Below are 49,762 nucleotides of genomic sequence, written 5' to 3'. Positions count from 1 at the left end.
GTAAATCCCGGGCGCAGGATAGGTGTACATGACGGGATCGCCGTTGGTATCCGCTGTGCCGTCACCGTCGAAGTCCCACTGGACGAAGTAGGGCAGGACGCCGCCCGTGGCGTTCGACGTGAAGGTCTGTTGCTCGCCGCAGTCCGCCGGGTTGGGCGTGACCGTGGGCGATGGCATCGGTCCCACGTAGACGGGGCCGAACGTCTCCCAGCCATAGGCAGTGCAGCTAGGGGTGTTGCTGTCGGTCACGCGGAATTGCAGGTAGTGGACTCCGTCCGTGGGATAGGTGTACATCACGGGGTTGCCTACCATCTCGGCGAAGCCGTCGTTGTTGAAATCCCACTCCACCTGGTAGGGAGGAACACCGGCCGAGACGACCACGGAGAACGTCTGCACCTGACCGCAGTCCGCCGGGTTGGGCGTCACGTCTGGCGAGGAGTTGTGGCCCACATTCACGTTGGGGCTCAGGGCGACCCAGTCCGTCGTGCAGCCCGAGCCGTTCTGGTCCGTCACGCGAACGGCGGCGTCGTAAAAGCCGGGATACTGGTAGAGATAGTCGACCGGATCGCCGAACTTATCCGTGAAGCCGTCGCCGTCGAAGTCCCATTCAACCTGGTAGGGCGGTGTGCCGCCACCGGCATTCGACGTGAACGTCTGAATGTTGCCCAGGCAGGCGGGATTGGGCGAGGCCTCGGGCGAAACCGTCACGGGGCAGGGAACGTCCACCGTAAAATAGCAGCCGCAGACCCAGTTGCTGTCGCAGAAGGTGAAGCCGTCTCCCGTGGCCCGCACGCGCCAGGAATAGAAGCCGTTGGCGAGCGGGGTCGTAATGGCGGTGGTCGTGTCCGCCAGGGTTGAGCCGTTCGCCACAAGCGAGCCCGTGCAGGCTGCCGCATCGTAGACCTCCCACTCGTAGCCGTTTTCGTTCGTTACGTCGCTCCACGCGAGCGTGGGGATGTCCGTGGCGACGGTTATGGGCCCGCCGCAGGCCTGACCCTCGACGTCCACCTGGAGGGGGTCCGGAAGAGCCGGGCAGACCGTGAACTCGCAGCCGCAGACCCAGTTGCTGTCGCAAAAGGCGACGCCGTCCCCCGTGGCCCGCACGCGCCACGAATAGGTGCCGCTGGCAAGAGGCGACGTCACAGCCGTCGTGGTGTCCGCGAGCTCAGCGCCGCTTGCCACGAGACCTCCAGCGCAGCCCGGTGCATCGTAGACCTCCCACTCGTAACCGTTTTCATTTGCTACGTTGCTCCACGCGAGCGTGGGGGTGTTAGTGGCGGCGGTTATGGGCCCGCCGCAGGGCTGCCCCTCGACGTCCACCTGGACGGGGTCCGAAAGCACAGGGCAGACCGTGAACTCGCAGCCGCAGACCCAGTTGCTGTTGCAGAAGGTGGCGCCGTCTCCCGTAGCCCGCACGCGCCAGGAATAGGCGCCGCCTGCGAGCGGGGTCGTAATGGCGGTGGTCGTATCCGCCAGAGTCGAACCGCTCGCCACCAGCGAGCCCGTGCAGCCAGGCGCATCGTAGACCTCCCACTCGTAGCCGTTTTCGTCCGCTACGTTGCTCCACGCGAGCGTGGGGGTGTTAGTGGTAACGGTTATGGGTCCGCCGCAGGCCTGCCCCTCGACGTCCACCTGGAGGGGGTCCGAAAGCGGCGTGCAGGGCGGCGGGCACGTGAAAATGCGCACGTCGTCAATGAGCCAGCCGAGAGAGTTATTGTTGACGGGATCCACGGTATCGAAGCGAAAGCCGATTTGGATATCGTCGCCGGGCGTATAGTTGGGCGTGAGGTCAAGGCTTACGAACCACCACTGGTCGTTCGTCTGGAAGCACGGTTCCCAGACCTGCACGAAGGGGGCGCCGTTTACGGAGATTTCGACCGTGGTAATGTCCGTAGTGCTGCAGCCTCCGTCCGTATTGCGCCGCTGCCAGAACGTGAGCGTCGCCCCGTCGGGAACGCTCGTCAACATCGGCATCGTAAGGAATCCCGTGTTCGTTATTCCCGTGTCGTAGTCGCAGGAGAAATCCTGGCCGTAATACCAGCTCCACGAGCCTGATTTGGCCGAAGGCGTGCACGTAGGCTCGGAAACGAGGTGCCATAGGCCGTCCGCCGTCCAGCCGGGGGCGCCCGTTTCCATGTCGTCGAAGGCTTGCTCGGTGGGCGAGATGCAGCCGAAGACGAAGTCGATGTTCGGCGTATCAAATCCCACCGTCACGGATACGGGGTCGAACGTTCCGCAGCCGTCGTTGCCGTCGTAGCACTGGTTTCCGTAGAACGAGTTCGCCTCGACGCGGTAGTCCGCCGCCGTGGGGAGCGCGAGCGTGTAATCGCCGAATGCGTCCGTCCAGGTGCAGACGTCGCAGGTGCCGAGGGCGCTGCCGGAGGCGCAAACCTGGACGCCCGGGAGCGGCAGGCCGTCTCCGACGACGTTGCCGGAGATGCTGCCCGAGGGGTCGAGATCGATGTCCGCCGTCGTGGTTGCCCCCTCGTTCACCGTGATGGACGTGGCGCTATCGCCGCAGAATGTGTCCTGGTACCATTCCTCAAGGTAGGATGGATTGTTGGGCATTCCGGCGTTTGCGTGGATGAAGTGGTCTCCTACGGGCAGTTTGATGCTATAGAAACCGTCCGGACAGCTTTGTGTCCAGCCGCTGCCGGAGCCCGGTGTACCGCCGACGTTCTCGTGATTGTGAATGCCGATGTCCGCAATGGGATTCGTCGTCACGGCATCCCGCACGAAGCCCTCGACGAATCCCGCCGGCAAGAGAACGTCCGACGGATAGCGAATGAGGTCGTTCCCGCCAATGGTGATATCCCGGCCTTGAAAGTTCGCCAAATTGTCGGTGGGGCCTTCAATCCACAGTTGATACGGGGAGCTGAACGGAACGGGGCCGTGGTAGAGGCCGTTCTGGCGGGACATGGTGTCGAAATAGTTTTCATAGGGAGCCGTCCCTGCCCAGGAATCCACCCACGCCCCCGGCACGGCCGTGCCGTCCTGCTCCGCGGCACGCCCGCCAAGGAAAGCGCCGCGCTGCATCTGCGTGTCGCCGAAGTCGAAGGGGCCGGAGATGGTCTGGTAGGTTTCGTCGCCCATAACGGTCACCAGGCGGCTGCCGCATGGTCCCATTAATTCGAAGTCATAATCACCCGCTTCGAGATAGAGCGTGGCGTCACCGTTCGCGTCCGTGAGGCGTTGGTCGAAAACGTCGTTTTCGGCGTCGAATGCGGCATTGGGCACTGGGTTGGGCGGCACGTCATCGTCCACGGCCCGGATGTGGACGGTGAAGCCGGTGTTCAGCGTTTTATTGAGCGTCGTGTTAGTACCGACGCCCAAGAGTTCGTCGGCGCTCGATGCAAGGGTGGTTGCCGTAGGCGCCCAGAACACGAGATGAAGGTCTCCTCCGGGGTGGGTCACGGAGTAGTTGCCGGAGCCGTCGGTGACTGCGTAGTCTTGAAGAATTCCTTCATCTTCGCAGTCGGGGTCCGCCGGATCTATCCAAAAGAGGAGCACTACAACGTTCGCGACGGGATTCGTTCCGTCGTCCACCGTGCCGCTCACGGTTAGCGTTCCCTGGTTGAATAAGCCCGGCAGGAGCGTGAAAGGGAAAGGCTCGCTGTCCACGCCGTCCACCTGGACAACCATGTCGTTTGTGCCCGCCGCGACCCCGGGAGGAACCCTGGTCGCCACGAACCCACGTGCGGGATCGAACCGGGTGTCAACGCCCGCCACGGTGCCGCCGCCGCTTTTCGTAAACAGCGCGTCGACCACAGCACCGTTAATGTTTTCGGCGAAGATGGAAACGGGCTGCCCTTCCTGGGCATAGGGGCCTTCGTCTCCCATCTCCAGGATGCGCGGCTCAGGGCCCGTGTACTGAAGGGCGTTTTCGTCGAATACCGTGAAATCGAACTCCGAGAGCGTGTCGCCTGCGAGGTTAACGTGCCTGACCTGCGTCGGGCCGGTGACAGCGAGGAAGTCGGGGTAGATGTCGAGCCGGTGCGCCCCCGAGGGAAGCGCGATGTCGAACCGCCCCGTGCACGGGTCGGTGTCCGTCGTGCCGGAGAACATACTGAAGCTGCACTCGTCGGCTTCGTCAATGAGGCTGTCGAAATCGTTGTCAGTCCCGTCGGTGCACCAGGGGTTGGTGTTCTGGAACGCGTCCACGGAGGCGTACAGGCCCGCGCCGCTCTTGTCCCGGGCGCGGCCGCTGAAGTAAAAGCCGCTGTCCATGGTAATCTGCCCCAGGTCCGTATCGGAAGAAATGGGCACGCCGAGTTGGTCGGAGTTGTTGACGAATCGGCTGCCGGTCGGAGCGAAAAATTCGAAATCGAATGTTCCCGTCGGCACGTAAAGCGAGAAATAGCCGTCGTCGTCGGTCACGGTGGCGGTGAAATAGCCGGTCCCGTCGTCGTAAGCATCCACTTCGACGTTCGAGATGTCGTCGAAATTGTCCGAGACCACCTGCCCCGTGACCTGCCAGCCCGTGGCGAAGGTGTGGTTTTGGACACCTGTGCAGGCGACGGAGTCATAAAGCATCCACAGCCACGGCTGGCCCTCGGGCGGGATGTAAACCACGTCGTAGTTGCCGGGTGCTTCGAGGTCCGCGGACCACGTGCCGTTCGCAGCCGTAACGGCGGCGCGGAGGAAAATGTCGTCAAAGTCTTCAAAGATGATGACCAGCGCGTCCTGCAGCGGGCTGAGAGACGGGTCGGAAGCCGTCCCGCTCAGGGTGCATGCGGGCGTGAACGTTCCCGCGACAGTGTAGCAGAGCGCGTTGCTCGTTTTGTCGAGGTCGGGGTTGTAGACCGTGACGTCATATACCCCGTCCGCGAGGGCCGGCACCTCGACGATGATGCCACCGAGGTCGGGGCGGTAGGCGAGGACGGTCGCCGGGGTGGCGTCGAAGTATACGGTCGGCATGCTGCCGAAGGAAAAGCCGAAGCCGTCGAGCTTCACGTGCGCGCCCGCCGGGCCGCTCGGCTGCTCGATGAACGTGAGCGTCGGGCTCTCAAGCCAGCGGCCGATGATGAAATTCACGCCGCCCACGTCCGCACCGGAAACCGTCACGTTGCGCTGGGCGCGCGTCTCGTCCAGGTTTCGGTAATAACCGAGCGTTCCCTCGTCATCCCCTCCGAAACGAACGTCCCAGGTGCCGTCAATGACCGGGAGCGAGTAATCGCCGTTGCAGTCCGTGGTGGCCTGGGACTCATAACGGCTGGTTACATCCCAATAACTCCCTCTTACGCAGATATCCTCGATGCCGGCTCCCGACATGTCCGTGACCTGCCCCTTGATAAAGGAAGTCGGTGTCAAGTAGAAAATGTCCTGTCCCGCTTTCACGTCTCCGTCGCTCAGCGTAACTTGGTCGGGACTCTTTGTGACCAGCCCTGGCAGATGGACTACCTCGATGCTCGTTGAGTAATCGTACGTCGCCGGAGAGGTCGGACCTACCACGCCGAGCGTGAAGGTGCCGTCCGGGCGTGAGTGAATGGAGGTCTGGTAGCAGTCCGGATCGCAGGGCCAGAAACGGTACGCCGACAGTCCGAACTGCCCCGGCACAGGGGTGAGCGTCTCGTCGTAAACTGTGCCGTTGATGAATGCGTTCGCGGCCGGGGATTGGCTGAGCGGCGCCACGGCCGGCCCGCCGCTCACCGTGACGTTAACCCAGTTGTCCTCGCGGGAGACGGCGCCCTGGATGGCGAGGCCGTCGTCCCCGTCCTCGCCGATGGACCAGTCGCCGTCAGCCGCCATGAACGCATAGTCGCCGTTCTCGTCCGTGAAGGCCATCGCGAACACGGGTCCTGCGGCGGTGTCTGCATCGGCCCACATCGCAACGCCTGGAATGCCTGCCCCGACGTCCGGGCCGGTTTCGTAGACGAGCTGGCCCGTGATGGAATAAACGCCCGGCATCATCTCGAAGCCCTGTCCGGCGAAGTTGTCCGCTCCCGTAAAGACGAAATAGGGCTGGTTTATGAAGCTGCCCATGTACCCGGGCCTTGCTCCGAGCAGGATATGGTGGCTGCACGTCATCGCGGCCGGGACGTAGATCGTGAAATTGCCGGCCACGTCCGTCAGCACGGAACCTCTCACTCCCTGGCACGCCATGTCCACCGGGAGGAGGTAGACGCAGGCGCCGCCGATGGGGGACTTGCTTACGGAGTCGATGATCGTGCCGCTCACGCTCTGCGCGTCCACGGCCTGCGTCACCGCGAAGGTTTCAATCGCGGTCGAGTTGTCGAACACGTCTTCAGCCTCCCAGATATAGCTCCCCACGGTATACGTGTAGTTATCATAGGAAGTGAATCGCCGCACGTTCACCGTAATCTGTCCCGCCACGGGGTCGACATCCGAGAACATGTTCGGACTCCATTCAGAAAAATTGTCGTCGATGCTATCCGTCCAGATCACGTAATCCTCGACGTCGATCACGCCGTCGGCGTCGATGTCGACGTATAGGCGCAGCACGGCCTCTGGAGATCCGCCCTGAAGCGCCCCGATGTCCACCTGCACCGTGCCCGTATAGTCGCGGGCTATGGACGTGGGATTGACGGATATCGTTGGAACGGCGAGCGCAGCCCCTGTTGCAACAGTGAGTAAACAAACGCCTACCATCAAACGTTTTGCAAAACGCATACGATTCTCCTCTCTCAAAGAATGTGTTACCGTTGTTTGCGTTCTTCCCCGAGCGGGGGATTCCCCTGTCAGAAAAGACAAGTCAGTATAAGCGAAATTTTTTCAAAAATCAATACGCAAACTATCTGAAAATCCGGTTGGAGTCGGGTGTGGGCATGAGGCAGAGGCCAGTGCCGGAACGTACGGGAGAAACAAGATGAGGCGACTACACATAACTTGTTTTAAAATAAGGATATTTTTTGTTTCAGGATCGGCAAAGCCGGAAAGCCCAATCCCCATCGGATGTCACAGGCTGTGTGCTGTGATTGGAATTCTTTTGCTTTGGCCGGCGCCCTTGGGGTAACATTCCTTAGCTATGGCCATTCGGAGTGATGAACGGGCTGCAGCCATTTTGGTGGCGGGCGGGCGAAGCGAGCGCCTGGGAGACGACAAGGCGCTCATCCCTCTCGGAGGGAAGCCGCTCGTCCAATGGGTGTTTGACGCGTTAAAGAAGGTGTTCGACACGGTGATTATCGCCGCGAGCCGGAAAGAGCATTTTTCTTTTCTCGGCGTTCCCGTCGTGCCGGACCGGCTCGCGAACGCCGGCCCTATCGCGGGCCTTCACGCCGGCCTCCTTCATCTGGACGCGCCGTGCGCCTTCGCCTCCGGATGCGACACGCCGTTTCTCCAGGAGGAATTCCTTCGCTTCATGCGGGGCGAATACCGCGGCGAGGAGGCGCTTGTTCCCGTCGTCCAGGGCAGGGTGCAGCCCCTCCACGGCATCTACGCGAAGTGCGCCGCCCCCCGGATGGAGGCGTTCGCGCAAGTGGGGCGGCATGGCGGGGTGTGCAAGTTCCTGGAAAAAATTTCAACGCGCTACCTGCACGACGACGCGGCGGATTTTTCGCGCTTTGCGGACTCCTTTCTGAACGTGAATACGCCGCAAGCGCTCCGCGAAGCGGAGGCGAGGGCAGGGCGCAAATGAGCTACTTGGACATTGCCGATGCACGTTCCATTTCTTGACCTCAAGGCCCAGTACCGCCAAATTCGCCCCGACGTGGAGCGCGCCGTCCGCCGCGTTTTCGAGTCGCAGCGCTTTGTCCTGGGGAAAACCGTCGAGACCTTCGAGCGCCGGATGGCGCGCCTTGCGGGAACGCGCCACGCCGTGGGGGTGGCGTCCGGAAGCGACGCGCTATATATGGCGCTCGCTTCGGCGGGTGTCGGAGCGGGCGACCGCGTCCTCGTGCCCGCGTTCAGCTTTTTCGCCACCGCGGGAGCGGTGTCCCGCCTCGGTGCCGAGCCCGTGTTCGTGGACATAGGCCCGCGCACCTTTAATCTCGACGGTGTCCAGCTCTTGAGAGCGGTCGCCTCGATGGCGCCGGAAGAGCTGGTGCGCGTGAAGGCTGTCATTCCGGTGCACCTCTTCGGCCAGTGCGCGGATATGCGCCCCGTCCTCGAGGTGGCGCAACGCTTCCGCTGGGCGGTCGTCGAAGACGCGGCGCAGGCCGTCGGCGCTCGCCATCGGGGACGCCCGGCGGGCTCCTTGGGCGATGCGGGCTGCTTTTCGTTCTATCCCACGAAAAACCTGGGCGGCGCGGGCGACGGAGGCGCCGTGACGACCGACAGTGCGCGCCTGGCGAAACACCTGCGCGAGATGCGGGACCACGGCCAGGTCGCGCTCTACCGCCACCGCTTCGTCGGCCTGAACAGCCGCCTCGACGCCTTGCAGGCGGCGGTGCTTTTGGTCAAGGCGCGTCATCTTGAGAAATGGAACCGCGCCCGCCGGGCGCTCGCCCGCCGATACGACGCCCGTCTCGCGGATGTTTCCGAGATCGAAACGCCCGTGTGCGCGCAGTCCAACACCCATACCTACCACCAGTACACCGTCCGCGCCAAGCGCCGCAACGCGCTGCGCGAGCACCTCGCCCGAAAGGGCGTCGATACCCAGGTCTACTATCCCGTGCCGCTTCCCCACCAGCCCTGCTACCAAGAGGCCGGGCGCGGGCGGGAAAAATTTCCCGAAAGCGAGCGGGCCTCGCGCGAGGTGCTTGCGCTTCCCGTCTATCCCGGGCTTTCACGCCGCAAGCAGGACTACGTGATTCGCTGCCTGCGGACGTTCTATGGGAGGAAGTGAGATGCTTTTTTGCTTCTTTTCCTTCGCCGGAGGAGAAACGGGACGTGACTTTCGTCCGATATTTCGGATAAAATATTGTGAAACTGCTTGCCAGGCGCACCCTCGCGTCATACACTGTAATAGAAAGGGGCGAGAAGGGGAGGGGGCCCGAGCGGGGGGAAGCAGGTTACCATGAGCGCAAGAATACTGGTCGTCGAAGATACCAAGGCGGTGCGTGAGCAGATTCGCAATGTTCTGCTCAAAGACCAGTTGGCGCAGGAGGTTATCGAAGCGACGGATGGACTCAAGGGCTTCAAGCTGCTGGTCAGCCACCGCCCGGACCTGGTCATCTGCGACATCACCATGCCCCAGCTCGACGGCTTCAAGTTTCTCGAAATGCGCTCCAGCCGCCATGAGCTGAGCGCCATTCCCGTCCTCATGCTCACGGCGAGCGGGGACGTGGAAAACAAGGTCAAGGCGCTTGAGCGTGGCGCCGTGGACTACATCACGAAGCCCTTCGACGACAGCGAGCTCACCGCGCGCGTCAAGGTGCATCTGCAAATCAAGTCGCTCCAGGACGAGCTGCGCCAAGCCAACGCCCTTCTGGAAAAACTCGCGGTCACCGACGGCCTCACTTCCATCTACAACCGCCGCTACCTGATGGATGCCCTCGAGAAGGAATTCCAGCGCGCGGAGCGGTACGGAGAGTCCTTCGCCGTGATTCTGATTGACGTGGACCACTTTAAGGGCGTCAACGACAACTTCGGACACCAGATGGGCGATTTCGTCCTGCGCGAGTTGGTGCAAATCCTGTCTCAGCAGCTGCGCGGCACCGACATCGTGGGCCGCTACGGCGGCGAGGAGTTTGTTATCCTTCTCCCGGGAACGGACCTGCAGGGGGCGGCCTCGCTCGCCGACCGCGTCCGCGGCCTCGTGGAGCAGCACCCGTTCCGATGGGGGGACGCCTTCGCCCGGATCACCCTCAGCGCCGGCGTCGTCGCCTACCCCCATCCTTCGCTCCAATCGCCGGACGACGTCGTCCGGCAGGCCGACGCCGCGCTCTATCGGGCGAAGGAGCAGGGGCGCAATGCCGTGCAGGTCCTGAACAGCGCCTGAATGGCTTCTTTGCTGTTCTTGCGCCCGGCTTGCATCATAACCGATAATTTAAGATGACTGGCATAGAACACGCGGTCGCAGGCGGCGTGCCTGGCGGGCTGTTGGTCGCCCGGGTTCTGATGGCCCTCACGCTGGGCTACCACATTATCCTGGCCTGTCTGGGCGTCGGGCTTCCCGTTATGATGCTCTTCGCCGAGTGGCGTTTTCTGCGCACTGCCGATATGGGCTGGAAAACGCTCGCCCGCCGCTGGTCGAAAGCGTTCACCGTCCTCTTTGCCGTCGGGGCGGTGTCCGGAACCATCCTGTCGTTCGAGCTGGGCCTGCTCTGGCCGGAGTTCATGGGCACGTTCGGGGCCGTCATAGGCCTGCCTTTCACGCTGGAGGCTTTTGCGTTTTTCCTGGAGGCAATCTTCCTGGGCATCTATCTTTACACGTGGGACCACTTGCCGCCTCGCTTGCACTGGCTGTCGGGGTTCCCCGTCGCCGTGGCGGGGCTGGCCTCGGCGTGGCTTGTCGTGACGGCTAACGCATGGATGAACACCCCGAGGGGCTTCGAGATGGCGAACGGCGTGGTGACCGACGCCGATCCCGTGGCGGTCATGTTGAACCCGGCCACCGCGACGCAGACCGCGCACATGATGCTTGCCGCTTATTTTGTCACCGGGTTTCTGGTCGCATCCGTCTATGCCGTGGCAATGCTGCGGGGAAAGAACCGTCTCCACCATCGGCGGGCTCTGTCTCTTGCGCTCGCGCTGGGAGCTCTTTGCGCTCCCTTGCAGCTCGTGGTCGGAGACGCGTCTTCGAGAATGGTCGGCCGGACGCAGCCCGCGAAGCTGGCCGCGATGGAGGGCCAGTTCCGCACCCAGGCCGGCGCCCCCTTGCGCATCGGCGGATTCCCCGACGAGCAGGCGATGGAGACGCGTTGGGCGATCGAGATTCCGAAGATGCTTTCGTGGCTGGTCCACGGAGACGCCGACGCCGTCATACGGGGGCTGGACGATTTTCCTCCGGAGGACAGGCCACCCGTCGCAATCGTTCACCTGTCCTTCCAAGTGATGGTCGCCATCGGCGCGGGCCTCACGCTGCTGGGCGGATGGGCGGGATGGGCGCTGTGGCGCCGCCGCTTCCCGGGAGGCAGGACGTTTCTGTGGCTGACGGCGGTGTCCGGCCCCCTCGCCGTCGTCGCCCTGGAGTGCGGCTGGGTCGTCACGGAGGTCGGGCGCCAACCGTGGATCGTGCAGGGAGTCATGCGCACGGCGGAGGCGGTCACGGACGCGCCCGGGATTCCATGGGTTCTCGCCCCTTTGGGAGTCGTGTACGTAGTGCTGACCGTGGGCCTCGTGGCGTCGCTTAGGTTTCTGGCGCGGAAGCCGCTTCCGGAGGCAGACCATGCTGCCTGACGCAATTGCCTGCGCGATTGTGGCGGGCCTCACGCTGTACGCCGTTCTGGGCGGGGCGGACTTCGGCGTGGGAGTGTGGGAGCTCAACCCGACCTTGCGAGCTTCCGAAAGGGAGCGGGCGTTCATGCATCAGGCGATGGGCCCCGTGTGGGAAGCCAACCACGTATGGTTGATTTTCGTGCTGATAGGACTGTTTTCGGCGTTTCCACCCGCGTTCGCAGCGTTGTGCCGCGCGCTCTGGATTCCTCTGCTGTTAGCGGTGGTTGGAATAATGTTGCGGGGCGCGGGCTTCGTCTTTCACAACTCCGTGACGGGCATGGCGCGGCAGCGGGCGGTCTGGGCGAGAGTGTTCGCGCTCGCTTCCACGGCGGCTCCGTTTTTCCTCGGAGCCGCCGCCGGCGCCGTCGCCTCCGGAGAGCTGGCCGTGACGGCGCGCGGCGGCTACGCGGGCGATTATTTGAGCGGATGGCTCTCTCCCCTGTCGATTTTCAGCGCTTTCTTCTCGGTGGGAATCTGCGCGTACCTCGCGGCCGTCTACCTGACTCGCGAGGCTGCCATGGAGGGCGATCCCGTCCTTGTCAATGCCTGGCGGCGTCGCGCGCTTGCCGCCGGCGGGGGGATGGGCGCCCTGGCGATGGCGGGACTGGCCGTAGCGGCGGGCAGCGCGCCCCTGCTCTGGAAGGGATTGGCGGGCCGGGCCCTGCCGTTCGTGGGAATATCCGTCCTGGTCGCCTTATTCACCATCTGGGCGTTGTGGCGGCGGCGTTTTACGGCCGCGGTTTTCGGCGCTGCGGCAACCGTCGCCGCCGTGGTATGGGGATGGAGCGCCGCCCAGTATCCCGCGCTCATACCCCCGGTTATTACCGTCGAAACGGCGCGCGGGCCCGACGCCGTGCTCGAAGCGGTGCTCTGGGGCATCGTAGCCGGCTCCCTCATCATGGTCCCGTCGCTTGTGTACCTCTTCTACCTTTTCAAGTGGAAGCGTGCGGCGGGGGCCGCTACGTATGGCAACGGGAAAGACGATTGATTTCCTCGACCAGCCGGTTCTCGGGCTTGCCTGTCAGCAGATCCAGAGTGGGCGGCAGCCAAGGCTTGTCCTGGTGGACACGCCAGGGGTCGGGATTAGGGGCTAACTGTCAACGGCCGGCTTTACGGACACGGCCCCGTGGCGGGCCAGCCGGGCTGGGCGTTTCGTTCCGCGCCCGCGTTGTCGGTGCCGCAGCTTGATTCGCTGAAAGCGTTCGCCGCCGAAACCACCACCCATCGGTCGCCCGCCCCTACTATAGAATAGCCAAGCTCCACCGTCGAGCCAACGTCGTTCCATGTATCCAGGCATGTCTGCGAAGGCGTCCCGTACCATGTGCCGATGGCGCCCTCGTAGACGACGTAGCCTGTTTCGTTCTCTACGTCCTCGACAATAATCTGGTCCGCCGCTGTCGTCGGAACAAGCAGGGGATCGGCGGAGCCTACGGGAGAAGGCTCCGGAGGCGGAGGAAACGGACAGACGCACGCGCTCGCGTCGCACTCCACAACGCCTGCCGTTACGCTCAGGGTGCCTGCCGCGACTTTCGCCTTACCGCCGCCGCCGCAGCCCCCCCCTTCCTCCATCAGGCGAAGCTGGTACGTGCCCGCCTTCGTGTAGAGCCCGGTCACGTCATAGGGGTTCTCGTCCGCCACCCCGAGCGGCTTCACGACCGTCGCGGTCGCAGACGGGTCCACAAGTGCCACCTCGACACAGTTCACCAAGTCGGTTGCCCCCGACAGCGTGTAGGAAAGCGTAGCGGACTTCGCAGGGCTTGGAATCGTGAATGCAGGTGCGAAATCAGAGAACTCCGTGCTGTCCAGAGCTCCCAACGGGTCCGCCACCTGGAAGCTGGTTTCCGTAGGGCCGGGATTGATCGTGCCCACCTGGAGCGAGAACGCGGGAATCTCGCCGGGATACGCTCCCTCATCCGAGACAATGCCCGTTACGTCGAAGGTGAGGTCGTTCACGCACACAGCACCCGCGTCCACGAGGAAGGAATACGTGAACGTTGCCGTCCCGCCCGCGGGGATGCTGCCGTAGTCACCGGGGTTGTTGCAGACCGTCGCGGCCACCGCGGATCCCGCATTAACCGTGAGGTCTGCCAGGACGTTCGTCGCGTTGCAGACGGAGGTGTTTTCGAGTTGTACTGTGGCCGACCATCCCTCTCCAGGCTCCACCACGGCGTCGCCGTCACCGCAATCCTCGGCGAGCGTAGTTACTGGGTCGAAGGACGTATCGTAGGCCACTACAGTGGTCGGCACCACGGCAGAAACCTCGACGGTGTTCGTGTCCTCGTTCGGCTCAATGGCCGAGTCCTCTGCGCGCACGATGTAGTAATAGGTTCCGGCTGCAACGCTGTCCGTATAAGAAGTGAGAGTGGTCGTGGCGATGCGGTTGGCCAGGCTGGGCGTAAAGCCGGAGACGGCGTCCCGGTAGACGTGGTATCGCACAGGGTTTTTATAGAGGTCCGTCGCGGGGTTCCACGAGACGGTGGCGCTGCCGCAGGAAGTGACGACGGTCTGCGCTCCCACGGTCGTGTCCCACGCAGGAGGCGTTCGGTCGGCCTCCTTGAGGGCCTGCAGGATGCGCAGTTTTCCGTAGCCCCAGTCGTCGTTCGGCGTGGCGCCCGTGTTGGCGTCTTCCAGGGCGCCGTCCTGGATGGCGGTGCGAACCTGCGGGGGGGGAAGCGCCGGGATGTACTGCTTGAGGATGGCGGCCGCGGCGGCCGCGTGCGGCGCGGAGGCCGACGTCCCGGTGAAGAATTTATGGCGGCCCCATATAGGACAAGGAATAGCCAGGCAAGGCGACTCGCAAGTAACAAGGCAAGGGGTAAAGCAAGGGGAGGTTTGGTCTTCTGAGCGCGCCGTGTAGATGTCGTTATCGCCCGGGGCGGCCACGTCCAGGATGGAGACGCCGTCGACGCGGGTGCCGCGTCCGCTGAAGCTGCTCAGCACCCCCAAGGCGCCGCGCGTGCTGTAGGAGGCCACCGTGACGGCGCTGTCGGCCGTGGCGGGCCAAGTGACGGTGCGCGCGGACGTGACGAAGTTCGTGAAAACCGTTCCGCCGCTCCACGAGCGCGTGTTGTCGTCAATGTAGCCGTCCACGAGCTCGTCACTCACGGCGTCGTTGAAGATTTCCAGCGCCCACGAGCCTGTGACGGGATTCCCCCCGTCGTGAATCCAGAAGTCCACCTTCACCGTGCCCCGGGGAGACGTTTCTTTGAACGTCGATACGTTATAGACGCCCACGATCGTTTCCGTCCACGCCGGATTCATGGGCAAATCACCGCTCTGGGGCGTAGCGGGGGGCGTGATGCGCATGCGGAGGTTGTTGGACGGCGTGCGCCAGAGATACGAGGCATAGATTTCTATTTGCCCCGCCGGAACCGTGAATGTGTTCGTCACCGACCCTCCTCCCGCCACGGTAAACTGGGAGTGCTTGTTGCCGTTTGCGAGATTGCCCGCCCCTGTGACCTGCGTAATCCCGCCTGCCGACTGCGCGTCCATTTGCTCCTCGTAGATGCTGCTTCCGTCCAGGAATTCATAAAGCCATTCGCCGAACTCGTGCAGGACGACGTCGGCGCCTTCAAGTTCCGCCCATTCCGCGGCCGCGAGCACGCCGCCGTCGACATCGCCGAGGAGATATTCCGCATCCGGCGCGATGCCCGCAAGGAGCCGCCCCGGCGCCTGGCCGACGGCGATTCCCGCGACCGCCGTGCCGTGCCCTGAGGTGTCGGCGTCCGTGTCCGTGAGGTCCACGCCGCGCACGCGCACGATGCCGGTGCCGTTGCGCGTCCTGAGAATCTTAGATTCGCCCAGTGCCTGAAGCGTCTCGCCCACGTCGAGCGCGTTGTTTTCATTCGCGTCGTTCACGATGAATAGCTGCTCGCCGAAGGTGGTCACGAGGTCGTTTGCCTGGTCGCGCACGGCGTCCGCATCGGCGTCGTTGAAGAGCCAGTCGATGTTTGCCTCGAAAACGCACATCGTTCCCGAGGGCCCTCCCGCGCCGTCCACGAAATCGAGGAGTTCGTCGGCGTCGCAGAGAAAGTTGGTATTAAGGTCCACGCAGTCGACGCCCCTGTCGAAAATGCTGTTTCCGTTGTCCAGCCAGTCGTAGGTCGGGCCGGTGTCCTTGAAGAGCGCCGGATGGTATACGTCGATGCCAAAGTCGATGGCGGCGATGACAGTGCCCGCGCCGCGAAGCGGAAGGCCGCCGTCGTCGTCGTAGAGCCACGCGCCGTCCGAGGCGTCCACCTCCGGGTTGCTTAAATCAAGCGTGGGGAGGGGGCGCCAGTACGCTTCGATGCGCTCCACGAGGGGATGGTTCACCAGGGTGCGCACCTTCTCCCACGGGACACGCGCGGCAAGGCTGCGGCGCGACGTGGCAGCCTCCACGCCGCGCCTTTCGCCATGCCTAAGAAGCGAAAATCGAATCCCCTCGCCTTCGAGCATGTAGAGCGCATGCTCGGAGGGAATTTCCCGGAAACGCACGGCGGCACGGAGGCCTCCTTCCTGCGCCCACTCGGGAGCGCAGTCCCAGAGGCTCCCCTGTTCGTAGCACAAGAGGAGGAATTCCGCCCTCGAGTTCATCGTAGCCCGAGGAGGCTGCGTGAAAACTCCTCCTCCCGCCACCCCTAGGAAGGCCAAAAGCGCTACCGTCAATGTTCCGCTCATTCGCTTCATTTATAGAATATGATACACCACAGGCGCGAATCGCGCTATGACAAGCGTCACATTTTGGCCGATTCTGAGCGATTCGGGATGGTTCTGCCGGGGATGCAGGACCTTGAGGCGCTTCTCCCTCGAGGCATCGGCGTTTTGCCTTCCTCCCCCTTCGCGCCTACCATGGGGGGATGGAAAAAAGCGTACCCTCCCGGAAGATCATGGCCCCTGCCTTCCCATGACGCTTCGTCTCCACCGCGCCGCCTGGATTCTTCCTATTGTCTCGCCGCCCGTTCGTGACGGGGCGCTCGTTCTCGACGAGGGGGGCCGCATGGCCGCGCTCGGCCCGTCCGACGAGGTGCGGGGAAAATATTCCCATCTCCCTCCCGTCGAGCACGGAGGCAGCGTCCTTTTCCCCGGGCTCGTCAACGCGCACACGCACCTCGAGTTTTCCCATCTGCTCGGCGTCGCCCCCCGCGCGGGGGAAGGGCAGGGGGGGCTGGCGGCATGGCTTGGCCGCTTTCAGGAAAAGCGCGTGCTGTCTTCCGAGGACGACGCCAAGGCGGCACTGCCCGGCGCGCTCGCGCAGCTCCGCGACTCCGGCGTCGCGTTCGTGGGCGACGTCTCCAACGCGCTTCTCTCCGTCGAGCCGCTCCGGGAAGCGGGGTTGGAGGGCGTCGTTTTTTACGAGATTCATGAAAGGCTCGACGCGCGGGACGCGGAGGCTGTTTTTAAAGGGGCCGCGGCGCGCGTAGAGAACCTCGACTCCCCGAATGGGCTCAGAGTCGTTCTTTCGCCGCATGCGCCCTACACGGTCTCGAAGCGCCTGTTCGAGCTTCTCCGGGGCTGGTCGGAGGAGCGCGGCGCGCCGCTCAGCGTCCACCTCGCTGAGGGCGAGGACGAGAATCTCCTCTACGAATCCGGCTCTGGCGAGCTTCGCGCGTGGTTCGAGCGGCTGGGCGTCTGGCCATGGCCGCCGGGTTTCTCGCCCACCGAGAAAACCACCACGGCGACGCTCGATGCTTGGGGCCTCGTCCACGACCGTACGCTCGCGGTGCACGGGGTCGCCTTGCGCCGTGCGGACGTGGAAATTCTCGCCAAGCGCGGCGCGGCGCTCTGCCTCTGCCCTCGAAGCAACCTCTACGTCGGCGGAAAACTTCCACCCGTGGAGGTTTTCCTGAAGGCCGGCCTCCCCATGGCGCTCGGCACCGACAGCCTCGCCTCGAACGACGACCTGTCGCTCTTCATGGAGATGCGCCTGCTCGGCGAGCGGTTTCCTTCCATTCCTCACCGCGAAATCTTGAAAATGGCCACCTTGAACGGCGCCCGCGCGCTGGGTATTTCCGAAGAGCGCGTCAGCTTCGCCGAGGGAAACCGGCCGGCGGTGATGAAGATAGACTGCCGGACGCCCGTCCAGGACGCGGAGGCGCACCTCGTGCTTCGCGGCCACGAGCATACGGCGGAGCGTGTCGCATAGGGGCGCGTTGTAGTGGCAATCGAAATTTCCTACCCCGCGAGGCCGCCGAAGCCGTAGCTTGCGGCTCGCTGCAGCTGACCCCCGGTCCGTGCAAGCGGCAAGAGTCGCACTTTGGTTCCCCCTTGCGTCTCGCGGCAGATGTGCTATAATAGAAGGCAACAAAGGGCAGGCTTTCTCCTGAAGAAGGCCTTATTTGACAGGCCAGAGAATCAATGATAGAATCCCATGTATAGTGTGAAAAAATAGAAGAAGCCTGAAGTGTTAGAGCCAAGCGAATCGGAACCAAAAGGCGCAACCGACGACCCTACCGGAGCCCCCAGCGATTCGCTTTTTTCCTTCCCATAGGTCAGTAGCGTATGCCCTCCAAAAACGCCCCTCTCGTAAACGACGTCAACATTGAGATAGCAACTGTTAATGGCACCGGCAGCCAGTCCTCGAACAACGTCCTTTACCGGGCCATACTCAACATGGGTATCCCCGCAAGCGGGAAGAATATTTTTCCTTCCAATATTCAGAAATTGCCTACCTGGTTCAACGTGCGCGCAAGCAAAGACGGCTACGTTGCCCGTCGCAATGACGCCGACATTTTGATTGCGATGAATCCCGAGACTGCGACGGAAGATATTGCCAGGGTCCCCAAGGGTAAGATAGTCATCTACAACGACTCCATGGCGGTGGACGAAAAGGCACGGCCTGACCTGCAATACTATCCCTGTTCCTTTGACAAACTCGGGGTGGAAGTCTGCGATACCCCTGCCCTCAGGAAGTACGTCGTAAACATAATTTATGTGGGTGTAGTAGCTCAGCTGATAGGCTTGGAATGGGACGCCCTTGAAGCTGCCATCCGCGGGCAGTTCAAGGGCAAGAGCAAAGCAATCGACTTGAACTTGGTGGCCGCCCGCAGGGGGATGGAATATGCCGGGGAGAGTTTTAAAGGCGACTTTCCGTACCGCCTCGAGCCGATGAGTGAAGCGAAAGGGAAGATACTTATCGATGGCAACACATCGGTGGCGCTGGGATGCCTGTTCGGTGGATGTGCCTTCTTCCCATGGTATCCGATTACGCCGGCCTCCGAAGTTGGAGAAGTTCTTACCCGCTACGCGGAGAAATACCGCAGGACGGAAGACGGCAAATTCAGATTCGCCGTGACCCAAACCGAGGACGAGCTTGCGGCGGTGGGTATGGCCATCGGTGGGGGCTGGGCGGGCGTGCGTTCCGGAACGGCCACCTCGGGCCCCGGCTTATCGCTCATGTGCGAGTTCCTGGGTCTTGCCTACTACACCGAAGTTCCCGTCGTGGTTATCGACGTCCAGCGGGTGGGACCCAGCACGGGGCTCCCGACACGCACCCAGCAGGGCGATATTCTTCTAGCGGCCTACATATCGCATGGCGACACGGAGCACATTATGTTGCTCCCCTCGTCCGCCAACGAGTGTTTCACGTTCACGCAGGAGGCCTTCAATCTCGCCGAGGAGTTCCAAGCACCTGTGTTTGTTATGACCGACCTCGACCTCGGGATGAACTACTGGATGGCTGATTCCTTTCCATATTCGACGGAACCATTCCGTCGTGGCAAGGTGCTGGATGCGAAGAAACTGGACGAGCTTAAGCAATTTTCACGCTACAAGGACGTTGACGGCGACGGCGTCCCCTACCGAACGCTTCCCGGCACCGATCACCCGCTTGCGTCATACTTTTTGCGAGGAACCGGCCACGACGAAAACGCCAAGTACTCGGAGAAGCCTGAGGTGTTTGTGCGCGTGATGGACCGTCTCAAAAAGAAGTATCGCACGGCGGCCGATCGGGTGCCGCAGCCAGATACGGTGGCCGAAGGGAAAAACGGCACGGCGTTCTTAGCTTACGGCACCACCCACTGCGCCGTCGTGGAATGCCTCGACCAGTTGCGGGCCCGGGGAGAGGAGCCGGGCTATCTACGGCTCAAGGCGCTTCCGCTCAACGAAAAGGTGCGGGAGTTCGTCGGGAAACACAAACGGGTCTATGTGGTGGAGCAGAACCGCGACGGCCAAATGGCGCAGATTCTGCAGATAAACTTCCCGGACCTCGCTCCACGCGTTCGCTCCATGCCGCACTATAACAGCTTTCCCATAGATGCTGCCTTCGTTACAGAAACCTACCTGAAGATGGAAAAGGAGGCCTAACCATGGCGACGCCAGCACGCGCTGTTAAGGTTAACCGCTCGGGATTTCCCAAAAATGCATATGCCGGCCTTCCCACGACGCTTTGCCAGGGGTGTGGTCACAATTCCATCACCGCCCACATCATTACGGCTTACTACGAGCTCGGGATCAGTCCCTACATGGTAGCCAAGATGAGCGGTATCGGCTGCTCGTCGAAGGCGATTACCTACCTTATCGACAGCGGACATGGGTTTAATGGACTGCATGGCCGCATGCCGAGTGTTGCGACAGGGGCGGCTGTCACAAACCGCGAGCTCTATGTGATCGGTGTAAGCGGCGACGGTGACACGGTGAACATCGGCACCGGCCAGTTCGTCCATACCGTCCGCCGCAATGTTCGTATGGTCTACATCATCGCTAATAACGGGGTTTACGGCCTCACAAAGGGACAGTTCTCAGCTACGGCCGATGTGGGAGTGACATTAAGAACGGGCGAGGTTAATAAACAAAAGCCTATTGACTGCTGTGGCCTTGCCCTTGAGTTGGGTTGTGACTTTGTGGCTCGCTCATATTCGGGCGACCCCAAGCATTTGGTGCCGCTCCTAAAGGCCGCCATCAATCACCGCGGATTTGCGCTGCTTGACGTCATCAGCCCCTGCGTCACATACAACAATCACGAAGGTTCCACCAAGAGTTACAAATACGTGAAGGAGCATGCATGGCCGCTTGACGCGGTCGAGTTCATCCCGTCTTACGAGCCGCGGGAGGTGGAGCACCCCGAGGGCGAGACGCTCGAAGTCAAGCTCCCCGACGGCTCCTATATCGTCCTGAAAAAACTCGAAAAGGAGTACGACCCGACCGACCGTATCGGCGCCCTCCGAGTCTTGCGCGAGGCCGCAGCAAAGAAGCAAATCCTGACGGGGCTTCTGTACGTCAACCCCGACACGACCGGATTCGATCAAACGCTGGCCCTCGTCGACAAACCCCTTGCCCAGCTCTCGCAGGAGGAATTGCGCCTTCCCAAGGAAACGCTGGAAGAGATTATGGAGGGCTTCCGCTAGGGGGAAAAGCGACAGGGCAGGGGAACAGGGTGGGGCACATTCGCCTGCTTCAGGCGTCAGGGGTCGGAGATTGCGCGTGAAGTGCTCCCCGTTCAGGCTTGACCAATTCATCCCCTATCGCCTGTTTGACAGCCATGGAAAAAAGCTGTAAAATATTATAATTTCGCTGTTACTTCGTAAACAGGGGGGAATCGAAGCACGATGATTATTGAAATCGCGGAGACGGCCGGCTACTGTTTCGGGGTTGAGCGCGCGGTTCGAATGGTGGAAAAGGCGACCGACGACTCGGGTGGCAAGACAGTCTATACGCTGGGGCCCATCATTCACAACGAGCTCGTGCTCGAGAAGCTCGAAAAGGAAAAAAACGTCAACGTGCTCAAGGACATGAAGGATGTGCACGAGGCCACGGTGGTCATCCGCGCGCATGGGATCCCGCCCGAACTCTACAGGCAGGCCGGCGATCAGGACAACAACGTAATGGACGCGACCTGCCCTTACGTGACGCGCGCCCAGGAGCTCGCCAAGAAGCTGGTCGAGGACGGCTACCAGCTGATCCTGCTCGGCGAGCCCAAGCATCCCGAAATCATCGGCATCCAGGGCCACGCAGGCGGCAGGGCACTCGTGGTAAGCCAGGCGAGCGAGCTTCCCGACAAGCCGTACTGGAGCCGCGTGGGAATCGTGGTGCAGACGACGCAACGCTACGAAAAGCTCGCCGAACTCATCAACAAGCTCATCCCGATCACGCACGAGCTCAAGGTGCACAACACGATTTGCGACGCCACGGCCCGTCTCCAGGAAGCGGCGCATGAGCTTTCGAAACGCGTGGAAACCATGGTGGTCATTGGCAGCAAACTAAGCGGCAACACGAAACGTCTTGCCCAAATTTGCGCCGAGCACCAGCCCCGCACCCACCTGGTCACTGAGGCTCGTGAGTTGAAGGAAGAATGGTTTCAGGGCATCAAACACGTGGGCATCACGGCCGGTGCTTCAACACCGAATTTCTCCATTCAAGAGGTCGTGGATTGGCTGAGGGCCTACGCCGAGCGTCGCGAGCCGAAGCTCCAAGCTGCGACCCGCACCTGACGAAACGGGACGCTCGATGTCTGAAGCGGGCCTCGCCCTGTATACGCACAAAATTAACGGCCTCTACGAGAACGACTTCATCATGGCTTCAAAGATAAATCGGCTGGCCTGGCCAAAATGCGCTATCTCCTTCTGAGCGACGTTCACTCGAACATTCCCGCGTTGGAGAAAGTGCTTGCCGCGGCGGGAGAGCACGGCTACGACCGGGCCATCGTCCTGGGGGACCTCGTAGGCTACGCCTCGGATCCGAACGAAACGATTGAGCGCCTTCGCAATTTGGGCTGCGAGACGACCTTCATTCGCGGAAACCACGACCGCGTGGCGAGCGGGGTCGAGGGCGACGGCCAGGAATTTCAAGGCGACGCCCGCGAGGCGGCGCTCTGGACGCGCGAACACCTGAGCGCGAAAAATCTTGCCTTTTTGCGTTCCTTGCCGAAGGGGCCGCTCATGCTGAGCGAGGAAATCGAGCTCGCCCATGGCTCGCCGGCCGACGAGGACGCCTACCTTCTCACGCAGGAAAGCATAAGCGAAGCCTTTGCCGCGCAGAGAGGGAAAATCTGCTTCTTCGGCCATACGCACATTTCGCTGGTCGTCCGCCTCAACGGCCGTACGGCCGAGGTTCGCATGCCCCGCGGCGATTCCTCGACCTTTCAATTCGAACGAGAAAACCGCTATCTTATCAATCCCGGCTCCGTGGGCCAGCCGCGCGACCAGAACCCCAAGGCGGCCTACGCTCTCTACGACCCGGAGAAGCGGGAGATCATGTTCTTTCGCATCGCCTACGACATCGCGGAGGCCCAGCGCCGCATCCTTGAGGCGGGCCTCCCTCCCGCGATGGCCGAACGCCTGAGTTACGGCCTTTGACGAATGACCACCGCCTGAGCGATTCGCTCAAAGAGTCAGCGAGCCATGAACGGCGTGGAAATCCGGACGCTCCGTAAGCATGAGGATGAGCGCGGCTGGCTCGCGGAAATCCTCCGCCGCGAGCATCTCGCGCCGGACGCCACATTCGGCCAGATCTACGTGACCTGCGCTCTTCCTGGGCAGGCGAAGGGCAGTCATTACCACGCGCGCAAAACCGAGTGGTTCTGTGTCCTGCGCGGGGCGTGCGCGCTCGACCTGCTCGACCCGGAAACCGGTCTGAAGGAAACGCTTGCGCTCGATGAGGCGTCCCTTCGCGCTGTAAAAATTCCTCCCGGCGTTGCCCACCGTTTCCGCAACACCGGCGCCGAGACGCTTCTTTTGCTCATCTATTCCAGCGAGCCTTTTCACGAAGAGGACCCCGACGCCGTTGCGGTCTCATGGGAGGCTTGATTATACGGGCGCCGTTCGCGGTTAAACGCAAGTTCGAGCCTGAAAATACCATGGCGCGACTCTCGGCGATCCGCCCGCGCGCCATGATGAATTGATTTCTCGCGACAGGATTTTCTTTTTGTCGGGACGTGGTCTCCGCGTCCTTACGTCGGCGCGAGCCAGAACGCGTAGAGACCGGCGATGCTGAAAAGGATATCGGCCGCCCATGCCGCAAGCGCGGGGGGAAGGGTACCCAGGAGACCCATCGTGTTAAAGAAGACGAACGCGATATAGTAAAGCACGGCCAGAGCGATGCTCAGGCCGAGCCCGAAAAGCGCCCCGTGCCGTCCCAAACGAAGCGCCACGGGGATTCCCAGCATGGCCAAAAGGAAGGGTACGAGCGAAAACGAAAATTTCTTGTGCAGGTTCACGACGAGGGAACGCACCTGGTAGCCGGCCTGGCGGGAGTCCTTGATGTGTCGCCGAAGCTCCACGAAATTCATCACGTCGGGCGATTTCCAGCGCTCCGGCTCGAAATAGGCCGGGGATTCGGAGAAGGGGAACTCGCGCACGTCGAACGGCTCAAACTCCTCTTCTTCGTTGCGGAAGCGCCGCACCCAGCCGCGCTCGAAGCGCCAGGACTCCTTCTCTTCCTGCCACACGGCCGTGCGCGCGAACACGCGCTCGCGCACGGAGAAGGTCATCGGGTTGAGCGTAAACACGTGAACGCCATGCATGCGGCCGGAAACGGGATTTAGGATGCTGAAATTGTAAAGGCGGTAACCCTCGCCGAAAATCCACTGGCGGCTGGGCCTGGCGTAGGTGCGCGGAGAGCGGCCGCGGATGGTGTCCTTGAGCTGCTCGGCGCGCCGGTTCGTTGTGGGGAGGACGAAATCCTGCAGGGTGAATAGCCCGAGCGAGAGGGCGGAGCATATCAGAAGCAGCGGAACGGCCATGCGCAGAGCGCTCACGCCCGCGGCGTGCACGGCGATGACCTCGTTGTTTCGCACCATGAAGCTTACCGCGAGCATGGCCGTGACGAGGGCCGACAGAGGCAGCGCCCACGAGACAAAGCGCGGGATCGTAAAAAGCAGGTAATTCGCGAATACATGGCTGGACACGCCGTGCTTGACCAGATCATCAACGAGCTGAACGGCCTCGATAATCAAAAACAACGCAAGAAAGGAGAACATAACGAGCGCGAAGAACCCGGCAAAAAGCCCCAAGGCATAGAGGTCCAAAAGATTCAGGTAGTGCCGCCCAAGAAGAAAAACGCCCAACACGGCAAGCGCGAGAAAAGCCAGCCACATGGTCCATACCGGCGGAAGCCCGCCTTTGTCCGAGGGGGTTTCACCGTTTCCGGAAAGAATCCCGTACACGAGGAACGCGCCGATGCCCAGGGCGATGACCACAACGAACGTAGCGTGCATGTGGTCGTGCGCGAGCTTGCGCAGCCGCCGCCATATTCCCCAGTCCACGTTCCGGCTGCGCTTCCAAAACAAAAGAGCGCCCCACGCCGCAAACACCAGGTTGGCCGACCACATGGCCCATACCGGAGAAAGCCTGCCTTCGTCGGAAAGGCGCTCGCCGCCCCACAGAAAAATCCAGTACGCGATGAACACGCCGATGCTTATGACGAAGCCCGAAACTTTCCCGCCGCGCGCGTTGGAGATGCCCAGGGGAATCCCGAGAAGCGCGAACACTAGGCATGCCACGGGGATGGCGAATTTTTTGTGGATCTCAACCCATACGGAATTGACCTGCCGCAAGCGGGCCTTCGGGTCCGCCGTCGCCCTGTAGTTCTTAAGCGTGGAAGAGAGCTCGCCGAGCGTCTGCTCGCGCAGTCCCTTCGTGCGCTGCTGCATGAAACCACGAGACGACGCCTCTGGCGGCTTCAGGTTCTGCGACCCTTGCTCGCTTTTTTCATAGATGTCCGGCTGTCTGGGATCCACGATATGTGTCTCGCTTTCTTCAAGGTGAACGACAAGCGTGTTCTCTTCGTCCACCGAAAGGCGGGCCTGCTCGGCAAACGTCACGGACTGCTGCATGGGTTGGCCGGGCGTTTCCTGGCTGATGAAGACGCGGCGTACGTAGGGATCACGCGGCTCGGAATGGTCGAAGTAGAGGAGGAAACGGGGAATGCCCTCGAAAAAGATGCGCGGCTCCACGGCCTTGGCCACGTTGGTCGAAAAGACCTTCAGGCGCAGGTTGATGAGCGCGGAATTGCCCCACGGCATGCCGAACAAGGTCATCACGAGCGTCACGAGGGCAAACAGGACGCCGAGCTTCCACGCCGGCCGGAAGATCCGAGCGTAGCTTACACCGCTTGCCCGCAGCGCGGTAATTTCCGAATCGGCCGACATCCGACTGAAGGCAATGAGGAGGCCGACCAGAAACGCCATCGGCACCGTGAGCACAGCGATGCTCGGAAGGCTCGACAAAAGCATCTTTGCGATGACCCAAAGCGAGACTCCGCGCTTCGCGGCGATTTCCGCGAGCCTCGGAAACTGATTCAGAAGCATCGCCAGCGTATAAATGGCGAACCCCAGGCAGGTCGGCCCCAGGATTTCCTTGAAGAGATACCGGTCAAGGGTGTTCATCGCTAAGTATTATGAAACAAAAACCACCATGAAAGCCATAGCTACTGCCTGAAGGGGGAAGAAAGCCGTGTGAAGACCAAAGAGAAAAGCCGCAGGCGCCAAAAAAGCAGGAATGAGCCTGCTCGCCAGGAACTTTTTCACAAGCCACGCCGCCTGACGACCTCGGTTATTTAACATAATATATATTATGGGAAGTTAATGGTGGCAAAAGCCTCAGATATCCAACTCCTAAAGGATTATCTCCCCTCTTTTGTCCCAATTACTCTAAATTGAAGGATTTTCTGTGAATACGGAGTATACCGTGGCGGCGGATGGCTGCTTTGTGAGCAGCTGTGCCATAGCCTTTGTGGGCGGAAAAGCCGTAGGATGGATATTTTTTGACGTATCGTGCCATGAGGCGGTCGCGGGTGACTTTTGCCACGATGGAGGCGGCGGCGATCGTGTGGCTCAAGGCGTCGCCCTTGACGACGGGCCGCTGCGGCACGTTTATATCGGGGATGCGGCGGGCGTCCACGAGAACGAACTGCGGCCTGAGAGGCAGCCTTTCCACGGCGCGCCGCATGGCCAGAAGAGCCGCGCGGTAGACATTCAGCTTGTCCACCTCGGGCGGGCTCGTTCGTCCCGTGGCCACGGCAAGTGCCGCTTTCCTGATTTTCGGAAAAAGCGCGGCGCGGCGCGCCGGCGTCAGGCGCTTCGAGTCGTTGAGCCCCGGGATGGAAGCGCCTCTCGGCAGGATGACGGCTGCGGCGACGACCGGGCCCGCGAGCGCCCCCACGCCCGCCTCGTCCACGCCCGCGATGCGCTCGAAGCCTTCGGCCCACAGGGGCTCCTCGTGAAAAAACAGCCGGCGAAGGCGCTCCTGCTCGCGCTCCTTCGGCGATAGCGACTTCCACAACGGGTCGCGCCGCGTAAGCGGCCCCGGATGAAGCGGTCCGTAGAGGGTCGTCAAAAATTTTCCCCGCCCTGCCCCGCCGGGGTTTTTCCGATGCGGGCGGCCGCCCGTGCGCCTCGCTGCCATGACCGCTAATGATATAATAAAACGCATGGAAAAGCCGCAACACTCTCCACGGTTTCCTCAATTTCCTCCGTCTTCCACAACTATCCCATGAAGAAATCGTGAAATAGGCTGCCATGGATATATTAACGATTCGCGGCGGAAAATCCCTCCGGGGCGAAGTCCTCGTCGAGGGCGCCAAAAACGCGGCCCTTCCCGAGATGGTCGCCGCCCTTCTCACGACCGAGCCGGTTACTTTGGAAAACGTTCCCAACGTGCGCGACATCTCGACTATGGCGGCCCTTCTGCGCAGCTTCGGCGTCCGCGTCGAGCACGACGCGGAGGGGCGCCGCCTTTCGCTGCGCGCCGAGGACCTTCACACGCGGCGCGCCTCCTACAACCTGGTTCGCACGATGCGCGCCTCGATCCTGACGCTCGGCGCCCTGCTTGCGCGCGAGGGCCGGGCGGAAGTTTCCCTTCCGGGCGGTTGCGCCATCGGCACGCGCCCCATCAACCTGCACCTCGAGGGGCTCAAGAAATTGGGCGCCTCGGTCGCGGTCGAGCACGGCTACGTCCACGCCACGGCGAAACGGCTGCGCGGCGCCGAGATTTTCTTCGACACGAAAACGGTCACGGGCACGGAGAACCTGATGATGGCCGCCTCGCTGGCGGAAGGGACGACGGTGCTTCAAAACGCGGCGTGCGAGCCGGAGGTTTCGGACTTGGCCGAGATGCTCGGCGCCATGGGCGCGCACATCGAGGGCGCGGGAACCGACGTCCTCACCATCCACGGCGGCACCCCGCTCCGGGGCGTCGAGCACAGAGTCGTCGGGGACCGCATCGTGGCCGGCACGTTCCTCGCCGCAGCGGCCCTGACGCGGGGCGCGGTGCGCACGGCCGGCGTCCGCCCGGCGCACCTGCGCGCCTTTTTGGATAAATTGCACGATGCGGGCGTCCGTCTCGAAGAGGCCGACGACGCCGTCGCCGTGCGCCCTTCCGACGATACTCTCAGAGCGCGGGACATGGTCACGCAGCCCTATCCGGGTATTGCAACCGACCTGCAGGCGCAGTACATGGCTCTCATGACGCAGGCACATGGCACGGCCGTCATCGAGGAGACCATTTTCGAGAATCGCTTCATGCATGTGAGCGAGCTCTTGCGCATGGGCGCGGACATCCGCCTGGACGGGAGCACGGCGGTGGTGCGCGGCCCCACCCCGCTTACGGGCGCGCACGTGATGGCGACCGACCTGCGGGCGAGCGCCTCGCTCGTCCTTGCGGGCCTCGCGGCCGATGACGAGACCGTCGTCCACCGCGTCTACCACCTCGACCGCGGCTACGAGCGCATCGAGGAGAAACTGCGCGCCCTCGGCGCCGACGTGGAGCGCCGCGAGGAGTAAGGCGAGATGCGCATCGTCTCACTGGTTCCAAGCATGACGGAAACCCTGTTCGCCCTCGGCGCGGGCGATTCGATCGTGGGCGTCACGGACGGCTGCATTCATCCCGCCGAAGGCGTCGCGGGCAAGGAAAAAGTGGGCGGCGCGAGAACGCTCCGCGTCGACCGCGTCCTCCCGCTCCGGCCCGATTTGGTCCTGGCGGGCCGCGGGGAAACCGCCGAGGAGCACGTGGAGCAACTGCGCGCCGCGGGCCTGAACGTCTGGCTGACTGGGCCCGTGACCATCGCGGACGTGCTCGATACGCTGAGCGAGCTTCCCAAGCGCACGGGCGTCGCGCGCAGAACAACCAACCTGCTCCTCGCGCAGATCAAGGCGCACTACGAGTATTGCCAGAACCATCCTCCCGAGCCGAGGCCGCGCGTCGCGTGCCTCACGGAGCGAGAGCCCTACAGGACGCCGGGCCGTGAGACCTACGTCCACCACCTCATCGAGGCCGCGGGCGGCACACATGTGCAACCCTCAGCGCAACATCCCGAGGCGATGGTGCAGGAGCTCGAGGAGCTGGCGCCGGAGATTCTCCTTCTTCGGGGCGGACCTGCTCCTTTTAATGGAAAGCATGCGAAGGAGCTCGCCAGCGCCCTGCCCTGCCCCGCCGTGGAGCATGGCCGCGTCCACCTGGTCCCGGGCGAGGACCTGTGCTGGCACGGCGCGCGGACGCCCGCCGGGCTGAAACTGCTCTATTCGCTTTTCTCGCCGGGCGCCCGCTGGGGCGTGGCGTATTAACAGGGATCGGTAACCGGGGACCAGGAATCAAGGATCAGCAAAAAGAAAAAATTCTTTAACTGGCGACTGATCCCTGACGGCTGGCCCCTGCTTAAGCTTCACGCCCCGCCAATTTCCTCTCCTTCCTGCATCGCCCCGGCGCGCGCGTGCGCCGCGAGCGCGTCAATGAACGCATCGAGCTCGCCGTCGAGGATTCTTTCCAGCTCGTGCGCCGTGAGGCCGATGCGGTGGTCGGTCACGCGGTTTTGGGGAAAATTGTAGGTGCGAATCTTCTCGCTCCGGTCTCCAGAGCCCACCTGGGAGCGGCGCTCCCGTGCGCGCGCGTCGGCCTGCTCCGATTCCTTCATCGCCTTCAGGCGCGCCCGCAGAACGCGCATCGCCCGCTCGCGGTTCTTGATCTGCGAGCGCTCGTCCTGGCACTGTACGACGATGTTCGTGGGAATGTGCGTGATGCGCACGGCGGAATACGTCGTGTTGACGCTCTGCCCGCCGTGGCCCGAGGAGCAGAAGCGGTCGATGCGCAACTCCTTCTCGGGAATCTTCACCTCGACGGCCTCGGCCTCGGGCAGGACGGCCACCGTGACGGCCGAGGTGTGTATGCGCCCCGAGGCCTCGGTCTCCGGAACGCGCTGAACGCGGTGAACGCCCGATTCGAATTTGAGGCGGCTGTAGGCGCCCTGCCCTTCCACGATGGCCTCAATCTCCTTGTAGCCGCCGCGCCCCGTCTCGTGCGCGTCCACGATGGATAAATTCCAGTCCCGGCGCTCCGCGTAGCGCATGTACATGCGGAAGATTTCCTGCGCGAAAAGCGCCGCCTCCTCGCCGCCGGTGCCCGCGCGGATTTCGAGCACGACGTTCTTTTCGTCGTTCGGATCGCGCGGCAGGAGCGCTTCTTTGAGCGCCTCCTCGAGGCACGCGACCTTCGAGTCGAGCGTCGCGACTTCCTCGCGCGCGAGCGCCTTCATGTCCTTGTCGTCGCTCGAGGAGAGAAGCTCCTTCGCGGCCTGCAGGTCCGCGAGCGCTTTCCGGTGGCTGCGGAAGAGCTCGACCGGCTCCTCGGTCTCCGCATATTCCTTGGAAAGCTTTCGATACTCCTGCTGGTCTTCGAGCGCTTTCGGCTCGGCGAGCCGCTGCGCGAGCGCCTCGCGGCGCGCCTCAAGATTCTTCAGTTTTTCCAGAAACGTTTTCATGGGTCAACCTAATTTGTAAAGCCTTCAGGTCTATTTTTACGATTCTCGCACGCCTGCGGCGCACTCGCGTTGGCTCCGCGGCGGTTGAGGAAGTCGAGAAAATCGCAAGACAATCTCAGCCTCGAAATTAATACACGTCAACTCAGAGGGAATCGGAAAAAGCTCGCTTGGGGGCGAGCTAAGACTCTTTTTTCTTGGACGAGGCGCGGGAAGCGGACGGGGTGCGCTTGGAAGCGGGCTTTTTGGTCGAAGGTTTTTTCTTGACCGCTTTCTTCGCGGCGGGCTTTGAAAGGGCTTTCTTCTTCGGCGCCGCTTTTTTCGCCGGAGCCGCCTTTTTCTTGGAAGCGGAGATTTTCGGTTTGGCGGCCGCGGCCTTCCTGGTCTTCACGGCTTTCGCCGCCTTCGGGGCGCGGGCGGCCGTCTTCTTTTTGGCCGGCTTCGCTTTTGGTTTCACCTTCGGCCCAACGGCTCGCGCCGCAGGGGCCGCCTTCTTTTTTGCCGGTTTTGCTTTTGGTTTTACCTTCGGCTTAGCGACTCGCGCAGTAGGGGCCGCCTTCTTTTTGGGCGGTCTAGCTTTTCGCTTTGCCGCCGGCTCGACGGCTTGCGCCGCAGAGGCCGCAGCGGCGGCTTCCGCTTTGCGCTTACGCTCCCGTTCAATTTCTGCAAATTCCTCCTCAGTCGGCAGCTCGCGCGGCGGCGACGGAAACATAGCATCGAACTTCTCCTGCGGCGTCGCAGGCTCGGGCGCAGGCGCCGCGGGCGGGGGAGGAGGTGCTGCGGCTTGCGCGGCCTGCTCCTCTGTGACTGCGGCGGGCTCGGCCGCCGGCGCTGCCTCCACGGCCTGCACCTCGGCCTCCTCCTTGTATTCCAGCGCCCCGACTTTGGGAGCGGCTTCCTCGGCGGGCTCCTCTTCCTTGGGCTTCTTGGGCTCGAAGTAGTCGGAAAGCTTGAATTTTTTCTGGAAGCGCTCGATGCGCCCCATCGTGTCCACGAACCTCTGCTTGCCCGTGAAGAACGGGTGGCACGCGGAGCAAAGCTCGACGCGCAGGTTCTTCTTCGTCGAGCGGGTGACCCACTCGTTCCCGCACGAGCAGTGCACCTTCACTTCCTGGTATTCGGGATGAATGCCTTCGCGCATGGAAAACCTCGTTATTCGCGCTCAGAGTAGCACAATCCCGCCTGGGTTGCAAATTTCGCCCTCTTGGTGCTATGTTGTGTTCATGGCGAAGAAGCTAGTCTTTTACGAGCGGCCCGCGAAGAAATCGGCCATCGCGGAAATGCCGCTCTCGCCCAACCTCATCAAGTGCCCGATCATTGTCGAAGGGGCGCGCGTCTATTTCGGGTTCGACAAGAAGCGGTGGGGGGCGTGAGCGCTTCCGGCGGAAGACCAAGGACGCCCTTTCTCCACTCCCGTCGATTTAACGCCGCTTTCCCTCCGCCGGCACACCCGTATCGGTCGATTCAAGCGCAAGATAGCATCGTGCAAAGCACTCCGCTTTCATTTCGTCTTCATCGAGACGAATGGCATCTCATTAAGAAAAGTAGATAAGAAATGCCCCGCCGCACCGACATACAGAAAATCCTCGTCCTAGGCTCCGGGCCCATCATCATCGGGCAGGCGTGCGAGTTCGACTACTCGGGCACGCAGGCCCTGAAGGCGCTCAAGGAGGAAGGCTACGAGGTCGTCCTGGTGAACTCGAATCCGGCGACCATCATGACGGATCCAGAGTTCGCCGACGTGACCTACATCGAGCCCATCGTCCCCGAGGTGGTCGAAAAAATCCTCGAAGTTGAGCACCCCGACGCGCTCCTTCCGACGATGGGGGGGCAGACGGCCATCAACGTCGCGGTGGCGCTTGCGAAGTCGGGTGCGCTCGAGCGCTTGGGTGTCGAGCTCATCGGCGCGAAATTGCACGCCCTCGAGGTGGCCGAGAATCGGAAATTATTCAAGCAGGCCATGGAGGAGGTCGGCCTTGCGACGCCCCCGAGCGGCACGGCGACCACCCTGGAGCAGGCCATGCGGCTCGGACGCGAGCTATCGTTCCCCGTAGTCATCCGCCCCTCGTTCACGCTGGGCGGCCATGGGGGAGGTATCGCCTACAACATCGAGGAGTTCGAAAATCTGGCCGCCGCCGGCCTCAACGCGAGCCCCATCCACGAGGTGCTCGTCGAGAAGGCCGTCGTGGGATGGAAAGAATTCGAGCTCGAGGTGATGCGCGACCTGGCTGACAACGCCGTCATCATCTGCTCCATCGAGAACTTCGACGCCATGGGCGTCCACACGGGCGACAGCATCACCGTGGCCCCCGCGCAGACGCTTACGGACCGCGAGTACCAGAAGATGCGCGACTGGGCCATGCGCGTCATCCGGAGGGTGGGTGTCGAGACCGGCGGCTCGAACATCCAGTTCGCCGTCCACCCCGAGACGGGCGAGATGGTCGTCATAGAGATGAACCCGCGCGTCTCGCGGAGCTCCGCCCTAGCCTCCAAGGCGACGGGGTTCCCCATTGCGAAGTTCGCGGCGAAGCTCGCCGCCGGCTACACGCTCGACGAGATCCAGAACGACATCACGCGCGAGACGCCCGCGTCCTTCGAGCCGACGATCGATTACACCGTCGTGAAGCTCCCTCGCTTCACGTTCGAGAAGTTCCCCGGCACCAGCGGCATCCTCGGGGTCCAGATGCAGAGCGTCGGCGAGACCATGGCCATCGGAAGAACCTTCAAGGAAGCGCTCGGCAAGGCGGTGCGCTCGCTCGAGATCAGGGCGGCCGGGCTTTCGGCCTATCGAAAAGTGCATCCGTCCCGGATGAAGGAAAAACTCATCACGCCGACCCACGAGCGGCTGTTTTACGTCTACGCGGCGCTGCGGGACGGAACGAGCATCGAGGAAATCGCATCCCTTTCCATGCTGGACCCATGGTTTCTGCGCCAAATGAAGGAAGTGGTTTCCCTGGAGGAAACGTTGCGCGAAACATCCCTGCCCGACGTCTCCTCCGCGCTGCTGCGCCGCGCCAAGGAGTACGGCTTCTCGGACGAGGAGCTTGCCGCGCTCTGGAAAGTCTCCGCCGAGGCTGTCCGCACCCGCCGCGAGGCCCTCGGCATGCGCCCCGTCTACAAGCGCGTGGATACCTGCGCCGCCGAGTTCGAGGCGTACACGCCCTATCTCTATTCGAGCTACGAGAGCGAGTGCGAGGCGCACCCGACCTCGCGCAAGAAGGTGCTCATCCTGGGGGGCGGCCCGAACCGGATCGGCCAGGGCATCGAGTTCGATTACTGCTGCTCGCACGCCTCGTTCGCCCTGCGCGAGGAGAGCTGCGAGAGCATCATGGTCAACTGCAACCCCGAGACCGTGAGCACCGACTACGACACCTCCGACCGGCTCTACTTCGAGCCGCTCACCCTGGAGGACGTGCTGAACATCGTCGAGAAGGAAAAACCCATGGGCGTCATCGTCCAGTACGGGGGGCAGACGCCCATCAACCTCACGCAGGGGCTCGCCGACCACGGCGTCCCGATTTTGGGCACGTCACCCGAAAGCATCGACCTCGCCGAGGATCGCCAGAAATTCAACGAACTGATGACGCGCCTCGGGGTCGGCATCCCGCGGCACGGCATGGCCGCTTCGCCCGAGGAAGCGCTGCAGGTGGCGCAGAAGGTGGGCTATCCGCTCCTCGTGCGCCCCTCGTACGTCCTCGGAGGGCGCGCCATGGCCATCGTCTACGACGAGGAGGTCCTCCTTTCCTATCTCAAAGAGGCGGTTGAAATCTCGCCGGGGCGGCCCGTCCTTCTGGACGAGTTTCTCGAGGACGCGTTCGAGCTCGACGTGGACGCCATCTCCGACGGTCGCGACGTCGTGGTGGCGGGCATCATGCAGCACATCGAGGAGGCAGGCATCCACTCGGGCGACAGCGCCTGCGTCCTTCCGCCCTTCAAGGTCTCGCGCGAGCACCAGGAAGAGCTGCGGGCGCTAACGGTGCGCCTCGCCGAAGCGCTCCGCGTCGTTGGTCTCCTGAACGTCCAGTTCGCCATCCTCGACGGCCGCATCTACGTGCTCGAGGTCAACCCGCGCGCCTCGCGCACCGTGCCGTTCGTGAGCAAATCCATCGGCGTGCCCATTGCGAAACTGGGCGCCAAGGTGATGCTCGGGAAAACACTCAAGGAGCTCGGCTTCGCACGAGCGCCCGAGCCGCGCGGCTTCTGCGTGAAAGAGGTCGTGCTTCCCTTCTCCCGCTTCCCGGGAGCCGACTCCACCCTGGGGCCCGAGATGCGCTCGACGGGCGAGGTGATGGGCATTGCGGAAACGTTCGGCGAGGCCTTCGCGAAGTCCCAGCTCGCCGCCGGCGTCACCCTCCCCCTCGAAGGCACGGTCTTCGTCACCGTGCACGACGAGGACAAGCCGGAAGCAGTGCCGCTAGCCCGCGGCTTTCACGACCTCGGGTTCCGCGTAGTCGCCACGCGGGGAACGGCGGCGGCCGTTCGCGCGGCGGGCGTTCCGTGCGAAGCCCTGAACAAAGTCAACGAGGGGCGCCCGAACGCCGTGGATTTCATCAAGAACGGGCAGATTCAGCTGATCGTCCAGACGCCCATCGGGAAAGAATCGTTCTACGACGAAGCGGCCATCCGCCGAAACGCCATTCGCCACAACGTGCCCCTCATAACGACGCTGTCGGGCGCGGCCGCCGCGCTCGAGGGCGTCTGCGCGCTACGCGACGCCAAGCTCTCCGTCCTGCCGCTGCAGGCGTGGTTTAAGAAGCCGCCGATGGTCCGGAAGCAGCCGCCGGGGATAAAGAGTCAGCCGCCAGGAATCAGTTAATGGAATCTCTGAAAAAGCGTGAGGGGCTTTTTCAGCGCTTTCTTATTTTAAATTTCTTTTTTTTCTTTTTGCCGGCTGCCGGGCCCGCACTCTTTTTTTGAACGCCCGCTTTTTTCGGGCGCCTGCTTTCCTTTCGCCTCTCCAGCATCTCCAGCCGCTCGTTCATAGTGCGGACCCGCGTGATCATCTTGAGGAGGAATTGATGGTAGAACTTCATCACGATCTCGGGCCAGTGCCTCTCATACCCGACGAGAAGCCCCAGGGAAATCGACATCGTGGATGTGTCCTTTGTGGCGACGACCGTGGCGCCGTGCTTCGAGTCGGAGAGGAACGCCATGTCGCCGAAGAAATCGTTTTTCTTGAGCGTAGCAAGGCGCATCTCGTAGCGCGTGCCGTAGCTCTTGATGACCTCCACCTCGCCCGAGCGGATGATGTGGAGGTGCAAATCCAGTCCGGCATACTTTCGCACAAGGCGCTTGGCCTTGAAATATTTTATTGTGATGTGCGGTTCGAGTTCTTCGAGCTCCTCGTCCGTAAAATCCTTGAAAAAGGGAATCCCGCGCAGAATACTGACCTTGGCTTTTGGCATATGTTGTGCAACCTCTGTATGGAGTTTATAGAGCTGGCTCCTGGCCCCTTTTTCGAACGCTTATTTTGCCTTCGCCTCCAGCCGCTCGCTCATCGTGCGAACCCGCTCGTTCATCGTGCGAACCCGCTCGATCACCTTGAGGAGGAATTGACGGTAGAACTTCGCCGCAATCGCGGGCTGGCGCTTCTCGTATTCTAATAGAAGGCCAAGGGGCAGCGACGCCGTGGAGGTGTCCTTTGTGGCGAGCACGGTGGCGCCGCGCTTCGCGTCGGAGATAAAGGCCATCTCGCCGAAGAGATCGTTTTCCCCTAGTGTCGCAAGGCGCACCTCGCCGGGCGTGCCGTGGCCCTTGACAACGGCCACCTCGCCCGAGCGGATGACGTAAAACTGCAAATCCTGGCCGGCCTCCTCGCGCAGGTGGGTATCGGCCTTGAAGAATTTGATGGAGATGTGCGGTTCGAGCTCGGCGAGCTCCTCGTCCGTGAAGTCATCAAAAAAAGGGATTTCGCGCAGGATGCGTGACTCGGTTTTCGGCATAATGTCTTACCTCTCTATCGGAGTGAAATTATTTTTGGATAGCGCACCACACTGTTTTTAGCACGAATGCCGCATGGATGTCAAGGAACGATTAGGGCCGGCAATCAGTCCGCAGGGGTCAGTTTTCAGAGATCAGTTAGTGGAATTTTCCTTCTCCGCCGCTATAAAGCGAGCGGGCAGAAGGCGGCTCCAGAGCCGCCCTGAGATACCCTCCTTCGGAAAGCAGCTTATCAATCGCCGCATCGAGGCTTTGATAGGCCGCCGCGCACCGCTCGTGCCCTTCCCCGCCCTCTCTGTGATATTCGCCGCCGTCGTGGAGCCATCGGATGATTCCCTTGCGGTCAATGAGGAACGAAGCGGACGTGAAAGTGCGGTCTTTTCCCCGGGAAAGCCAGAATTTTCTCAAAGTCTCCCAGTCGTCGTCGAGCGCCACGGGGAATCGGAACCCGTAGGCTTTGACGTACCGTTTGACGACGCGCGGACTGCGCGAGTGCTTCGACTTCGGGTGATGGAAGCCGATGATCTCAAGGCCGCTTTCACGGTATTTCCTATAGAGGGCGTTGAGTGCTGGCGCGGTGTTCTCGCAGAGGGGGCACTCGATGAGCCAGAAGCGGACGAGCACTACTTTGCCTCGCAAGTCCTCCAGGCTCAGCGGCTCCGAGTTGAGCCATATTTTTTCCGGATTCCACGCCGGCGCGGGCGTGCCGATGAGTTCGAGGCCCTCGCGGGGCACCCATTCGGCGGCGGTCTGTTTGTCACCCGCCGAGACGGCCAGAGAAAAGGACAATGCAACAAGAATCGATGGAAAAATTCGGAGTGCCGCCATCAATTTCCATACGGCAAAATTAATTTGCCGTTCTTTTCTTGAGCTCCTTTTCCGCCTCTTTGTATTCCTTCTTGGTCTCTCCCTTCCGAAACCGGAGAATTTTCTCGACGCGCAGCACAAGCTCCTTGTAGGCGTCTTCGTAGATGGGGCGCTCGAGCGAGTCGGCGGGCGTGGCGTCCCTTTTCTTGCGCAGGGGAGCGAGCGCCCGCATGTCACCGAGGCGTCCGAGCGCCCTCGCGGCTTGAGTCCGCACGTGCATGGACTCGTCGTCGAGTGCCTCGACGAGCGTCGGCGTCGACCGGGCGTCGTTCAAGTACCCAAGAAGCACGGCCGCCTGGGAGCGGAGCGTCGCGTCCCCGGGCGGCTTCAGCCGCTCCAGAAGCGCGTCAAGGTACTGCAGCCGCGCCGGGTGCGGATTGGGCACGGGGTCGGCATTGGCGTAGCGCTCGAGCGACGCGCCCGCGAAGCGCTGCACCATGCTGTTCTCGTCGTGAAAGAACGCCTCGAAAAGCGGAAGCAGCGCCTCCTCGCGCTCGTGCGGCTCGGAAAGACGCCCCAGGTAGTAAGCGGCGCTCAACCGCTCGGCTGAAATCGGGCTGCTCGAAAGAACTCGAATCAGATAAGGGGGGCCCGCACCGCTTAAATCATACGGCGGCTCGAAGCGCTCCACCTTTTCCTCGACAATCCGAAACTGCTGACCGAAGGCAGGAGAAAGCAAGCACCCGATAAGAAAAAACCGGAGAAGAAATCTCACTTCTTCTCTTCCTTGCCGTGCACCATCGGGACGAAGCGCACGGGCAGGATGTCGCGTGTCGAGACGCTGCCGTCCTCGCGCTTCACGATGAGCTGAAGGGACTGGAAGTAGCGCCCGACGGGCACCACCATGCGTCCGCCGGGTTTGAGTTGCTCGACTAGCTTTTGGGGAATTTCAGGCGGCGCGGCCGTCACGATGACGGCGTCGAAGGGGGCACGGCCGGGCCAGCCCCCGTAGCCGTCGCCGCAGCGCACGGTGACGTTTTCGTAGTTCAGCACCCGTAGCGTCTTCCGCGCGCGCTCCGCAAGCTCGCACAGGATTTCAATCGTATAGACGTGTTTGACGAGCCCCGCGAGCACGGCCGCCTGATAGCCGCTCCCCGTGCCGATCTCCAAAACGACGTCGCTCTTCTTAAGTTCGAGCGTCTCGGTCATAACGGCAACGATGTAGGGCTGCGATATGGTCTGCCCGAGACCGATGGGGAGGGGATTGTCGGCGTAAGCGTGGCGGAGCTCATCCACGGGAACGAAGCGATGGCGCGGAACCGTTCGCATCGCTTCGAGGACGCGCTTATCGGTAATATCGCGCGCTTCGAGTTGTTCGCGCACCATCTGTTCCCGAAGTGCGGCGAAGCGCTTCTCCTCTCTCCTAGTTCCGCTCGGAGGGGGGCTCGGGACAGGTCTTTGCGCCTCCGCTTCCTGCGCTGCCCCGTCCTCAGCCTGCACCGACGCCTTCGGGGCGGACGCGCCCTCGTGCGCACCGCATCCCAGAAAAGCAGCAAGCACACTCAGAATCGACAACGTTCTTTTCACCGTTTCCATGAGGCATTATAGCGTTGAATGGAGGAGCACCTCAAGATGGAAAAAATATTGTCTGAGCGAGCCTCACTGCGGCGACGAAAAGCACCACCCCGAGGAGCCGTCGCAGGAAGATTCCCGAGAGCCGCCGTGCGCCCAGATACGACCCGAGGAGTCCGCCCGCGAACGTGGACGCGATGAGCAGCTCGAGCCCCGCCCATGCGAAGTGGCCGCCCGCGAGGCGGCCGGTGATTCCCGCAAGCGAATTTATCCAGATGAACGCCGCCGAGACCGCCGCCGTGCGTTTCGGCCCCGCCCAGCGAAGAAGCAGCAGAAGCGGACTCAAAAATATGCCGCCTCCGATCCCCACCATGCCCGAGAGCAGGCCGATGCCGGCGCCCGCGGGAAGCGCGGCGGCAAGTCTAGGAGTTTTTTCAAATTCCTCCCCTGCCCTTCTGCTGGAAGAAAATATGAGGCGCCATGCCGCAAACAACAAAACGACCGCGAGCAGGAGCGAGTAGGCGCGAGGCGGCACGCGCATCCAACCGCCGATGAAAGCTGCGGGAAGCGACGCGACAAGGAAAGGCCAAAGCAGCTGCCGCGAAAAATGCCCCGCGCGCCAGAACGCCCGCCACGCCGCGCCCGCGACCAGCAGATTCAATACGAGCGCCGTCGAGGCCATCTGCTCGTGCGAAAAAAATCCAAAAAGCGCCATGACCGCGAGATACGCCGAGGCGCCGCCGAGCCCTACGGAGGAATACAGGACGGCCACGAGAAAGAAGCAGGTGCTGATGAGGACGAGCGTGGAGACGTCGAGGGGCATGATTAAAACGGCGGCCTACGCGCGCGGGTGCGCCTTCTTGTGGGCGCGCTTGAGGTCCTCGACCGAAAGACGCGTGTAAAGCTGGGTGGTTGCAAGGCTCGCGTGGCCCAGCAGTTCCTGAATGCTTCTCAAGTCGGCGCCGCGGTTCAGAAGATGCGTGGCGAAGGCGTGCCGGAGCGCGTGCGGCGAGAACGCGGCGGCCGCCCCGCCCTGCCCCGCCGACGCGGCCGCAAGGCGGATGCGCCGCCCGATTACAAGCGCAAGGCCGCGCCTTGTCAGGCGCGACCCGCGGTGGTTTAGAAACACCGCACGCACGTTGCCGCGTGCTCCAGCGCGGGCAAGAAGAGCACCGCGCCCGCCGTCGAGATACCGCACGAGCGCCGCTTTCGCCTTCGAGCCGAAGGGCACGATGCGTTCTTTTCCCCCCTTGCCGCGTATGCAGACGAGGGCCTCGCCAACCCTCATGTCGTCGAGGTTGAGGCCCACGAGCTCGCTCGCTCGCATCCCCGTCGCGTAGAGCATCTCCCAGAGGGCGGCGTCGCGCCACCCGAGCGGCGTCTCGGGAAAGGGCTCGTCGAGAAGGTGCGCCACCGCGTCCTCGGCGGGGCTTGCAGGCAACCTTTGGGACGGGCGCGGAAGGGAAACCAGTGCGGCGGGATTCTTCGAGACCAGGCGCTCGCGCATGAGGTAGTTGAAAAACGACCGGAGCGCCGACACTTTTCTCGCGACGCTCGTTTTGGAAAGCCCGCCTCTCCTGCCGCGGCGACTCGGGGCCGTCCGGGGCGCTGCTTCGTAGAGCGTGGCGAGGAAGGCGCGGATCGTGAGATGGTCCATTTTTTTCACGTCATCGGGAAAGCCCGCGAGCTGCAGAAAGGCGGCGAACTGCTCCAGGTCGCTCCGGTAAGCGGAGAGCGTGTGCTTGGACACGTTCCGCACCGCTTCCTGGTGGCGCAGGAACCGCTCCGCGCAGGCGCGCACGCTCGTCTTGGTCACCGTCTACGGCTCCTCGATTCCAAAGCGCATGCCCTCCATGACCTCGGCGTCCGGCGGCACCTCGAACCCGAAGAGCGCCTCATCGAGCGGCACGTCGTACCGCATATCCGAGAGGAAAATTTCCATAAGCCCGTCGGCGCCGTCGAGATAGGCGATCTTGAGAAGGTCGTGGCTCGGCGAAAGGCTCACGAGGAACGGAATCAGCGCCTCTTCGCGTTTGCGTGGGCGGGCGCGAAGCTGCCAGCCGTCGTCCTCGCTGCGCTCCAGCGTTTCGAAATCGTACGCCGAGACCAAGGAGCGGTCGCGCACCAGAAACGAAAGAAGCGGGCTCGCGCGAAGCGCCTCCTTGAGGGGCGCGGTGTAGACGACGCGCTCCGAGGGAAGGTGGAAAAACGTCCGCTTTCCGTTCGAGACGAAGAGCTTTTTTTCCGGGCCGCGGTACGCCCACCGGATCCGATTCGGACGCCGGAAGGCCACGTCGCCCTCCTCGGCGCGCACGGAAAGTCCTTCCAGGGAGTAACTCTGCCTGGCGCGAAAGGCGATGGTCTTCGCGGCGCGGATCTTTTCTTCGGCGCGCCGCGCCAGGGCGTTGCCGTCTTCGGCGGCCTCCAAATTCTGCGGCTCTGGTTTTGCGTTTTGAGCGCCCGTCACGGCCGTGAGAACCGAAAACCAAAGCGCGGCAAGGAAAAGGCAGGCGCGCTTCACCGGATGCGCTCCGTCTCTTGCGGAAAGACCTTGAGGACCCGGTAGCGGTAGACGGCGCGGTTATGCTCGGCGAGCGTTTTCGAGAAATGGTGCCGCCCGTCGGGGCGCGCGACGAAGTACAGGTAACGGGCGTCGTTGGGGGCGAGCGCCGCCCGGAGCGAGGCGGCGCCGGGACTTGCGATGGGCCCGGGCGGAAGCCCCGCGTGAACGTAGGTATTGTAGGGGGAATCGACGTCTTGAAGATGCCGGCGGGTCAGAACGCCGCGGTACACGCCGGCGCGCTTCATGGCGTAGATGACCGTCGGGTCGCATTGAAGGAGCATGCCGCGCGCGAGGCGGTTTCGGTAAACGGCCGAGATGAGGCCGCGCTCGTCGTCGACGCGCGTCTCCGTCTCGATGAGCGAAGCGAGCGTCACCGTCTCGTGAAGGCTAAGAGGATGCGCGTCGCCGCGTGCGCTCCAGGCGGGGAGAAAGGTTTTTCTGAACTGAAAAATCATCGCTTCGGTGATGCGCGCGGGCGATTCGTCCGCAGAGAATTTGTACGTGTCGGGAAACAGGTAGCCTTCGAGCGTCTCGGCTTCCAAAGAAATATCCCGAACGAGCGAGGGCTCGCCGAATATTTTCAAAAATCCTTCTTCGGAAAAGAATCCTTCCCGGGCAAGGAGCGCGGCCGCTTCCTCGAGCGTCAAGCCCTCGGGAATCGTCACTTCGATCAATTCCGGACTGCCCTTGCGAAGGCGAGCAAGGGCCTCCGTGGTCGAAAGGGGGCGTTCGAAACGGTAGACGCCAGCCTGTAGGTTCGATGCATTTTCCGTCCACTGGGCGAGCCAGTGGAGCGCCCAGGCGCTCTGCACGACGCCCGCTTCCTCCAGGTGGCGCGCGATCCGGCGGCTCGTCATCCCGGGCTCTATGCACACCTCGCACGGCCGCTCGAAGTTTTCCGCCGCCACGAACCCGAACATCCGCACTGCGGCGAGCGCGCCCGCGCCCAGGGCGAGCACCGCAAGCGCCGCGGCGAACGCGGCGAGGCGGCCGCGCGTCATCGCCGCGGGGGGAGGCGGGCCGAAAGAGACTTTCACCTTTGTCATTTTCCCCGCCCTTCGCCGCGCGCGTCCAGATACGCCTGCAGGATGAGCACGGCCGCCACCGAGTCCACGGCCGCGCGGTGCTTCGTGGAGGTCGCGCCGTCCCCGCGCAAAATTTCTTCCGCCTCAGCTGTCGTGAAGCGCTCGTCCCATGTTTCGACCGGAAGATCGAGCGTCCGGCGAAGCGCTTCCACGAAAACGCGCGTTCGCTCGACGGCGCGGCCTTCCCGGCCCCCCGCCGTGAGGGGCCAGCCGACGACGATGCTCCCCACGCGGCGTTTCTCGGCGAGCTCTCGAACGGCGGCGCAGTCGCTTGAAAGACTCTTGCGATCGAGCGTGGCCACGCCGAGCGCCAGCTTTTCTTCGCTGTCGCTCACCGCCACCCCGAGGGATTTCGTACCGACGTCAAGCCCCATAATGCGCATATTCATTATTATAGCGCGTTCGGCTCTGCGGCAGCCGATAGGGAGCAGAGCATGGGTGGCTCAGCGGTGTTGGCCCTCTATTGAAAGGAGTGCTAAAAATTCTCTTGACAAAAGGGCTCAAAAATTCTATATTAGCCCTCTAGCGTGGTGAGTGCTAAAAATTCTTATAAATTCTCTTGACAAACCAAAAAGGGTGTGTATTATATAGCTTAGACCTGAGTGTATATGACGCATAATAAATGAGTATATATAGCGCACAATACTAAATTAACCTTGAAAACAAAACAAATTACGGAGGCCCACGTATGAAAGTAAAGCCAATTCACGACCGGATCCTGGTCAAAGTCCAGGACCCTGAAGAAACCACCAAAAGCGGTCTATACATTCCCGAGAGCGCCCGCGACAGTTCCATCCTCGAAGGGGTGGTTCTGGCTACGGGCGAAGGCCGCCTCACGGACGACGGCAAGCGCATCAAGCTTGCGGTGAAAAAAAACGACAAAGTCCTTCTCGCCAAGTACGCCGGAAGCGAATTCAGGCTCGACGGCGTCGAGCACCGCGTCATCCGCGAAGAGGATATTCTGGGGATCATAGAAAAGTAATTACCTCGCATTAGAGAAAGGAGATAACGAGCTATGCCAGCGAAACAAATTGCCTATAGCGCCGAAGCGCGTCAGACGCTGATGCGCGGCGTGAACCGCTTGGCCGACGCCGTGAAGGTCACACTGGGCCCGAAGGGCCGCAACGTCGTGTTGCACAAGTCCTTCGGCTCACCCGTGGTGACGAAGGACGGCGTCACGGTGGCCAAGGAAATCGAACTGAAGGATCCGCTAGAGAACATGGGCGCGCAGATGGTGCGCGAGGTTGCGTCCAAGACGAGCGACGTCGCCGGCGACGGCACGACTACGGCCACCGTGCTCGCGCAGGCCGTCTTCCGCGAAGGCATCAAGATGGTCGCCTCGGGCGCCAATCCGATGGAGCTCAAGAAAGGTATCGACCATGCCGTTTTGAAGGCCGTCGATGCCATCAAGAAGCTTTCCAAGAAGGTGGAAGGCCGCGACGACATCAAGCGCGTCGGCACCATCTCGGCGAACGGCGACGAGTCGATCGGCGAGATCATCTCCAAGGCGATGGACAAGGTGGGCAAAGAGGGCGTTATCCAGGTCGAGGAGGCCAAGGGCCTCGAGACGACCCTCGAGGGGGTCGAGGGCATGCAGTTCGACCGCGGCTACCTCTCGCCCTATTTTGTCACGGACGCCGAGCGGATGGAGTGCGTGCTCGAGGATCCCTACATCCTCCTTTTCGAGAAGAAAATCACCTCGATGCGCGACCTGCTGCCGCTTCTGGAAAAATCCTCGCAGAAGGGACGCCCCATCCTGATTATCTCCGAGGAAGTCGAAGGCGAGGCGCTTGCCACGCTCGTCGTGAACAAGATCCGCGGCACCCTGTCCTGCTCGGCGGTCAAGGCCCCCGGCTTCGGCGACCGGCGCAAGGCCATGCTGGAGGACATCGCCACGCTCACGGGCGGGCGCCTCATATCGGAGGATCTGGGCGTCAAGCTCGAAAACGTCAAAGTCGAGGACCTCGGCCAGGCCAAGAAGGTGGTAATCGACAAGGAAAACACCACCATCATCGAGGGCAGGGGCAAAAGCAAGTCCATCGAGGGGCGCGTCCAGCAAATCCGCACGCAGATCGAGGAGACCACCTCGGAGTACGACCGCGAGAAGCTGCAGGAGCGGCTCGCGAAGCTCGTGGGCGGCGTGGCGGTCGTCAAGGTGGGCGCCGCGACCGAGACCGAGATGAAGGAGAAGAAGGCGCGCGTCGAGGACGCCATGCACGCGACCCAGGCGGCCGTCGAGGAAGGCATCGTGCCCGGCGGCGGCGTCCCCCTCATCCGCGCCGCAAGAACGCTCGAAAAGCTGAAGGACGATAGCGAAGACGTGGCCATGGGCATTTCCATCGTGCGCCGCGCCCTCGAGGAGCCCATGAGGCTCATCGCCCAGAACGCCGGCACCGAGGGCGCCGTCGTGGTGAACGAGGTGCGTGCCAAGGATGGCGCCTTCGGCTTCAACGCCCAGACGGAGAAATTCGAGGACCTCGCCAAGGCGGGCGTCGTGGATCCCACGAAGGTCGTCCTCCACGCCCTTCAAAATGCCACCTCCATAGCCTCGCTCCTTCTCACGACCGAGGCCTCGGTCTACGAGCTCAAGGAGGAGGAAAAGAAAGGCGTCGGCCCGGGCGGACCCGGCCACGGCCACGGCATGGAGGACATGTACTAAGAAAAACCCGGCCGAAAAACTTCTTCGAAGCCCCGGCCCCCCGGCCGGGGCTTTGTTTTTCCAGAAACACTTTGGGTATAATAAAAACCTTCGGGACGTGGCGCAGTCTGGTAGCGCACCTGAATGGGGTTCAGGGGGTCGCTGGTTCGAATCCAGTCGTCCCGACCACTTTCAGGAGGCCGAAAAGACTCCTCAAGCTTTCAAGCGAAAAAGTATGCTACAGGGATAGCCCGGCCTGCCTGCTCAGGCAAGCTGGGAAAGCGCGGCGTCTTCCTCGGTGGTCTCTTCGATCGCGAAGGCCTCGGGATCGGCGAGCCACTCCTTCAGCGCAAGAGTGTGCGCCTGATGGCCGGCCTTCGAGGCCGTGAAGTGGCCCCGCCAGGGCTTGCCGATTAGGGCAAAGTCGCCGATGGCATCGAGGATCTTGTGCCGCACGAACTCATCGGGGAAGCGGAGCGTGCCGTTGACGATACCCTCCTCGCCTACGAGGATGGCGCTTTCGAGCGTCGCACCGCGGATGTGACCGCTGCGGCGCATGGCTTCCACGTCGCGCGCGAAGCCGAAGGTGCGCGCCGGCGCTATTTCCTTCTCGTAGGTCTCCGGCGTGAGAACGAGCGAAAGCTCCTGATGGCTGACCATCGTGCCGGGGAAGTCGATGGTGTACGAAATGCGCATCTTGCTCGAGGCGTGGAGCGCGAGACGGCTTCCGTTTAGGCGGAAGCTGAGGGGCTTCTGGGGAACGAGAACGCGCCGCGGTACACCGTGGGTCTCGACGCCGCCTTCCCGGAAGAACGCTACGTAAGGCTTGGCGCTTCCGTCAAAGATGGGCACCTCGGGCCCCCAGAGCTCCACCCGAAGGTTGTCGATGCCGAGGCCCGCCGCCGTGGAAAGGAGGTGCTCGACCGTCCCGACGGACGCCCCGTTTGCCGCGAGCACCGTGGCGTACTGCGCCGGCTGGACATATTCCAAGCCCGCCGGTATCTCGACGCCGTCCCGGCCCCCTCGGGCGGACGGGTCGCGGCGAACGAAAACAATGCCCGTGCCTGGCGCCGCCGGAAGGAGGCGAAACGCCACTTCGGCCCCTGAATGAAGGCCCACGCCCTGCCCTTCAACAGGCCGCCGCAGGGTGCGCTCATAGAGAAAGGAAGCCATAGGTCAATAAATAAAGCAAAAACCATGCCAGAAGAAAAACACTACATATAGTATCTCCAAGCTGGAATCACTCAAAAAAACTCATAGAAAATGCTCTTTTACCACACACCTGTTGCATTTATGCAACATGCTGAGCCTCCGATATGGTAAGGGACGCGCGGGCGAGTCCCGGCATGCCCCCGCGCCTATGGCGGGCAGGTCGGGGCAAGCAGCTGGCGGGCGTGGCGGCGGGCGGAATCGGTAATATCCTTGCCGGCGAGCATGCGCGCCAGCTCTTCGACGCGTTCTTTTGTCGAGAGCTCCTTTGCGCGCACCGTGGTGCGGCGGTCTTCGACGGTTTTTTCGATTCGGACATGGTGGTCGGCGAGCGCGGCAATCTGCGGAAGGTGTGTGACGCAGAGCACCTGATGCTTGCGCGCGAGGGCCTTCAGCCTTTCGCCCACGGCCTCGGCCGCGCGCCCGCCGATGCCCTGGTCCACCTCGTCGAAGATGAGTACGCGCGAAGAATCCGAGGCCAAAAGCGCCGTCTTCAGCGCGAGCATAACGCGCGAGAGCTCCCCTCCGGAGGCGATCTTCGCAAGGGGCTTGGGAGGCTCTCCGACGTTCGGGGAAAACAAGAACTCGATATTTTCCGAGCCCTGTGGCCCGTAGCGCACGGGCACGCCGCCCAGGCGCACGGGACTTCCCTCCCCTTCGAGCGGCCGGATGGATATCTCGAACTTGGCGCGCTCCAGCGCCAGGCGCGGCATCTCCTTTTTCATCAGCGCCTCAAGCGCACGGGCCGCCTTGCGGCGGCGCTTGGAAAGAGTCTCGGCCCAGGTCTCGTAGCGGCGATAGAGCGCCGTCAAGTCCGCTTCGAGCTTCTCGGGCGATCCGCCTTCGCCTGTCAGCTCCGCGAGCTCCGCCCTGGCGCGGTCCAAGTGGTCGAGCACCGAGTCGAGCGAGTCGCCGTACTTGCGCTTCAGGCGGTCGAGCGCGTAGAGCCGGCTCTGGATTTCTTCGAGGCGCTGCGCGCTCAGGTCCACGCCCTCGGCCTTGTCGCGCAGCGTCCGGGCGGCGTCCTCGATGCGGGCCGCGGCCTCGGCAAGGCCTTTCTGGGTCTCCTCGAACGCCCCGTCCAGCGCGGCCAGGCGCTCCGTCTGTTTCTCCGCCGACGCGATGCGGGCCAGGGCGGAGTCCTCGTCGCCCTCCAACAGCCGAAGCGACTCGCCCGCCGCTTCGAGGAAGCGCTGGGCGTTCTTGAGAACCCGCTCCTCGGCGAGCAGGCGCTCCTCGTCGCCGCGCGAGAAGCCCGCCCGTTCAATCTCCTCGACCTGATAGCGCAGCATGTCCACGCGCTGCGCACGCACCTTTTCGTCCGAGCGAAGCGCCTCGAGGCGCTCCTCGAGCGTCTTCATTTCCGCGCACAGCGCCGCGCCCTCCTCGAGAAGCGAGTCGTTCTCGGCGAACGCGTCCAGGCTCTCGCGGTGAAAGGAGATTTCCCGAAGGAAGACCTGCTCGCTCTGGCCGTGCAGGTCCAGAAGAAACCCGGCCACGGCGGCCAGGTCCTGGGCGCGCGCCGGCGAATGGTTCACGAACGCCCGGTTCGCGCCGCCGCGCACGATGCGGCGCGCGAGGAGCGCTTCTTCGCCCGCCTCGAACCCTCCCGCATCGAGATGTTTTTGAAGCGGCGCGTTCCGGGCGACGTCAAACGCGGCTTCAACCAGCGCCTCGTCCGCGCCGGTGCGAATCAGCGCTTCCTGCGCACGTCCTCCCGCAAGAAGAACGAGGCTCCCGACGAGGAGCGATTTCCCCGCGCCCGTTTCTCCAGTGAACAGCGTGAGGCCCGGAGAGAACTCGACCGAGAGGTCGTCGAACAGCGCAACGTCCCGCACGCGAAGATAGCGAAGCATTCCGTCCATTATACGCGTCTGACGAGTTTAAATTAACTTCCCGCTTGCCCCACATCAAGGCGTTCAGCCGGGTTTTGCTTAAGTGCAGCTTGTTCCGGGGCGCGCGGATTGTTCCGTAGGGCCCTACCGGTAGGGCACGTGCTCGCGCGAGAAATACTCCTTCGTCATGACCGCCACGGACGTGCTCAGCGCGACGAGGGCAATCAGGTTCGGCACAGCCATCAATCCGTTCGCCAGGTCCGCGAAGGCCCAGACCGAGTCCAGCTTCCAAATGGCTCCTAGAAAATTCATGAGAACGTAAACCCACCGGTAGGGAACCACCGCGCCCGCGCCGAGGAGATATTCCACGCAGCGGTCGCCGTAATAGGACCAGCTGATGGCCGTCGAGTAGGCGAACAACAAAATCCCGATCGTCACGATGATATTGCCCCACGTTCCGGGAAGCCCGCGCTTGAAGCCTTCCGCCGTGAGTTCCGCTCCCGTGAGGAGCACCCCGGCGCGCACGCCGACCTCCGGGGACACGATGCTTCCCTCCTCCACCTGGATTGCGCCCGTAAACGGATTCCCGTCCCGCCCGATAAGGAGGGGGTCCTTCGCCAACCCGTCGCGGGCAAGGAAGGAGAGCTCATCCGGAGAGAGGACGTGCCCCTGCTCCGCGTGAAGGGTTCCCGTGAACGGAGGCAATTCAGAAACCGACGCATGGTCCGCGGCCTCGGGCGCCCCGCTCCGGATCTCCACTGCCTCGGAAGGAAGGTGTTTTTCGAAGCTGTCGCTCCACACGCCCGTCGTGATGATGACGAGCGCGGTCATGGTGCAGATGATGATCGTGTCGATGAAGGGCCCGACCATGGCCACCAGGCCCTCGCGCACGGGCTCCTTGGTTTTCGCCGCGGCGTGGGCGATGGGGGCCGTCCCCAGCCCCGATTCGTTCGAGAAAAGTCCCCGCGCCACCCCCCAGCGCAGGGTCATCATCACGGCGCACCCGAGGAATCCCCCCGTGGCCGCCGTGGGGGCGAGGGCGCTTTGAAGTATCGAGGCGAACGCTTCCGGGATGTCCCGCACGTAGTGGACCAGGATGACGACGGCGCCCGCAATGTAGAGCGTGCACATGGCCGGCACGAGGCGGCTTGCCACCTGGCCGATGCGCCGGATGCCGCCGACTATGACGAGACATAAGAAAACCGCGAGCACGAAGCCCGTCACGTACGGAGGGATTCCAAAGTGCGCCCTCATGCCCTGCGCCACCGTGTTCGACTGCACCATGTTTCCGGTGCCGAACGAGGAGACGGCCGCGCACGTGGCGAACAAAACGGCGAGCCATCGAAAACTTTTACCCAAGCCGAGCTCGATGAAGTACATCGGGCCTCCGCTCACGGAGCCGCCCTCGTGGAGCTTGCGGTGTCGCACCGCCAGCATGCAGGAGCTGTACTTGATGGCCATGCCGAAAAACGCCGTCACCCACATCCAGAAGACCGCGCCGGGGCCTCCCATGTGGATGGCGGTCGCGACGCCGGCGATGTTCCCGATGCCGATCGTGGCGGCCAGCGCCGCGCTGAGCGCCTGGAAATGAGTAATATCTCCTTCATCATGAGGGTTGTCGTAGCGGCCGGAGATGAGGGCGAAGGCATGGCGCAAGTGGCGCACCTGCACGAAACCGAGACGGAAAGTCAGAAAGATCCCGGTAAGGATCAGGATGGGGATCATGAAATACGGTCCCCAAATGACGTTTCCGTTGATGGTGTTCAACAGTTCCAGGGCCATGGCGTCCACCGGGCTTCTCCTTTGCTCCGCGCCTCAGCTAACGGAACATCGTGTTCCGTTTGCTGCCGTGAATCTTATCCTTGAAAAATACACTATCGCAGGGATACGAGAGAAAATCCAATTATATGACCATCCGCAGGCCATGTGGGGTTTTCGCCCCGCGCCCGCGCGGGAAGTTGGAACGCATCTTCAACCAAACCAAAAATCTGGAGCTGGCGGAGGGACTTGAATCCCGACGCGCAGACGTCGGGACAAGCCCCCAGGCTTGCTTTACCCCGCCCTTTGGGCCGGGCCCCTTCCATGAAAAGAGAGCTGGCGGAGGGACTTGAACCCCCAACCTGCTGATTACAAATCAGCTGCTCTACCGTTGAGCTACGCCAGCGTGCTATCTATC

The 49,762-nt window shown here is 62.5% G+C and carries 38 protein-coding genes and 2 tRNA genes; 19 read left to right on the top strand and 21 right to left on the bottom strand.

The annotated features are described in order from the left end of the window. A partial coding sequence (locus JSV08_09430) for a hypothetical protein (protein ID UCF80706.1) occupies nucleotides 1-6,630 on the bottom strand: 6,630 nt, incomplete at its 3' end. A 355-nt stretch (nucleotides 6,631-6,985) separates the two neighbouring features. Between JSV08_09430 and JSV08_09425 the strand changes: the two genes are divergently transcribed. The 5 genes from JSV08_09425 (at nucleotide 6,986) to JSV08_09405 (ending at nucleotide 12,265) form a co-directional block, all read left to right on the top strand. Beyond that, complete coding sequence (locus JSV08_09425) at nucleotides 6,986-7,594, top strand: molybdenum cofactor guanylyltransferase (protein UCF80705.1); 609 nt, start codon at nucleotides 6,986-6,988, stop codon at nucleotides 7,592-7,594. A gap of 18 nt (nucleotides 7,595-7,612) precedes the next feature. Continuing rightward, nucleotides 7,613-8,743 (top strand): DegT/DnrJ/EryC1/StrS family aminotransferase, encoded by a 1,131-nt coding sequence (locus tag JSV08_09420; protein UCF80704.1) that lies wholly within the window; start codon nucleotides 7,613-7,615, stop codon nucleotides 8,741-8,743. Nucleotides 8,744-8,914: 171 nt separating this feature from the next. Continuing rightward, nucleotides 8,915-9,838, top strand: a complete 924-nt coding sequence (locus tag JSV08_09415; GenBank protein UCF80703.1) for a diguanylate cyclase — start codon at nucleotides 8,915-8,917, stop codon at nucleotides 9,836-9,838. A 53-nt stretch (nucleotides 9,839-9,891) separates the two neighbouring features. Then, nucleotides 9,892-11,238 (top strand): cytochrome ubiquinol oxidase subunit I, encoded by a 1,347-nt coding sequence (locus JSV08_09410; GenBank protein UCF80702.1) that lies wholly within the window; start codon nucleotides 9,892-9,894, stop codon nucleotides 11,236-11,238. Continuing rightward, entirely contained in the window at nucleotides 11,228-12,265 is a 1,038-nt protein-coding gene (locus tag JSV08_09405; GenBank protein ID UCF80701.1) for a cytochrome d ubiquinol oxidase subunit II, read from the top strand. Before JSV08_09410 ends, JSV08_09405 begins: the two co-directional genes overlap by 11 nt. A gap of 122 nt (nucleotides 12,266-12,387) precedes the next feature. Here the strand turns inward: JSV08_09405 and JSV08_09400 are convergent, their stop codons facing one another. Further along, nucleotides 12,388-15,945: a S8 family serine peptidase gene (locus tag JSV08_09400; protein UCF80700.1), complete on the bottom strand. Its 3,558-nt coding sequence runs from the start codon at nucleotides 15,943-15,945 to the stop codon at nucleotides 12,388-12,390. A gap of 217 nt (nucleotides 15,946-16,162) precedes the next feature. Between JSV08_09400 and JSV08_09395 the strand changes: the two genes are divergently transcribed. The 7 genes from JSV08_09395 (at nucleotide 16,163) to JSV08_09365 (ending at nucleotide 22,997) form a co-directional block, all read left to right on the top strand. Next, nucleotides 16,163-17,401, top strand: coding sequence for an amidohydrolase family protein (locus JSV08_09395; protein UCF80699.1), 1,239 nt, complete (start codon nucleotides 16,163-16,165; stop codon nucleotides 17,399-17,401). A gap of 356 nt (nucleotides 17,402-17,757) precedes the next feature. Then, entirely contained in the window at nucleotides 17,758-19,560 is a 1,803-nt protein-coding gene (locus tag JSV08_09390) for a 2-oxoacid:acceptor oxidoreductase subunit alpha (GenBank protein UCF80698.1), read from the top strand. Between the two features lie 2 nt (nucleotides 19,561-19,562). Further along, entirely contained in the window at nucleotides 19,563-20,600 is a 1,038-nt protein-coding gene (locus JSV08_09385) for a 2-oxoacid:ferredoxin oxidoreductase subunit beta (protein ID UCF80697.1), read from the top strand. A 201-nt stretch (nucleotides 20,601-20,801) separates the two neighbouring features. After that, nucleotides 20,802-21,683 (top strand): 4-hydroxy-3-methylbut-2-enyl diphosphate reductase, encoded by an 882-nt coding sequence (locus JSV08_09380; GenBank protein UCF80696.1) that lies wholly within the window; start codon nucleotides 20,802-20,804, stop codon nucleotides 21,681-21,683. Continuing rightward, the gene (locus tag JSV08_09375) at nucleotides 21,667-21,819 is read left to right on the top strand and encodes a 4a-hydroxytetrahydrobiopterin dehydratase (GenBank protein UCF81880.1); all 153 of its coding nucleotides are present in this window, start codon (nucleotides 21,667-21,669) and stop codon (nucleotides 21,817-21,819) included. The genes JSV08_09380 and JSV08_09375 overlap by 17 nt, the downstream gene beginning before the upstream one ends. Continuing rightward, entirely contained in the window at nucleotides 21,801-22,547 is a 747-nt protein-coding gene (locus tag JSV08_09370) for a metallophosphoesterase family protein (protein ID UCF80695.1), read from the top strand. The genes JSV08_09375 and JSV08_09370 overlap by 19 nt, the downstream gene beginning before the upstream one ends. A 45-nt stretch (nucleotides 22,548-22,592) precedes the next feature. Continuing rightward, nucleotides 22,593-22,997, top strand: a complete 405-nt coding sequence (locus JSV08_09365; protein UCF80694.1) for a WxcM-like domain-containing protein — start codon at nucleotides 22,593-22,595, stop codon at nucleotides 22,995-22,997. Between the two features lie 143 nt (nucleotides 22,998-23,140). Here JSV08_09365 and JSV08_09360 read toward each other — a convergent pair whose 3' ends face one another. The 3 genes from JSV08_09360 to JSV08_09350 form a co-directional block, all read right to left on the bottom strand. Continuing rightward, the gene (locus JSV08_09360; protein UCF80693.1) at nucleotides 23,141-25,576 is read right to left on the bottom strand and encodes an LptF/LptG family permease; all 2,436 of its coding nucleotides are present in this window, start codon (nucleotides 25,574-25,576) and stop codon (nucleotides 23,141-23,143) included. 9 nt (nucleotides 25,577-25,585) lie between these two features. After that, entirely contained in the window at nucleotides 25,586-25,753 is a 168-nt protein-coding gene (locus JSV08_09355; protein ID UCF80692.1) for a hypothetical protein, read from the bottom strand. A gap of 82 nt (nucleotides 25,754-25,835) precedes the next feature. After that, the gene (locus JSV08_09350) at nucleotides 25,836-26,525 is read right to left on the bottom strand and encodes a ribonuclease HII (protein ID UCF80691.1); all 690 of its coding nucleotides are present in this window, start codon (nucleotides 26,523-26,525) and stop codon (nucleotides 25,836-25,838) included. A gap of 182 nt (nucleotides 26,526-26,707) precedes the next feature. Between JSV08_09350 and murA the strand changes: the two genes are divergently transcribed. Further along, nucleotides 26,708-27,970 carry a UDP-N-acetylglucosamine 1-carboxyvinyltransferase gene (gene murA / locus JSV08_09345; protein ID UCF80690.1) on the top strand — a complete coding sequence of 421 codons (1,263 nt, stop codon included), beginning with the start codon at nucleotides 26,708-26,710 and terminating at the stop codon, nucleotides 27,968-27,970. Nucleotides 27,971-27,976: 6 nt separating this feature from the next. Further along, nucleotides 27,977-28,750: an ABC transporter substrate-binding protein gene (locus JSV08_09340; protein UCF80689.1), complete on the top strand. Its 774-nt coding sequence runs from the start codon at nucleotides 27,977-27,979 to the stop codon at nucleotides 28,748-28,750. A gap of 98 nt (nucleotides 28,751-28,848) precedes the next feature. Here the strand turns inward: JSV08_09340 and prfA are convergent, their stop codons facing one another. Both prfA and rpmE read right to left on the bottom strand, forming a co-directional pair. Further along, on the bottom strand, nucleotides 28,849-29,940 hold the full coding sequence (gene prfA / locus JSV08_09335; GenBank protein ID UCF80688.1) for a peptide chain release factor 1: 1,092 nt from the start codon (nucleotides 29,938-29,940) through the stop codon (nucleotides 28,849-28,851). Nucleotides 29,941-30,118: 178 nt separating this feature from the next. After that, nucleotides 30,119-31,078, bottom strand: a complete 960-nt coding sequence (gene rpmE, locus JSV08_09330) for a 50S ribosomal protein L31 (protein ID UCF80687.1) — start codon at nucleotides 31,076-31,078, stop codon at nucleotides 30,119-30,121. 82 nt (nucleotides 31,079-31,160) lie between these two features. Between rpmE and JSV08_09325 the strand changes: the two genes are divergently transcribed. Beyond that, on the top strand, nucleotides 31,161-31,310 hold the full coding sequence (locus JSV08_09325; protein ID UCF80686.1) for a hypothetical protein: 150 nt from the start codon (nucleotides 31,161-31,163) through the stop codon (nucleotides 31,308-31,310). A 182-nt stretch (nucleotides 31,311-31,492) separates the two neighbouring features. Continuing rightward, a complete protein-coding gene (gene carB / locus JSV08_09320) occupies nucleotides 31,493-34,753 on the top strand; it encodes a carbamoyl-phosphate synthase large subunit (GenBank protein ID UCF80685.1) in 3,261 nt (1,086 codons plus the stop codon). Nucleotides 34,754-34,784: 31 nt separating this feature from the next. Here the strand turns inward: carB and JSV08_09315 are convergent, their stop codons facing one another. The 10 genes from JSV08_09315 to ruvX form a co-directional block, all read right to left on the bottom strand. Beyond that, entirely contained in the window at nucleotides 34,785-35,342 is a 558-nt protein-coding gene (locus JSV08_09315) for a cyclic nucleotide-binding domain-containing protein (protein UCF80684.1), read from the bottom strand. Between the two features lie 60 nt (nucleotides 35,343-35,402). After that, nucleotides 35,403-35,879, bottom strand: coding sequence for a cyclic nucleotide-binding domain-containing protein (locus tag JSV08_09310; GenBank protein UCF80683.1), 477 nt, complete (start codon nucleotides 35,877-35,879; stop codon nucleotides 35,403-35,405). Between the two features lie 136 nt (nucleotides 35,880-36,015). Continuing rightward, complete coding sequence (locus tag JSV08_09305; protein ID UCF80682.1) at nucleotides 36,016-36,705, bottom strand: redoxin domain-containing protein; 690 nt, start codon at nucleotides 36,703-36,705, stop codon at nucleotides 36,016-36,018. A 19-nt stretch (nucleotides 36,706-36,724) separates the two neighbouring features. Beyond that, nucleotides 36,725-37,459 (bottom strand): HEAT repeat domain-containing protein, encoded by a 735-nt coding sequence (locus tag JSV08_09300; GenBank protein ID UCF80681.1) that lies wholly within the window; start codon nucleotides 37,457-37,459, stop codon nucleotides 36,725-36,727. Next, nucleotides 37,456-38,070, bottom strand: coding sequence for a protein-L-isoaspartate(D-aspartate) O-methyltransferase (locus tag JSV08_09295; GenBank protein UCF81879.1), 615 nt, complete (start codon nucleotides 38,068-38,070; stop codon nucleotides 37,456-37,458). The genes JSV08_09300 and JSV08_09295 overlap by 4 nt, the downstream gene beginning before the upstream one ends. Nucleotides 38,071-38,311: 241 nt before the next feature. Continuing rightward, nucleotides 38,312-39,079, bottom strand: coding sequence for a sulfite exporter TauE/SafE family protein (locus JSV08_09290; GenBank protein UCF80680.1), 768 nt, complete (start codon nucleotides 39,077-39,079; stop codon nucleotides 38,312-38,314). A 15-nt stretch (nucleotides 39,080-39,094) separates the two neighbouring features. After that, complete coding sequence (locus JSV08_09285; protein ID UCF81878.1) at nucleotides 39,095-40,057, bottom strand: tyrosine recombinase; 963 nt, start codon at nucleotides 40,055-40,057, stop codon at nucleotides 39,095-39,097. A gap of 18 nt (nucleotides 40,058-40,075) precedes the next feature. Further along, complete coding sequence (locus JSV08_09280; protein UCF80679.1) at nucleotides 40,076-40,777, bottom strand: outer membrane lipoprotein carrier protein LolA; 702 nt, start codon at nucleotides 40,775-40,777, stop codon at nucleotides 40,076-40,078. Continuing rightward, on the bottom strand, nucleotides 40,774-41,865 hold the full coding sequence (gene mltG / locus JSV08_09275) for an endolytic transglycosylase MltG (protein UCF80678.1): 1,092 nt from the start codon (nucleotides 41,863-41,865) through the stop codon (nucleotides 40,774-40,776). The genes JSV08_09280 and mltG overlap by 4 nt, the downstream gene beginning before the upstream one ends. Then, on the bottom strand, nucleotides 41,862-42,293 hold the full coding sequence (ruvX, locus tag JSV08_09270) for a Holliday junction resolvase RuvX (protein UCF80677.1): 432 nt from the start codon (nucleotides 42,291-42,293) through the stop codon (nucleotides 41,862-41,864). Before ruvX ends, mltG begins: the two co-directional genes overlap by 4 nt. A gap of 299 nt (nucleotides 42,294-42,592) precedes the next feature. Here ruvX and JSV08_09265 point away from each other — a divergent pair, with 299 nt between their 5' ends. The 3 genes from JSV08_09265 to JSV08_09255 all read left to right on the top strand — a co-directional run bounded on the left by JSV08_09265 (nucleotide 42,593) and on the right by JSV08_09255 (nucleotide 44,731). Continuing rightward, nucleotides 42,593-42,886, top strand: coding sequence for a co-chaperone GroES (locus JSV08_09265; protein UCF80676.1), 294 nt, complete (start codon nucleotides 42,593-42,595; stop codon nucleotides 42,884-42,886). 33 nt (nucleotides 42,887-42,919) lie between these two features. After that, the gene (gene groL / locus JSV08_09260; protein ID UCF80675.1) at nucleotides 42,920-44,563 is read left to right on the top strand and encodes a chaperonin GroEL; all 1,644 of its coding nucleotides are present in this window, start codon (nucleotides 42,920-42,922) and stop codon (nucleotides 44,561-44,563) included. 91 nt (nucleotides 44,564-44,654) lie between these two features. Further along, a tRNA-Pro gene (locus JSV08_09255) sits at nucleotides 44,655-44,731 on the top strand. Nucleotides 44,732-44,806: 75 nt separating this feature from the next. On the opposite strand, the gene lpxC is transcribed toward JSV08_09255, so the two are convergent. The 4 genes from lpxC to JSV08_09235 form a co-directional block, all read right to left on the bottom strand. Further along, nucleotides 44,807-45,715 (bottom strand): UDP-3-O-[3-hydroxymyristoyl] N-acetylglucosamine deacetylase, encoded by a 909-nt coding sequence (lpxC, locus tag JSV08_09250; GenBank protein UCF80674.1) that lies wholly within the window; start codon nucleotides 45,713-45,715, stop codon nucleotides 44,807-44,809. 185 nt (nucleotides 45,716-45,900) lie between these two features. Beyond that, complete coding sequence (recN, locus tag JSV08_09245; GenBank protein UCF80673.1) at nucleotides 45,901-47,607, bottom strand: DNA repair protein RecN; 1,707 nt, start codon at nucleotides 47,605-47,607, stop codon at nucleotides 45,901-45,903. Nucleotides 47,608-47,730: 123 nt separating this feature from the next. Beyond that, nucleotides 47,731-49,311 (bottom strand): sodium:alanine symporter family protein, encoded by a 1,581-nt coding sequence (locus JSV08_09240; GenBank protein ID UCF81877.1) that lies wholly within the window; start codon nucleotides 49,309-49,311, stop codon nucleotides 47,731-47,733. 367 nt (nucleotides 49,312-49,678) lie between these two features. After that, nucleotides 49,679-49,750: transfer RNA gene (locus tag JSV08_09235), tRNA-Thr, on the bottom strand. Between the last annotated feature and the right edge of the window lie 12 nt (nucleotides 49,751-49,762).

It is taken from the genome of Acidobacteriota bacterium (genome assembly GCA_020349885.1).
Classification (GTDB): Bacteria; Acidobacteriota.
This window is presented reverse-complemented; position numbering and strand designations above follow the sequence as displayed.

Bases quoted from the DNA above. Each gene is read 5' to 3' on its own strand.
- JSV08_09425 (UCF80705.1), top strand. From the start codon at position 6,986: ATGGCCATTCGGAGTGATGAACGGGCTGCAGCCATTTTGGTGGCGGGC.
- JSV08_09315 (UCF80684.1), bottom strand. From the start codon at position 35,342: ATGCCAAAAGCCAAGGTCAGTATTCTGCGCGGGATTCCCTTTTTCAAG.
- JSV08_09360 (UCF80693.1), bottom strand. From the start codon at position 25,576: ATGAACACCCTTGACCGGTATCTCTTCAAGGAAATCCTGGGGCCGACC.
- JSV08_09355 (UCF80692.1), bottom strand. From the start codon at position 25,753: ATGTTAAATAACCGAGGTCGTCAGGCGGCGTGGCTTGTGAAAAAGTTC.
- JSV08_09240 (UCF81877.1), bottom strand. From the start codon at position 49,311: ATGATCCCCATCCTGATCCTTACCGGGATCTTTCTGACTTTCCGTCTC.
- JSV08_09340 (UCF80689.1), top strand. From the start codon at position 27,977: ATGCGCATCGTCTCACTGGTTCCAAGCATGACGGAAACCCTGTTCGCC.
- JSV08_09380 (UCF80696.1), top strand. From the start codon at position 20,802: ATGATTATTGAAATCGCGGAGACGGCCGGCTACTGTTTCGGGGTTGAG.
- JSV08_09305 (UCF80682.1), bottom strand. From the start codon at position 36,705: ATGGCGGCACTCCGAATTTTTCCATCGATTCTTGTTGCATTGTCCTTT.
- mltG (UCF80678.1), bottom strand. From the start codon at position 41,865: ATGACAAAGGTGAAAGTCTCTTTCGGCCCGCCTCCCCCCGCGGCGATG.
- recN (UCF80673.1), bottom strand. From the start codon at position 47,607: ATGCTTCGCTATCTTCGCGTGCGGGACGTTGCGCTGTTCGACGACCTC.
- lpxC (UCF80674.1), bottom strand. From the start codon at position 45,715: ATGGCTTCCTTTCTCTATGAGCGCACCCTGCGGCGGCCTGTTGAAGGG.
- JSV08_09410 (UCF80702.1), top strand. From the start codon at position 9,892: ATGACTGGCATAGAACACGCGGTCGCAGGCGGCGTGCCTGGCGGGCTG.
- JSV08_09415 (UCF80703.1), top strand. From the start codon at position 8,915: ATGAGCGCAAGAATACTGGTCGTCGAAGATACCAAGGCGGTGCGTGAG.
- prfA (UCF80688.1), bottom strand. From the start codon at position 29,940: ATGAAAACGTTTCTGGAAAAACTGAAGAATCTTGAGGCGCGCCGCGAG.
- JSV08_09265 (UCF80676.1), top strand. From the start codon at position 42,593: ATGAAAGTAAAGCCAATTCACGACCGGATCCTGGTCAAAGTCCAGGAC.
- JSV08_09365 (UCF80694.1), top strand. From the start codon at position 22,593: ATGAACGGCGTGGAAATCCGGACGCTCCGTAAGCATGAGGATGAGCGC.
- groL (UCF80675.1), top strand. From the start codon at position 42,920: ATGCCAGCGAAACAAATTGCCTATAGCGCCGAAGCGCGTCAGACGCTG.
- JSV08_09385 (UCF80697.1), top strand. From the start codon at position 19,563: ATGGCGACGCCAGCACGCGCTGTTAAGGTTAACCGCTCGGGATTTCCC.
- carB (UCF80685.1), top strand. From the start codon at position 31,493: ATGCCCCGCCGCACCGACATACAGAAAATCCTCGTCCTAGGCTCCGGG.
- JSV08_09290 (UCF80680.1), bottom strand. From the start codon at position 39,079: ATGCCCCTCGACGTCTCCACGCTCGTCCTCATCAGCACCTGCTTCTTT.
- JSV08_09325 (UCF80686.1), top strand. From the start codon at position 31,161: ATGGCGAAGAAGCTAGTCTTTTACGAGCGGCCCGCGAAGAAATCGGCC.
- JSV08_09295 (UCF81879.1), bottom strand. From the start codon at position 38,070: ATGGTGCGCGAACAACTCGAAGCGCGCGATATTACCGATAAGCGCGTC.
- JSV08_09405 (UCF80701.1), top strand. From the start codon at position 11,228: ATGCTGCCTGACGCAATTGCCTGCGCGATTGTGGCGGGCCTCACGCTG.
- JSV08_09390 (UCF80698.1), top strand. From the start codon at position 17,758: ATGCCCTCCAAAAACGCCCCTCTCGTAAACGACGTCAACATTGAGATA.
- JSV08_09395 (UCF80699.1), top strand. From the start codon at position 16,163: ATGACGCTTCGTCTCCACCGCGCCGCCTGGATTCTTCCTATTGTCTCG.
- JSV08_09310 (UCF80683.1), bottom strand. From the start codon at position 35,879: ATGCCGAAAACCGAGTCACGCATCCTGCGCGAAATCCCTTTTTTTGAT.
- JSV08_09420 (UCF80704.1), top strand. From the start codon at position 7,613: ATGCACGTTCCATTTCTTGACCTCAAGGCCCAGTACCGCCAAATTCGC.
- murA (UCF80690.1), top strand. From the start codon at position 26,708: ATGGATATATTAACGATTCGCGGCGGAAAATCCCTCCGGGGCGAAGTC.
- JSV08_09400 (UCF80700.1), bottom strand. From the start codon at position 15,945: ATGAAGCGAATGAGCGGAACATTGACGGTAGCGCTTTTGGCCTTCCTA.
- JSV08_09370 (UCF80695.1), top strand. From the start codon at position 21,801: ATGCGCTATCTCCTTCTGAGCGACGTTCACTCGAACATTCCCGCGTTG.
- ruvX (UCF80677.1), bottom strand. From the start codon at position 42,293: ATGAATATGCGCATTATGGGGCTTGACGTCGGTACGAAATCCCTCGGG.
- rpmE (UCF80687.1), bottom strand. From the start codon at position 31,078: ATGCGCGAAGGCATTCATCCCGAATACCAGGAAGTGAAGGTGCACTGC.